Source organism: [Scytonema hofmanni] UTEX 2349, from assembly GCF_000582685.1.
Taxonomy (GTDB): domain Bacteria; phylum Cyanobacteriota; class Cyanobacteriia; order Cyanobacteriales; family Nostocaceae; genus Hassallia; species Hassallia hofmanni.
Genome location: NZ_KK073768.1, coordinates 1,674,377 through 1,732,047, shown reverse-complemented (window position 1 = coordinate 1,732,047; position 57,671 = coordinate 1,674,377). Strand labels below are relative to the sequence as shown.

Sequence of the window (57,671 nt, the reverse complement as noted above, 5' to 3'; positions counted from 1 at the left end):
GTTTGATGCAGTGCGGCAATTAGCTAACTTTGAATTTTTGGATTGGCTCGCTCAACAATCAAAAAAGAATACTGCACCCAAACCGTTTTATAATATTGCCGAATACATTCCCGATACAAGCAAAATAACAACGCCAGAAGGACCCCTGGATGCTTGTTGGCATGAAAGTTTTCGCTACTTTATGATTCCTCACCTTTGTGGTGAAACATTTGAATTAGACCATCTGAAAGAGGTTTTAGACCCGAAACAGCAAGGTTATGCCACTGCGATAAATGTGATTAATTATTTAGCGACTCACGATCGCGAACATATATTTAGAGAATTAGGCGATCGCGGCATTTTTGATGAAGCTGCATTTGTCCGCGCCAAGTTAGGTGCTGTACTATTAATGACAGCAATGGGTATACCGATGCTGTGGATGGGTGAAGAGTTTGGTGAACATAAACGCAAAAGCCAAACTGTAACTCAGCCGAAAAAGATAGCCTGGGCTTTGTTGGAAAGAAACGAAAATCGCGATTTATTTGAATATTACAAAAAACTAATCGCCCTTCGCAAGCAAACTCCAGCTTTGCAAAGCGATAATATTGAGTTTTTCCACGAAAATGCGGAAGCCAAATTGCTAGCTTACACTCGCTGGAATTCCCAAGGCGATCGCATCGTCGTTATTGTAAATTTCTCTGACCAAAATTTAGTAGAATATCAAATCCCCAACTTCCCAGCGGCTGAATCGTGGCAAGATTGGTTGAGTGAAACTTCTGTGAAAGTTGATGAAGATATTCTAACTACTGATATAGCGCCATTTACGGCAAAAATATTTGTTTCGCAGTAGACATCTGGTAGAAAAGACGCAAAGACGCCTTGCTTATCCTACAAATCTGAGGAATCTTCCACTTCCACACCATGAGACATAGGTGTGGAAATTAATTATGGGTTAGCTGAACCCTTGTAGAGATGACGATTTATCGCGTCTCTACATCTTGGGCAACAGATGATTTATTGTTAAACAATTGCCAATAGTTGTTTTGCAAACAGGAGCGCGGTAGAATGCGATCGCTGTTAATTATTCGAGGTAAAACATGATGGTGACGACTGAGCGGTTTAAAAAGTTTACGATTTTACATTCCAATGATATGCATGGAGACTTTCTGGCAGAAAGTAAGGGTGTCGAGGGTAATCTTATTGGTGGACTGTCGCTTCTTTCAGGATATTTAAATAAGGTGCGCTCTGAAGAGAAAAACACGCTTTTTGTCATTTCTGGTGATATGGTTCAGGGGTCTATGATTGATACGGAATACAAAGGTATTTCAACGATAGAAATCATGAATTACCTCGCTCCTGACGTAGTAACTCTGGGGAATCACGAATTAGATTATGGGTTTCCTCACTTACTTTTCTTGGAAAAGATGGCAAATTTTCCTATAGTCAACGCCAACTTATATATTAAAAAGTACAATAAACGATTGATGACTCCTTATCTTATCCTCAATGTAGATGGATTTGATATCATGTTTATCGGTATTGTAACTGAGGAAGTTCTTAACGCATTAAAACTTGATACAAGTATTACCACATTTGTCGGTCTGGAAGATGCTGCTGCGGAAATAGGTAAAATTTGCAACACTTACAAAAATGATGACATTGACCTGACAATTCTCCTGACGCACATCGGTTTTGAAGAGGATAAAAAACTAGCTGCAATGCTAGACCCGATCTGGGGTGTGGATATGATAATTGGCGGACACTCGCATACTATTTTAGAACAACCAGCCGAAGTCAACAACATTCTAATTACACAAGCAGGTGTTGGTACAGACCAAATTGGACGTTTCGATATTACAGTGGATGACGATACTAATAGCATTGTGGAATGGAAGTGGCAACTCATCCCTGTGGATAATAATCTTGCAGAGCCAGATGCTGAACTCGAAAAATTTATTGATACTTTCAAGCAAGAGGTAGATCGCAAGTATAATCGGCTGATTTGTCGATTAGCACGTCAATTGACACATCCTAAGCGTGAAGTAGAAACTGAATTGGGTAACTTAATGACTGATATTTTGGCTGAATCAGTTATGTCTGATGTAGTTTTTCTCGGAAGTGGTTCAATACGTGGAGCAGAATTGGGTCCTCTAGTTACATTGAGTGACCTTAAAAGAATTTACCCTTATGACGGACCAGTTTATAGGGTAAAACTTACTGGTGAACAACTCACCAAGATATTCTCACATATCATGAGATCAGAAAACAGAAAACCGGGTGAAGGTCAGTGTTTTCAAATAAACAAAGGTATTCAGGCAGTTTACAGTGATGCTGAAAGAAAGCTTGAATCTTTGACCATTAATGAAAAACCTGTAGAAGCAGATAATCAATACACTATCTGTCTCCAGGAATATCATTACAAAAATTCAGTCAATAGTTTAGGCATAATAACTGAAGAGTTGACAAAATTAACTCAACCGAAAGTAGTCACAACATCTGTTCAGAATATCCTTGAAGAATACTTTAGTTCTAATCAAGTTCTTAACAGCTATGTCGAAGGACGATTGATATACAAATAGGTAGCCCCTATAAAGCAGGTTGGGAAAACCCCGACCTGTAATTTATTTAGATCGCAATATGGTTATTGTTAGTGATATCAACAGGTCGCCAAGATTGTTTCCCCGACTCTTAGCGCAACAAGTCTAAGAGAGGAATGGCGCTCCGGGACTATGAGTCTGGGGACTGGGGAAAAGGCACTTCCGTTTTCTTTAAAATTCGTGTGTGGGTCTCAATCCCCTTCCAAGTAAGGAAAGTGTCCCCAGTCCCTAATCCCCAGACTCATAGTCCCTTTTTTAATTTATACGTATACGTATCTACCTAAAGGCGTAGCAGCAAAGTTGATCCCCACATACAACCTGGGGGCTGTGATATTATGGGAAACTGCTGCATATATAAATAGAATCCATCATGGCTTTAACGCAAGAGCGCAAACAAGAGATCATTGTCAATTATCAAGTTCACGAAACCGATACAGGCTCCGCCGATGTCCAAGTTGCCATGCTCACCGAGCGAATCAACCGTCTCAGCTTACATCTCCAAGCAAACAAGAAAGACCATTCTTCTCGTCGGGGATTGTTAAAGCTCATCGGTCAGCGCAAGCGCCTTCTAGCTTACATTCAAAAAGATAGCCGGGAAAAGTATCAAGCTTTAATTGGTCGTCTCGGTATTCGTGGATAGGGACTAACGCTTATGTCTGCTGAAGATCAACGCAGTCAATTGCCCTTTGAACCCAAAAAACGCCAAAAAGCACCCAAATCTCAAAATAAGCCGATTGTGAAGCAAGAAGCTGAGAAACAGGTTGAGAAAAAGCAAACTTACACCAAAGAAGAAATGGCAATCCCCAAGGTTGTCAGTCAGCGCATGATTAGACGGGTTGCTGGCTTCTGTGGTGTGCCTACATTTTTGGGAATCGCCACCTTAGTTGCCAGCTATCTGCTAGCTATGTACGCCCAAATTAAGCTACCTGCGATCGCAGTGTTACTAGTTAACATGGGATTATTTGGTTTAGGTGTCATAGGAATAACTTATGGCGTTCTGTCTGCCTCTTGGGATGAAGAGAGAGTTGGGGGTTTAGTGGGCTTAAATGAGTTCGGCACTAACTGGGCGCGAATGGTCGAAGTTTGGCGGGAAACTCGTCAAAAAAACGTATAATTATCAGCGCTCAGGTGTTAGATTTTGTACTGTTGGGTAAATTTTAAAGTGAATGTTGAAGTTTAAATTTTAGATAATTTTTATAACTTCAACATTGCTAATTAAAAATTTATATTTTTTTTGAAACCAAAAATACAGTAGCAAAACAATCTGAGCGCTATATTTTTTGAAATTAAAGATAATAGCCTAAGTTGCTAGTTACAATCCGCTTCTAAGAGTCCCATATATCAAGTTCGTTAAAACAGACTAAAAATCTCAATCTCGTTAGTCGGTTTTAACCGACTTGCACTATTAGACAGCGATTTTAATCGTTGTCGGGTTAGGCTTAAATTGGATGGAATAATAAAAACGCAACTTACGTTAATAGCAACTAGCCATAAAGGAAATTTAACATGATTGTAGTCATGAAAATTGGTTCCCCAGCAGAAGAAATTAACCGTATTGATGAGGAACTGACTAGCTGGGGATTGACACCCGAAAAAATTGTCGGGAAGCATAAAGTAGTAATCGGTTTAGTAGGTGAAACCGCTAATTTAGACCCACTACAAATTCAAGAAGTCAGCCCTTGGATTGAGCAAGTGTTGCGGGTAGAATTGCCTTACAAACGCGCTAGTCGCCAATTCCGCCACGGTGAAGCTTCTGAGGTAGTCGTAGATACTCCTAATGGCAAAGTTGTATTTGGTGAACACCACCCGGTTGTCGTTGTAGCCGGTCCCTGTTCGGTAGAAAATGAAGAAATGATTGTGGAGACGGCGCAGCGGGTTAAGGCAGCTGGAGCGCGATTTCTGCGGGGTGGAGCATACAAACCCCGGACTTCGCCTTATGCTTTTCAAGGACACGGCGAAAGTGCTTTGGAATTCTTGGCGAAAGCGCGAGAAGTCAGCGGACTCGGTATTATTACGGAAGTAATGGATTCTACGGAGTTAGATAAAATTGCCGAAGTTGCTGACGTGATTCAAGTTGGGGCAAGAAATATGCAGAATTTCTCGCTACTGAAAAAAGTGGGAGCGCAACCCAAACCGGTGCTTTTGAAGCGGGGAATGGCAGCGACAATTGAAGATTGGTTGATGGCTGCTGAGTATATTCTCGCGGCAGGAAATGCCAATGTAATTTTGTGCGAGCGGGGTATTCGCACTTTTGATCGGCAATTTACTCGCAATACTTTAGATTTGTCGGTGGTGCCAGTGTTGCGAAAAGTGACACATTTACCAATTATGATTGATCCGAGCCACGGCACAGGTTGGTCTGAGTTTGTGCCTTCAATGTCTTTGGCTGCGATCGCATCCGGATGTGATTCTCTGATGATAGAGGTTCATCCCAACCCCCCCAAAGCTTTATCTGATGGTCCCCAATCTCTCACACCAGAACGTTTCGACCGATTGATGCAAGAATTAGCAGTAATTGGTAAAGCTGTTGGACGTTGGGAGCAGGCGATCGCCATAGCATGAAAACTTGTAGAGACGTTCCACCGGAACGTCTTTACGGTTAGCAATTATTAACGTCTTCTACTAGAACCAAACGAGCGGCTAGGAGAACGCCCACCACTACCAAAACCACTACCAGAATTGCGTCTGGTGGTGCTGGATCTGCCAGAAGGTGTTAAAGTACTGCCGCCATAACCTGAACCAGTAGCGCGACTGTTACCTGTGGAAGGACGCGGTGTAGTACGTACATTAGAACTACCCGGATATGAATTTCTAATCGTCCCTGTAGTGCGGAAAGCAGTGCGGTTTCTCTCGACTGCGGGTGGCGCATTGTAACGAGTTCGGTAATTACTAACAGCTTCACCGTAGCTGCTACCATAGCCACCGTAGCCTGTGAGCACCCCTCCTGGCTGATAAGCTGGGGGGACATAATGCTGAGGTCTAAATAGCAAACTACCGATCGCCTGTCCTGCTATGCTACCAGCCACAGATCCAGCAAACGGCGCCCAAAAACTATTTTGTTGTTTGACTACAACTGTTTCCTGTTGTCCGGTTTGGGGGTTTATTTTATTTTCGGTGACATTGTGGACATATTCAATTTTGAAATCTGGTGTCAAATATAAGGCAGGCTGACCATTTTCTACCTTTAGATAACTTTTCTTACCTTGCTTAATTTCATCATCGGTAAGCCGTGCCATTTGCAGGTTTTGCGATTTAAAATTTGGGGGGGTAGCATTAAATAAAAATAGTGTATACTCCCCATTGCTATCATCGAACGTAGCTTGTTGCACATCATACTGACCATCACTCAGCTTTGTGTTAGTTGAGGTTTGGCTAGCATTCTTAGCTTGAGGAGTAGTAGCTTGGTTTGAATTGCCGCCGCAGCCTACAGTTGTCAAGCACAAACTCAGTGCTAAAAAAACGGCTGTAAATTTACGCATTATCGTCTTTAACATTTGACTATTATCCTATCTCCGAGTTTAACAAGTTATTCATTCGGGCTGTAAGTAGGGACTACCCTACCAAGTTACAAAGGAATCAATTCTGGGTAATATTGCAACAACTGATCGTTGCTTAGTTCATCACCTAACTGCGCTGGCGAAAAATGCACCTGGACTGCTCTTAGTTTATGTTTGTAGTGCAAGTTTATAATCGCTTTCAATCCATCTTTTAACGCCGCAATGTTAGAAAGGTCGCTTTCCAATTCTGGCACTTCTCCTTCATAAGCAAATGTAATCATCACAATTACATTGCGTGTCACAGGTATAGATAAAGGTACATTCACCCCGGAGTTAGAAGTAAAATCTGGTTCACTGAGGTAACGTTCAGCAGAGTCGGTAAATAATTCATTTACATAATCTCCTGCCTCACCTTCACTCCAAAATACATCTCCTTCATTCGCCGCAGAAGTCCAATATTCATCGTATTGCAGTAGAGTTTGGCAGAGTTCTACTAACCCTTCTCCTAAAACTTCTACATCGCCATCAGCATCAATTCCTTGTCGCGCGCCCCGATTTAATACTCCTAAAATGGGTGCTACTTCAGATCCTGCTAAATGTATAAATAGGCGACAGACTACATAGCGAGTCCGACCCATCATTTTATTAAAGCCATCGCGCATTTTTGATTCTCCTTAAAGTTGTTAGTTGATGGTTGATAGTTGTTGGTTGATAGTTGTTGGTTGATAGTTGTTGGTTGATGGTTGTTGGTTGATAGTTGTTGGTTGATGGTTGTTGGTTGTTTGTTGACGGTTAACAGTCAACAGTTATCCACTATCCACTAACCACCATCCACTATCCAATATAATGAAATCCTTTAACAAAATCTACAATTGTGTTTACCGAAGGTAGTATAACATTGACAGATGTATTGGAGTTCTCATTATATGAACCATTAGTTGCTCCACGATTAATAAATTTTTTGCCAAAATTGGGGTGGTCATGGACAATGAAAGTGTGAGCGCTGGAATTTGTTAATATAGTTTGGGTAGGTGCTTGGAAGAAGTTTAATTTAGCTGCTATTTCTAGATTTTTTTGCATTTGTCTAATTACATCGGCATTATTTCTAGCTTCTTCTATCAAAGCAGATAATTGCTTGGTGCGATCGCTCTTATTTTCTCTGGCAGAAATATCTTCACAATTAATTATTTCTACAGCTGCATGAATATTTCTTTGGGTAGTTGCGGCATCTTTAAAAGGTAGAATAGCAATGTAAGCTGTGGGAAATAAAGCTTCGTCGCTATCTACTCGAAAAGTAAAAACAGTCCGGCGTCGTCCGATTTCTATACTGGGGGGTTGTCTGAGTTGCCTATATTGCTGGGCTATTTGATAATAAGCGCCAGCAAGGGCAAAATGTGCTTCTGATTCTAGAGTCGCATCTACGATAATCCGGATTGTCGGCGGAGTTTCGTTAAAAAAGTCTGATGAGTCAACAGAGGTAAAATTTTGGATAATTGAGCGATCGCCTGTCGGACTCAAATCAACCCATTCGCAAGTTATACCTTCGGTTTTTAAACCAAATCGTGAAGTAGCATAAAGTTTTGCCCCGGTTAAAGTCGCTCCCGTTAAATCTGCACCTACCCATTCTGCCTTAATTAATTTAGCTTCTGATAAATCGGCGTGTACCAAACTCGCGTTGGTTAAATTAGCATTGCTCAAGTCTGCGCCAATTAAGTTTGCTCCACTCAATTTTGCCTCGCTTAAATCTGCCCATCGCAGATTCGCACCGCTTAAATCTGCCCATCGCAGATTCGCACCACTTAAGTTAGCTCCTTTTAGGTTAGCAGCTTTCAGATTCGCCTGTTTGAATTCGGCTTCTCGGAAATTTGCACTGGTTAGATCGGTACGACTAAGGTCAGTGGCATTGAAATTAGCTTGCTCACAATTGGCTTGGGTCAAAAAAGCACCTCTCAAGTTCGCCTCACTCAAATTAGCACGACAAAGTACAGTGTGACGCAGTGTCGCTTCTCGTAAATCGGCGCTGCTGAGGTTTGCTTCCGAAAGGTCAGCGTGACTGAGATTAGCGCGAATTAACTCGGTGCGAATCAGCGTTGCCAACCTAAGTTGAGCGCGACTGAGATCAGCGCGAATTAAATTTGCGACGTTGAGACAGGCGCCGTTTAAGATGGCATCGCTGAGATTAACACCACTCAATCTTGCTACATTCAGCTTGGCATAGCTTAAATTTGCTTCACTGAGATTTGCACCACTGAGATTAGCTACACTTAAGTTAGCTTCGGTGAAATTTGCCCCACTGAGTTTGATACCACTCAGATTCGCTTCCGAAAGGTCAACCCCACTAAAGTTTATGACTCCGAAAGCGTATTTTTCCAGTAATTCCTCTACAGTCATGAATGTCACCCCTCGAATGCCAACGCTAATAGTTGGTATATGTAGAAATTATGTAAAAGCAATGTGAAAATCACAGATGAAAATTGGTATTTTAGGATTGGGACTGATCGGTGGCTCTTTGGGTTGGGATTTGCGATCGCAAGGACATCATGTTTTAGGAGTCAGCCGTCGTGAATCGACTTGTTCTAAAGCGATCGCCCTCGGTAGCGTTTCCGAAGCTTCAGTTGACTTGAGCCTCCTCTCAGCAGCAGATGTGGTATTTATTTGCACACCTCTAGCGCTTATTGTTCCCAAATTTGAGGAATTAATCGCTTATTTGTCGCCTTCTACAATTGTTACTGATGTTGGTTCGGTGAAAGCACCGATAGTTAAAGCGCTTTCTCCACTTTGGGATAACTTTATTGGCGGTCATCCAATGGCAGGAAACACAGATAATGGAATAGAAGCGCGAGAAAGTAATTTATTTGTCAACAAGCCTTATGTGTTAACACCGATATCGAAAACACCAACTTATGCAGTTGAAGTTGTGGAGAAAATTGTGCGATCGCTTGGGGCAAATATCTACCATTGTCAGCCAGAACAACATGACCGCGCTGTTAGTTGGATTTCTCATTTACCAGTCATGGTTAGTGGTTCGTTGATTGCTACTTGCATGAGTGAAACTGACTCAGAGGTATTAGAATTAGCGAAAAAATTTGCAAGTTCCGGCTTTAGAGATACAAGTCGCGTCGGTGGCGGAAATCCTGAATTAGGCTTAATGATGGCACGATTTAATCGTGAAGCATTGCTCAATTCCCTACAACAATATCGCCACAAAATTGACGATTTAATTAACATAATTGAGCAAGAAGATTGGACAACCCTAGAAGAAAAGCTGAAGTTAAATCACAAAGCGCGACCTGATTTTATGGAATAACCGTAGGGTGGGTTAGCAAAGTGTAATATCATCTCCGGCAAATTATATATATTGTAGAGACGTTCCGCCGGAACGTCTTTACGAAGGTTACGATGTTTTAGTAGAGACGTTCCGCCGGAACGTCTTTACGAAGGTTACGATGTTTTTATTAGTCTTACTCCCTTCCTGCCAGAAGATTCCTTAAATTGTAAGTTACTATCTTACAGTTTAGGGAGTCTTCTGACAGGAAGGGAGTAATCAAAAATAATTTTACACGCCATTGCCATGCTCGATACAAAGGAGAAATATCTGCATCACGCCAACATAAGAAAGAGCAAGCAGTTTGGCAACGTCGCTTTTGGGAGCATCAAATTAGAGATGAATATGATTTTAACAAACATGTAGATTATATTCATTACAACCCGGTGCGGCATGGATATGTGAATATACCTTCATCTTGGCACTATTCAAGTTTTCATCGTTATGTCAAGCAGGGGATTTATGAAATTGATTGGGGTGCGGGAGTAGAGTTAAAATTTCCCGATGATGTGGGCAATGAATAATAATTTTCATATTGTAGGTTGGGTGAAACGCAGTGTAACCCAACACCAGTGGAACACATTAGGTTAGTAGGTTGGGTGGAACGCAGTGTAACCCAACACCAGTGGAACACATTAGGTTAGTAGTTAGTAGGTTGGGTGGAACGCAGTGTAACCCAACACCAATAGATAATCAAAATCAATACAAGCAATTTGTGGACATGAAAAGTTAATCAGGTAAATTTAGGAAGTGAAAATGGTTGTGAATGTTTGTTGGGTTGCGCTTTGCTCCACCCAACCTACGAGATATGCGATCACACATAGGCATAGTGCGATCGCACAAGGTAAAAGGCAAAAGAAAGAATATTTTTCTCTTTCTTTTACCTTTTTTAACAGGGTGGACTTTCTGGAGAGAAAACTTCTAACATATTTTCCTCAGGCAGTGATTCTGGTGTTTGAATTATAAATGGCAGACATGCGCCGACAAGACCGCGCTTAATGCGTTCTGGTGTTTCTGCAAACACTACAAACAAGGGATATATACTATTTATTCCATCATTCAAAATATGATTGTAGCAGGGAGGCATGAGCCACTGATATTCTTTATCTAGGTAAATTTGAGTTTGTCGCCAACGTCCTAATAACTCAGAAAAATCTTCGTGGGGACGATGAATAAAAACTAAAATTTCCACGTCGGTTTTGATTTTCCACTCAGGGTCACACATTAAAATTGCCACATCACAAGCTAGACAAATAGTCGTTTTTTCTGCTGAGGTGTTGCAAAGACGGACAATTGGCAGAGGAATAGTGATAACGCTTTCATCTGGACGGCGTAAACTGGGAATCATTTCCAAATATGGTCGATGTTGCTTCAGGAGTGCGATCGCTGACAAGGAATTACTATATTCAGCCAAGCTAGTCTCGTAATAAGATTTTTGCATTAAATATAATTTAATAAATTACTTAATTAAAGACGTTTCTTTTATAACGTCTCTACAATTCCTAATACCATTTATATATGAAGTTGCCTCTAATTTAGCCCACGCAGGTGTTCCTTGTTCGTTTAGCCACAGGCTTCCAGCCTGTGGGCAATAAAGCGCAACCTCACATAAATTGGTACAACTTTTAATCGTCTATCCCAGCTTTTCAAATACCTTAAACAGAGGCAGATACATTGCAAGCAAAATTGTCCCAACCATTCCCCCCAAAACCACAATCATAATTGGTTCCAAAATGCTTGTTAGTGCTTTTACTGACTGCTCAACTTCATCTTCATAAAAATCGGCAACTTTCATCAACATCCCATCTATCTCACCAGTTTCCTCACCGATACTAATCATTTGAATTGCCATAGCCGGAAAAACTTTTTCTTTTTGCAAGGCAATGCTGATCATACCTCCTTGTTGAATTTCGACACGCGCTGCATCAATAGCATTAGCAATTACTTGATTTCCTGAGGTATCGCGGACAATTTCCAAAGAAGTAAGAATTGGTACACCTGAACGAGTTAAAGCACCAAAAGTCCGGCTAAAACGGGCAACTGCGGATTTTTGGATCAAGTCACCAAATAACGGCACTTTCAGAGAAAGGCGATCGATAGTTACGCGACCGACAGGAGTTTTGTAGTATTGTTTATAGGCAATTGACGCACCGATAGCAGTGCCAAAGATAAGAAAAATTCGCCAACTTCTCAAAATTTCACTACAATCCATCAAGAATTGTGTTAAAGGAGGTAATTCAGTGCCTATACTTTTAAAAATACCGGCAAAAACTGGGATTAGAAAAATCGTCATCCCTAGAAAAATTGAAGTTGCCAAAAAACCTACAATCATTGGATAAGACATAGCTGATTTAATTTGGTTTTGTAATCGGGCAACATCCTCTAATAACTTCGCCAAACGATTCATTACATCATCTAAAACACCGCCAACTTCACCCGCTTGAACCATACTGACATACAACCCATCAAAACACTGAGGATGCTTCCGCATCGAGTCAGAAAGATTCATCCCGTTTTGGACATCAGCGCTAATTTCTATCAGCGATTGTTTTAGTTTAGGATTACTACATTGCTCAGATAGCACCCCCAAACTTCTAACAATTGCTACTCCCGCATTGGTTAGAGCCGCAAATTGACGGGAAAAGACAGCTTTATCCTTAATGGAAACCTCAGTCATTGCTGTCTGTAATTTATTCAAGTCAAAGCTGCCAAAACCTTGAGCTTGTTTAAGTTCTTGAACTACAAAACCCTTCTGTTTGAGAGTAGTACGTGCTTGCCCTATAGATTCTGCAACAATTTTTTCTGTTCGGGATTTTCCTTCAGAATCTCGAACACGAGCAACAAATTTTGGCATGGTTTATATATATTTTGGATTGCTAATTGATAATTGATAATGGGGCAATGGGCATTGGGCAATGGGCAATGGGCAATGGGCAATGGGCATTGGGCAATGGGCAATGGGCAATGGGCAATGGGCATTGGGCAATGGGCAATGGGCATTGGGCACGCTCGCAGTGAGAATTAAAGAAGTTCAATAAAGCAAGTGCGTGAATAAATACAATTCTTTCCATGCCCCATGCCCCATGCCCCATGCCCCATGCCCCATGCCCCATGCCCCATGCCCCATGCCCAATATTGTTAAATTAATGCGCTTTGACTGCTCCTGCTGCTTGTGGTGGGGCACCACCAATGAGACGCTGAATTTCGTCCGGCTTGGAAGTCTTAGAGATAGCTGCTTCAAAAGAGATAGTTCCGGCTTTGTACATATCAGCTAAAACCTTCTCTAGAGTTTGCATACCCAACTTACCACCGGTTTGTATAGCCGAGTAAATTTGTGCCGTTTTGCCTTCGCGAATCAAGTTGGAAATAGCAGGAGTAACAATCATAATTTCTTGAGCCATCACCCGACCAAACTCACCTGGTTTAGGATTTTTTCTGGGAACTAAAGTTTGGCTAAATACAGCGACTAGCGAGTTAGATAATTGCACCCGTACCTGAGTTTGTCTTTCATGTGGAAAAACATCAACAACCCGGTCAATAGTTTGTGCTGCTGAACTGGTGTGCAAAGTGCCAAATACCAAGTGTCCTGTTTCTGCCGCACTAATAGCCAAGGAAATTGTTTCTAAATCGCGCATTTCCCCTACCAGAACAATATCTGGATCTTCGCGCAATGCGGCTTTTAAGGCATTAGCAAAACTTTTAGTATCTTCACCAAGTTGACGCTGGTGGACTAAGCTTTTAATTGGTTCATAAACAAATTCTATCGGGTCTTCTACAGTTAAAATATGTTCAGCTTTGGTGCGGTTAATCAAGTCAATCATTGCTGCTAAGGTAGTGGTTTTACCTGAGCCAGTAGGACCTGTTACTAAAATTAAACCTCTGGGTTTATCTGTCATTTCCCGCACTATATCTGGCAGACCTAATTTATCAAAGTTAGGAATTTTGGAACTTAATGCTCGCAAACAAGCAGCGTAAGAACCACGCTCTTTATAAACGTTGACACGAAAGCGAGCTAAACCTTTAACTCCATAGCTGCAATCTAATTCCCAGTTTTGCTCAAGGGTTTTACGCTGGGTATTATTCAGCATACTAAAAATTAGCCTTTGACATTGGTCGGCTGTTAACGACTCCTCACCAATGGGTGTAAGTTTGCCACTGATGCGAAAATAGGGAGGTATACCTGCGGATAAATGTAAATCCGAGCCACCCATTTCAATCATCTGCTCCATCAAATCTTCAATCATCATTTCCATAAATATGTCTCCTTTTGTTATTTGATAGTTAACTACTAACTAAGTAAGTGTAAATTCGTAGTGAGCGGTAAACCGCTCATCAAGTCGGGATTTTAACGGCTAATCAGGTTACTACGTTAAGGAGCCTTTATTTATCCCCATCTACTTAATCGGCAAAACGAGGTGTCATACAATAGGGACAATCTAACCATTCTGGTTTTAATTCGGCGCTACAAGTTCGGCAGGTAAGACCACTTTTGCGTTTGGCTTTTAACTCTGCTTCCAAACCTGTATCAGTGAAAGTTACACGTTCGACTTCTTCCAAAGTGGTTTGTCCTTGACGTACTAAATCCAAGCTGTAAGACAGCAAAGTTTTCATCCCCTCTTCGACTGCAACTTCCTTGATGCGTTCTGTAGGTGCTTCTTCGTTAATTAAGGTTTGTAGCTTTTCGGTGATTCGCATCACTTCATAAACACCGCAACGTCCCTTGTAGCCAGCACCATTACAAGTTGGGCAAATATGACCTTTAGAACTAGCTTGTTGAATTTCTTCTAATGTTAAGGAGTTTGCTTTGTAGAAAGTTATACCGACATCTTGAGAAGCAGATAGACCATAGCGGGCTAATTCTTCGGGGGTGGGAGTATAAGCAATGCGACAATCACCACAGACACGTCGTACTAAACGCTGTGCTAAAACGCCAATGAGCGAACTAGAAATCATAAAAGGCTCAATGCCCATTTCTCCCAAACGTGCGATCGCACCAGGGGCATCATTAGTATGTAAGGTAGTTAATACTAAGTGACCAGTCAAGGCAGCTTCAATCGCTGTTTTTGCCGTTTCTTTGTCTCGCGTTTCACCCACTAACAGCACATCCGGATCTTGCCGTAAAAATGCTCGCAAAGCGGTGGCAAAATCTAGCCCTTTTTCCCGAATTACCTGCACCTGAGTAATCCCCGCCAAGCTATACTCAATCGGGTCTTCTACAGTACTGATATTAATTCCTGGTGTGTTGCGTTCTGCCAATGCTGAATACAGTGTTGTTGTTTTACCAGAACCAGTTGGTCCTGTTACCAAAATCAAACCAAAGGGACGGCTAACCATCTCATGGACAATGTGCAAACTCTCAGGATCGGCAATTAACTTATGCAATCCCAGTTGTGTAGAGGAGTTATCCAAAATCCGCAACACTACCTTTTCCCCGTAGCGACTGGGTAAGGTACTAACCCGGAAGTCAACTTTGCGCCCTTCAAACATCCGCCGAATGCGTCCATCCTGAGGTAAACGCCGTTCGGCAATATCTAAGTTAGCGATAATTTTAAACCGAGCCGTCACCGCAGGAATGATTTTTTTCGGCAGGGCATCAAAAGCCTCACCCAACACCCCATCCTTACGAAAGCGAATGCGTAAGTTTTCTTCTTGCGGTTCGATGTGAATGTCAGAAACCTTCTCATGCAAAGCTTTGGCAAGAATTCTATTGACTAAGTTGATAACTGGTGCATCTTCTGCACCCTTCATCGCTGCTCCCAAATCAGCTTCCATCTCATCGGGGGCATCCTCTAGGTCGAGATTTCCCAGATTTTCTAAGTCTTGATTAATGTCTGTAGACTTTTCTTTTTCTAGATGCTTTTGCTTAACAGCTAGTTCATCCAAATATTGATTGATTAGCTGTTGGTAGTCCTCCTGGGTAATCACCATGCGCTGCAATGCCAAACCTTGCGGACGCAAAATGCGATTCAAATCATCCGAAGCTTCTAAATTATCCGGATCGACCATCGCCACTAACACCGAGGGCGGATTTTGGTCTTCATTTTTTGCCAGTGGCACTAACCGATGGCGACGACAGATATCCGCTGGAATCAGTGTATCAATCAGCTTTCCTACCGTAGTGCTGCCTACTTGGCTAACTTCCGGGTCGATAAACTCAACACCGTATAGTATTTTAAGTTCAAATAACTGCTGTTTTTTATACTGTCTGAGCAACTCAGGTGATAGTTGTTGCCCAGAGACTGACTCAAGTACTTCTGTTAAGGGTATGCCAGACTTGCGGCTTTCAATTAGCGCTTGTCTCATCTGTTCGCTATTGATATAGCCAGATTGCACAAGTTTATTGCCGAAAGGCGAAAATTCAGTTCTTGTAGTAAGAGCGGTACTGCGCCGTTGTTGTGACGAGTAAGTCATAAGTGAGCAATGAGTAGCGGAAACCTCTGATTAAAGTATTCCCAATTTGGCAAACAGAATTCTCATGCTTACTTACTGAATTTTTGCGAATTGCGAATTGGGCAATGGGAAAGGGGAATAAAAACAAGTTTCAGAATTTCGATGCCCCATGCCCTATTTTCGGAATGCCGCCGGTGCGTCTGGGCTAATGCACTCACCATTTGTCACAATAGAGAACGGTGAGATCACTTCAAGTGAAAATTTCGGCAAAAAATACGCCTCACAGTCAGCGGCAAGTACATTCAACGGCTGTTACTATGTGGGAACTAATTGCCGTAAATAGCATTTGGAATGATTACACAATAATGGAATATATGAAAAAGCCCTCCTAGAAGGATGGGGCTTTAAACCCAATTTTTCGGTAAAGTAAGCAATGATGAGCGAGTCCCCAGCCCAAATGAACTATAACGAATCTGATAGCGAAGTTACTGAGCAAGTGACAGTCCAAACCAATACATCACCAGAGACACAGATACAAGACAATAGTACTGCTGGAACTCCGCAGACTGAAACTGATACAGCCGCATTAGCAGAAATGACTCAACAAATAGAGTCACTTAAAGCGCAATTAGAAGAGCGTAACACCCAATATATGCGGATTGGGGCAGATTTTGAGAATTATCGCAAACGCACCAGCAAGGAAAAAGAAGAGCTTGACTTGCTGGTGAAGCGGAATACGATTATGGAATTATTGCCTGTAGTTGATAATTTTGAACGGGCAAGAGCACATCTCAAACCGCAAAGCGATGGCGAATTAACAATTCATAAAAGCTATCAAGGTGTTTACAAGCAACTGGTAGATTGCTTGAAACGCCTGGGTGTGTCACCAATGCGACCCGAAGGTCAAGAATTCGATCCTAACTTGCACGAAGCAGTTATGCGCGAACCTACGGATGAACATCCAGAAGGAACAGTGTTAGAAGAGTTAGTGCGCGGATATTATTTGGGCGATCGCGTGCTTCGTCATGCAATGGTCAAAGTTGCTGCTCCGAAAGAAGACATGCCTCCTATGGAGGAAAATCAGTCTAATTCGCCAATGTAGTTAAACGAACGCTTTTTTCATTCGTCAGTAGTCAAAATTAACCATTAATATAGCACTGGTTACTTTTGACTACTGACTAACTGCTGACTAATGGTAGCTAAAAGTCATTGAACCTCTTGCGTTTTTCGAGCATCGCGTACCCAAACTAGGACATGGCTATTTAAGGTTTTCGCTTAACTTACGCTTTTCTTCCATCGGGAGGAGAATGCTTTTTTTGCAAAAACTATGAAAAAGAGGGGGAAAGGGGAAAGGGGACTCATAAACCCCATATTTAAAAATAGGGGCTTTATACCATGTGGGGAAAAGTTTTTTCAACCTGACTTTACCCCTTACTATGAACCCCTTTTCCCCTTCTTGGTAAATAACTTGTCCGTAGTTAAAAAGTTACTCCGCGAAAAATCACATTTAAACACAAGCGTAAAAATACCGTTAGTTATGGCAAAAGTTATTGGGATCGACTTAGGCACTACCAATAGTTGCGTGGCAGTATTGGAAGGTGGTCAACCGATTGTCATTGCCAATTCCGAAGGTGGACGAACCACCCCAAGTATTGTCGGATTTGGCAAAGGCGGCGAGCGCTTAGTCGGTCAATTGGCAAAGCGACAAGCAGTTACAAATGCCGAGAACACAATTTACAGTATCAAGCGATTTATTGGGCGTCGTTGGGATGACACTGAAGTAGAACGCGATCGCGTCCCCTATGCTTGTGTCAATGGTCGAGATGATACTGTTGATGTGCAAATTCGCGGACGTAACTACACACCGCAAGAAATCTCCGCAATGGTTTTACAAAAACTCAAACAAGATGCGGAAAGTTTCTTAGGTGAAACAGTCACCCAGGCAGTAATTACAGTGCCGGCGTATTTCACAGATGCCCAAAGACAAGCAACTAAAGATGCTGGCACGATCGCTGGATTAGAAGTACTGCGAATCATCAATGAACCAACTGCTGCGGCTTTAGCTTTTGGCTTAGACAAGCAAGAAATTGAACAGCTAATTTTAGTCTTTGACTTGGGAGGGGGCACCTTCGATGTTTCCATTCTCCAACTTGGGGATGGAGTATTTGAAGTGAAGGCGACTTGTGGTAATAACCATCTAGGTGGAGACGACTTTGATAATGCGATCGTCCGCTGGATGATTCAACACTTCTACCAACAAGAAAAAGTTGACCTTTCCCAAGACAAAATGGCGCTGCAACGCTTGCGAGAAGCAGCGGAAAAGGCAAAAATTGAACTTTCCACCATAGCAAATACTTCAATTAATTTGCCATTTATCACCGCCAATGAAATCGGACCCAAGCATCTAGAAATGGATCTCAGCCGTTCCAAATTTGAAGAACTGGCAAGCCAATTAATTGAAGCTACCATCGAACCGATGGTTCAAGCGCTCAAAGATGCAGAGTTGAAACCACAAAACATAGATAAAATTATTTTGGTGGGCGGTTCTACGCGCATTCCCGCAGTTCAAAATGCCCTGATCCGATTTTTTAACGGCAAAGCACCCGATCGCTCGATCAATCCTGACGAAGCAGTAGCACTCGGCGCTGCAATTCAAGCTGGGGTACTGGGTGGCGAAGTCGAAAATCTCTTACTTTTGGATGTTACACCTTTATCGCTGGGATTGGAAACTTTAGGAGAAGTGTTCACTAAAATTATTGAACGCAATACTACAATTCCCACTAGCAAGTCCCAAATATTTTCCACCGCAACCGATGGACAAACAAGCGTGGAAATTCACGTCCTTCAAGGTGAACGGGCAATGGCAAGGGATAATAAAAGTCTCGGTAAATTTCTTCTCGCTGGAATTCCTGCCGCATCCCGTGGTGTGCCGCAAATCGAAGTATCATTTGAAATCGATGTCAACGGCATTCTCAAGGTTTCGGCTCAAGACAAAGGCACGGGTAGAGAACAAAGTATTCGGATCACCAACACAGGTGGTTTGAGTACCCAGGAAGTAGAACGAATGCGGCAAGAAGCAGAAATGTTTGCAGAACATGACAGAAAACGTATGCAACTGGTTGAATTAAAAAACCAAGCGGATACTCTGTTGTCAAGTTACGAATCGACTTTAAAGGATAATGGCAACTTGATTGCCGATTCGATGAAAGCTTTGGCAAATGAAAAAGCTACAAAACTCCAAGCTGCGATCGCTAAAGATGGTATTTCACCAGAAGAATTGAAACAGTGCTTGGATGACTTTCAACAAACGTTGTTTGCCATTGGTGCGGATGTATACAACCGACCTCCTGTTTCGTCAAGTGATGAAGTCGCTTACAGTTCAAATATTCCCTTTACTCCCCCTGTTGAATCAGTGAATGGAACACCCACACCTCAATTCAACTTTGATTTTGAAGATGAAGGTACTTTACAAGCGGATTATGAGGCGATCGATTAAAGACTAATTGGGCAATGGGCATGGGGCAATGGGCATTGGGCATTGGGCATTGGGCAATGGGCATTGGGCAATGGGCATTGGGCATTGGGCAATGGGCATTGGGCAATGGGCAATGGGCAATGGGCATTGGGCAATGGGAATTAAAGACGCTCGATTTTTGATACGCATTTTATATCTAACTAATAGCACTCTTTCCATGCCCCATGCCCCATGCCCCATGCCCCATGCCCCATGCCCTATGCCCCATGCCCCATGCCCCATGCCCATTGCCCCATTCTTGCCTAACGTGGTGTTGTACCGCAATGGTTTGTTAGATTGTAGAAGCGAATTACCGTGGACTACACGGAGTGCTAGTACAGATGCGATTAAACGTATATGGGGGTTTTCCACACCTATAGGTGCGGCTAGCTCCTCTGTTGATCGGCGGGGTTTTGCCGTCTTGCGTAGCACAATTGTAAAAGAAACAGCCAATCGGCAGTCAAAAGTTTGAGCAAAAAACTTGCCCAAAGTTAGCTTTCTTTAAGCCTGATCCAGGGCAAGTTGCTTTTAATTGCCTAGATGATTGTCCTTTTTTAGGAGCAAAGCATCTCATGCTCAAAATATAAAGAGTGATTTTTGTCAAAGGTAAAAGGTAAAATCAAGTATTAACAAAAATTAACCTTTGCCTTTTTGAAGTTCTGCCTTCCGCTTTCTACCTTCTAACTTTTACCTTTGCTATATGGCTCGCGATTATTATGAAATTTTAGGTGTCTCTCGTGACGCCGACAAAGAAGAAATTAAAGGCGCATACCGCCGCCTAGCCCGGAAGTATCACCCAGACGTGAACAAAGAACCGGGAGCGGAAGATCGCTTTAAGGAAATTAACCGCGCTTATGAAGTGCTTTCTGAGCCGGAAATCAGAGAGCGTTACAACCGTTTTGGTGAAGCTGGTGTGTCCGGTGCGGCTGGCGCTGGAGGCTTCCAAGATGTGGGCGATATGGGTGGATTTGCTGATATCTTTGAAAGTATTTTCAGTGGTTTTGCAGGGGGGATGGGTGGTCCTTCAACACAAAGACGGCGCAGCGGTCCGGTGCGAGGTGATGACCTGCGGCTAGACTTGAAGTTAGATTTTCGAGAAGCGGTATTTGGCGGTGAAAAAGAAATTCGCATCTCTCATCTAGAAACTTGTGATGTCTGTACCGGATCTGGTGCCAAACCAGGAACTCGACCCCGCACTTGTTCGACTTGTAGCGGTTCGGGTCAAGTACGTCGCGTCACCAGAACGCCTTTTGGCAGCTTTACTCAAGTTTCGACTTGTCCCACCTGTAATGGTACGGGGATGGTAATTGAAGACAAGTGTGATGCTTGCGACGGCAAAGGCGCAAATCAAGTAACGAAGAAACTCAAAATTACAATTCCCGCTGGGGTGGATAATGGGACGCGCTTGCGAATTTCTAATGAAGGAGATGCAGGTCAGCGGAGTGGTCCTCCGGGAGATTTGTATGTGTACTTGTTCGTCAATGAGGATGAGGAATTCCACCGAGATGGAATTAGCATTATCTCAGAAATCAAAATTAGCTATCTCCAGGCAATTTTAGGCTGTCGTTTAGAGGTAAATACGGTAGATGGTCCAGTGGAACTGATAATTCCGGCGGGAACTCAACCAAATACGGTGATGAAGTTGGAAAATCGCGGTGTACCACGCTTAGGAAATCCTGTAAGTCGAGGAGACCACATGCTGACGGTGTTAATTGATATTCCCACTAAGGTGATGCCAGATGAGCGAGAATTACTGGAGAAGCTAGCTAAAATTAAGGGAGACCGCACTGGTAAAGGTGGTCTAGAAGGTTTTTTGGGAAATTTGTTTAAGTAATGAGCGTATCTTCCGTCTCAACTCCCGATGCTCAACTCGATTTGCGGGGCACTCCTTGCCCGATTAATTTTGTGCGGACGAAATTACGTTTAGAACAAATGCCACAGGGAGGTTTGCTAGAAGTCTGGTTAGACCCTGGAGAACCGATTGAGCAAGTTCCTGATAGCCTGACAATGGCGGGCTATCAGGTGGAACAAATTACAGATTGTGCTGGCTATTTTTCTCTGTTAGTTCGCCGTCCGGTTGCTGCCTGATGAAAGGGGAAGCTTTTTCTACCACTGGGCAGTTGCTGGGTACTGTGTTAGCTGTACAAGCGAATTTTTATCGAGTGCAGCTGGATTTAGGAGACAAGGGAGAGGGGGATAAGGGGGATAAGGGGGACAAGGGGGATAAGGGGGACAAGGGGGACAAGGAGGACAAGGGGGACAAGGAGACAAGGAGACAAGGAGAATTTTTGAATAATACTCCCCCCCTCTCCCCCTCCTCCCCTCCCCTCCTCCTCTGCACTCGGAGAACGCGGTTGAAAAAAATTGGGCAACAGGTGATGGTGGGCGATCGCGTTGTGGTTGAAGAACCAGATTGGTCTGGTGGACGAGGGGCGATCGCTTTTGTTTTACCCCGCAATAGTGAATTAGACCGTCCGGCGATCGCTAATGTTAACCAAATTCTCCTTGTGTTCGCTGTCGCCGATCCGCCTCTAGAACCTTATCAACTCAGTCGCTTTTTGATCAAGGCGGAATCTACTAGTGTGGATGTAGTTTTATGCTTGAATAAAGGCGATTTAGTTTCAACGCAGGTGCAGTCGGAAATAAGCTCGCGTCTGCTTGGTTGGGGCTATCAAACGCTATTTATGAGCGTTAATAATAATATCAATATCGACAAACTAAGTTATCAGTTGCAAGACAAAATCACCGTCTTGGCAGGTCCTTCAGGAGTTGGTAAATCGAGTTTGATTAATGCCCTAATTCCCGATGCTCACTTGCGCGTGGGTGAGGTTTCTGGTAAACTGTCTCGCGGGCGTCACACCACCCGTCACGTAGAATTATTTGAATTACCATTAGGTGGGTTTCTCGCTGATACTCCCGGCTTTAATCAGCCTGATATTGATTGTAGCCCGGAAGAATTAATCCGTTATTTCCCCGAAGCAAGACAGAGGTTAGCAGTTGATAGCTGTCGGTTTAGTGATTGTCTGCATCGAGACGAACCGGGTTGTGTAGTTCGGGGTAATTGGGAACGTTATGAGCATTATCTGGAATTTTTAGAGCAAGCGATCGCTCGTCAAACTCAGATTAACCAACAAGCCGATCCAGAATCTACCCAAAAGTTAAAAACGAAAGGCAAAGGACAGACTCAGTACGAACCGAAGCTAGAAAGTAAAAAATATCGCCGTGTTTCCCGCAAAACTCAATTACAAGAGTTGCAGGAGTTGTATAAAGATGAAGAATGAAATCTAAGCAGGTGTCAAGGTTGGTTAGAATAGCATAAAGAGTCCAGTATAAGCGAGAGTAGGGGAATGAAAACAACAACTATCCAAATCCCAATTCCGCTAACGGTTCTGGTTGAGGCAATTAAATCACTCAAACCAGATGATAAAATCTTAATCAAACAGGTTTTGGACGAGGAGGTTGCTCAAATCCCTGAGAAAGCTACAAAGCACATGTCTGTCCAAAATCGCGATCCCCACAAGGCAAAACAGGCAGCAGAGGATCTAAGAAAAGCAATTGAACGTCTGCTTGCTGAAACTGGAATGACAGAAGATGAACTTGTGGAGTTATTTGACATGGGTAAACCCTTTCCTTATGAAGTTAGTAGTTGATACAAATGTATTGGTTGGAGAACTACTAAGACAAAGAGGAAAGGAGTTAATTCAGCATCCTCAGTTAGATTTGTTGATGACTGAGCGCATTTTATCTGAAACTCATCATGAGTTTAGGAAGCGATTAACAGCGATTGTTCGTAGGCAAGGGATAAGTGAGTCACTTATTGATAACATTTGGCTATCTTCAAATCAGTTGATTACGAATCAAGTTCTCTTGGTTGTAGAATCAGATTATGCTCACTTTGAAGCTGAGGCGAAAAGGCGAATTCCCAGAGATCCAAATGACTGGCAAACCATCGCTTTAGCTCTACACTTAGATGCCGGAATCTGGACACAAGACTATGACTTTTTTGGCTGTGGGTGCGCCACATGGACAACTGAAACTCTCCTTTTACACCTGCAAGCTAGATAATGGGGAAATAATGGTCTAATTAATTTTGTCTAGTTACAAATTACGAATTTACGATCGCCTACTTACGATAGGATAAAGACAAAAAAGTGCGTAGTTTACCGCAGCAGGCATCGCTATGTCTCAATCTCTTGTCATTGATAGTATAATTTTCACACCAGGCGACATCTACAGTGACGAACCACCGTTGGAATCTGATTTACACCGCGAACAAATAGAATTACTCATCCGTGTCATCAAGTGGTGGTGGCGCGATCGCGAAAATTTCTATCTTGCTGGCTGATGACGAAATCACATCACCTATTTTACCAGGCTTTCGCGTTCGAGTTCAGAGCTTTTTTGTGTAGTCTTAGTACAGCGATCGCACAAGAACGAGCGCGTTTTTTAACGCAAAGGAACGCGGAGGGAAGCGCAGAGTGACGCAGAGTTTTTTTCTCTAGGATTCGCTACAAAAAAAGCGAAATTCTGTACTTAGCGATCGCTCCTCAAGCTCAGTTTCAACAACAATTAGACCTATCGCCACTCACCCTGTAAAGTAAAAGCAGACCAATAATAAGGATTTTTCAAACTCGAATTTTCCCATAACTTCAATTGTGTAGCCCGCAAAGCAGCTGTAGGTGATTTGCCTTGCTTCAACATTTGGGTGTAAAATTCTTCCATCAATTCTGGCGCCCCCTTATCATCAACTTGCCAAAGAGACACGGCAACACGTTCTGCCCCAGCATACATTAATCCTCTTGTCAAGCCTACTAATCCTTCACCGTTGACATCTTTGCCTTCACCAGTATCACAAGCACTTAGTACGATTAAATCGGCTGCAAAGTTAAGATTGAAAATGTCACCTAATCGCAAATAACCTTTATCAGCAGGTTTAGCTTGTTTGTCTAGAAACAGAGAAAGAACGATTCCTGATAATTCCGGGTTCTTTAGGTCAGCAATGCCGTGAGTAGCAAAATGTAAAAAGCGATATTGCGACAATTGCGGATTTGTTACCCAGTTGTAGTTAGCATTAAAGCCAAAAGCTTGCAGATTATCAGAGGGTACGAGTTTTAAAATTGCGTTTGCTTCAGTTTCTGTACCTTTAAGTCTTCCGAAGCCATTGCGGTTAAGATTTCTCCCCGCTTGCTTAAGTTGAGACTGTTCTACTTCACTACCAACATCATCAAGATCATTACTTGTTGATTTGCCAGTGATGCGTATATCGTTAGCTTCAAACACCGGATCGGCAAGTATTGCGAGAGTTTTCGGTGCGGTTTTGCGTCCTTTGAGTTCTTGTCTTTGGGTAGCGATCGCTGTAACCGAAGGCAAATTAACTATTTCATGATTGACTATCAGCGGTTGATACTCGACCTCTCCCCCAACCCCTCCCCTACGAGGGGAGGGGAGCTTATCTTGCTCCCCCTTCCCTCTCTTCGAGACGCTGCGCGAACGCAGGGAAGGGGGTTGGGGGGTTAGGTCATTTAATGCCGCAAAAGGAATCTTCTGTAAAGCACCATCAGCCACAATCACCAAACGCTTTTTCCCCAACTTGTCAGCTACAGGTGCAAGGATGATTTGACTCAGTTTAGTTGCAGAAAAAGCCGTATTTTTCAGAGCTTGAGCTTTTTCTTCTGGGGAAAATTGGTCACATATTCTTAATTTTTGACATCTAATTAAAGTTTCTCTAAATTCCTTAACTGCTTCTTCTATTTCCTTGCGTCCGGGGAGTTCGTAGCTGTCGATGGAATTAGGAGTTACAGCCCAAAGATAGCTGCGTTCTTTGCCCAAAGAATACTCTAACAGCAGCGTATCTTTATCTAATTGTTGCTGAATTTGCGGTAAAGTCAGGGGTTGGGGATACTTTAGGTTGGCGTATTTCGGACTACTTTGGCGTATTTTCGTTTCCAGTTGCTTTTGTTGGCTGAGTAGTTCATCGATTTCTGTTTGGAATTTATCAGCCCTAGCTTTATAAATGGGGTTATTGATTTTTTCAATATTACTAACTATCTCTTGCCGTAGTTTTTCCTTAGTATTAATTAGGGCTTGTAAGCGGCTTTCTTCTGCTAAGAGTTCCGGGTTTGCACCTTTGCGAATATTTGCGCGTGCTTCGGTTAATAGTTCTACAAGTCCTCTAGCGCGGGAACGTTCGCTGATGTGGAGCGCTACAGCTTTACATTTATCTTTTATTATGATGTCTTTGTTTGTATTTTGGTCTTTGGTTGTAAATTCACATATTTTTGAAGGATCTTTTTTGTGCAGTTCCATCAACAGGTCGATGTAGAATTTATAGTAGCCTTGGACTGTGGCGAAGTAGGATGTACGTAAATCTTGGCTTTGGACGTTCCCGCGTATATTTTCTACGATTTTAATTGCTTCTTCGATATTAGGAAGTGCTGCTTCAAGTTTGCCTAGTTCGCGTTGATTGATGGCAATACCGTAAAGTGCATCTGCTTCATCTGTGCCATTTTTTAAAGTTCGCCTCAATTTTAGTTCTTCATTATATGTATTGATTGCCAACTGATGTTGATTGGATAAAGTGTAAGTCATACCAATATTACTCAAAATATCGGCTTCATCCAGTCGAAATCCTGCTTGTTGAAAATATAACAAAACTGTTTGATAAATTTCTAAGGCTTTTTGATAGTCTCCATTTGAGTAATATACATCAGCTAGGACACTTAAAGATTTAAATTCTTCGTTTTTGCCTTTACCTTTAGATAAAAATAATGCGCTTTTGGCAGTTTCTAATGCTTTAGAATAATTTTTCATCGAGTTGTATATTCTGACCATACCTCGAAGCGTAAGAATTTCTGATTGATAGTCCTCCTTGTTTAATAAAACTAGGGCTTGCTCATAAGATATGAGTGCCTTACCATAGTTTTTGGATATCTCATAAACACTACCAATAAAACCATGAGTTATAGCTTGCTGAGGCTTATCTCCTATCTGCTTATATATGTCTAATGCTTTTGTATAATAATTAATGCTTGATTGGTAGTCACCTAAGGACTTATCCAGTTTTGTATCCCCAGCTTTGTAATAGAGTGTTCTTGCTTGCTGGTAATATTGAATTGCGGTCTGATAATCTCCTGAAATACCATAGACATCACCAATACTAGCAACTATAGAGGCTTGTTGAAAAAAAGCACCTTCAACTTTTTCTAGCAATTTTCGTGCTTTATCTAGATTTTTTATAGCCTCCTCATATTTACCTAATTTTTGATGCAGAGAGGCTATATGGTTTAATATTTGGGCTTGTGCAGGTAAATTACTTGTTTTTTCAAAAATAGCTAATGCTTGATTGTATTTTTCAAAAGCTTTACTTGTTTCTCCTCGTAGAGAATGAATAAAACCAATATCTTCTAGTACACTAGCCTCACCATCTACAGATTTTAGTGTATCACGATAAATTTTTAGTGCTTTATCTAGATAAGTAAAAGCTTTTTCTGGTTCGCCTTTCCTATTGTAAGCAGTTGCGATAGACTTATAATAGCTTGCCAATAAGCCAAATTCCTTTGATCCCAATTTTTTCTGTTCCAAAAATATTAATTCAGCTTTTTTTAGATAATTTAATCCATCATCTAATTTACCCACAGTTGAGTAAATTAAACCGATAGAGCCAAGTATTGATGCTCTATATAAAGGTTTTAGTTGTTGTGTTTTTTCCAGTGCTTGCTGTAAATAAATCAATGCTGTTTTTTCTTCGGAAATAGCACTGTAACCCCACCCAATATATACTAGTATCTCAACTTCCTCTTTGCGTAATCCCAATTCCTGAAAAATTTTCAATGCTTGTTGATATTTCTCTAATGCCTGTTGATATGCTTCCTTAGTTCCTTTTTTGTCTAACTCCTGTCCTTCTTGATATAACTTGACTCCCTCTTGATATCGCTGTTGCTTATCTGGACTCAAGGGAATTGACGAAGGAGGTACTGTCTGCTGTGCTATTTGTAACCCATAACCACCGACACTGGCGGCTGTTGACTCGGATAGTAATAGTAGTGATAAAAATATAGATACAGCACAAGATGTCCACATAGGAAGAATTTCCCCTATCTGTTGAGTTTTACTTTAAGTTTTCATCAATGATTATACTGACTTATGTTACTGACAATTTAATATACTTTTAGAGTTTTCCAGGGTATGCAACTTTTAATATCCTCCGCATGGTAACGATATCAGGTAGCCCAATAGGGTTCGGTTAAGAAAATTCGATAAACCAAAAACCTTGTAGAGACGCGATACCCTTGCGTCTCTACATACGCTAAATCACCACCAAAAATCCTTAACCGAACCGTATTGTCAGGTAGGCGATCGCCTATTGTAATTGTAGGAGAGCCGCTATGATGGCATTATCAGGTTTAAATTGGTAATCAGAAAACGCCAAATCCCTTATTTATGCTAAGATTCGGTATATTTAGGGCATACTGCGAGTCAGGTTATGGAGCGAGTTACATTACCAGAAGTTCTCACCCTTGAAGAAGTCTCAGAATATTTACGTTTGCCGATGGAAACCTTACAGCGTCAAGCCTTACAAGGAAAGCTTCCAGGTCGTAAAATCGAAAATGAATGGAGATTTTTGAAGGTAGCAATTGATGACTGGTTGCGCTCTCAAAATAGTCGTTCTGCCCTAATTAAACAGGCAGGAGCTTTTGCTGATGATACTTTGCTTACGGAATTGAGAACAACAATTTATCAAGCGAGAGGACGTTCTGAAGTTGATGAATAATTGGAATACTGATGTATTTGCTTGATACTGATACTCTAACCTATCTCTATGCAGGAAATGCAAATGTTATTGCCAGATTAAAAGCTTTAGAAAATTCAGAGGTAGGAATTACCATAATTACAAAAGCAGAAATGCTACGCGGACGGATCGACTACCTTCTCAAAGCAGAAACCGGGGAAAGTTTATTAAGGGCACAAGAGCTTTTATTTCGCACAGAAGAATTATTAGGAGAACTTTTAATTGTTCCTGTCAGTCAAAGCGCAGCAGATGAATTTGAGCGTTTACGTATAGTTTCAAAGCTACGCAAAATTGGGCGAGCTGATTTGTTAATTGCGAGTATTTCCTTAGCAAATAGAGCTACATTAGTAACAAGAAATATCAGACATTTTAAACAAATTCCTGGTTTGCGGGTTGTAAATTGGGTTGATTGAAATCCAAATAAACCTACCTACCCTCGTAGAGACGTTCCGGCGGAACGTCTTTACATTGTGAGTTATTCTACGTACTGTTTTATAAAGCAAGAGCGATCGCATTTGTAGATAAACTTCTAGGAACTGTATACTTAGCAAGTAGTGCGATCGCTCCCGATTACATTATCCTATTGAGATACAGTCGGTTCCTTAGTCGAGGAAGGTGAAGCTTGCAAGACACGTCCATCTAACTTGGTAGCCACATCCTTCAGAGACACCGAAGGTTTATTCCCAGTCAAATATACAACCGCTGTCATAACACCAACACTACTACGCCGAAAGCTAACAACATCAAAATTTACAGGCATTTCTTGGATTGACGCATCTAAGGAAAAACCCGTAGATGACTGTGCTAAATTATTCAAGTCCGGAAGCGACTTGTACTTTAACACCTTCACTTCTTGACTTGATGGTAATTTCTGCGCCAATTTTCTTATCTGTTGCTCAAACTCTGGTTGCCGCGCTTTTTCCAGAGCAGCATCGAATTGACCTTGTTGAGCCTGATTTGGTAGCATACCTGTAAAGCCGATAACAACTTCCATCTTTTGCGGTTCTACAAAGGCAAAGAAGTTATCTGGTGGTACATTCTCTTTGAGCAGCAACTGCTTAAAAGGTTCTAATTTAGCAACAATTTCCGCCTTCATACTAGGTGGAAGTTCTTGAAAGCCTGCTGGCAAGTCCTCCAGTGTCAGTGCTGTCGTCTTTTTTGTAGGTTGTTCTAAAACGGGTTGCTTAACTTCAGTAGGCAAAGGAGCCGCTTGCGAGAGAGAGGCTGCCAAAATAGTACTGGTCAAAATAGATAACACAAAAGCGAGTTGCTGTTTCACTGGAAGAAATTTCCTTTTTTGTGAGGGAGTGCCTTTAATTAAGATAGACGAACATTTTCGCCTCTGAAGTAGCATCAATTAAAAACAAATACCAAACACTGCTACGCTGCTGATAAAGTCTTAAAATATTGTTAAATTCTGCCTAATCTCTACCTTTAACTTACACGTACCACCTGGAATTACTATGGCTATCGGCTACGTTGCGCTTGTACTTCATGCACACCTGCCCTTCGTTCGTCACCCTGAAAGTGACTATGTGCTGGAGGAAGAATGGCTTTATGAAGCCATTACGGAAACATACATCCCTTTACTGAAAGTATTTGAAGGATTAAAGCGAGACGGCATCGACTTTAAAATCACCATGAGCATGACACCCCCTTTGGTGTCCATGCTACGCGATCCACTGCTGCAAGAACGCTATGACGCACACTTAACTCAACTAGAAGAACTCATAGAACTTGAAGCAGAGCATAATGCCAACAACGGGCATATGCGCTATTTAGCCGAACATTACGCTACCGAATTCAACGAAGCGCGTCAGCTATGGGAACGCTACAAAGGCGATTTGGTAACAGCTTTTAAGCAGTTCCAAGACTCTAACAACCTAGAAATTATAACATGCGGCGCGACTCACGGCTATTTGCCGTTAATGAAAATGTATCCGGAGGCTGTGTGGGCGCAAATTCAGGTAGCTTGCGAACATTACGAGCAAACTTTTGGACGCCGACCCAGAGGCATTTGGTTGCCGGAATGCGCCTATTATGAAGGTTTGGAACGGATGCTGGCTGATGCCGGTTTGCGCTACTTCCTCACCGATGGACATGGGATTCTTTACGCTCGTCCGCGTCCCCGCTTTGGTAGCTATGCGCCGATTTTTACCGAAACTGGTGTTGCTGTCTTTGGACGCGATCATGAATCTTCGCAGCAGGTATGGTCATCTGAGGTCGGCTATCCTGGTGCGGCTGAATACCGCGAATTTTACAAAGATTTGGGCTGGGAAGCTGAATATGAGTATATTAAGCCTTACATCATGCCTAATGGTCAGCGTAAAAATACGGGGATTAAGTATCATAAGATTACCGGACGTGGTTTAGGATTGTCTGATAAGGCGCTTTACGATCCATACTGGGCGAAGGAAAAAGCAGCAGAACACGCTGCAAATTTCATGTATAATCGCGAACGGCAAGCTGAACATCTTCATAATTTAATGCAGCGTCCACCGATTATTGTTTCTCCTTACGATGCCGAGTTGTTTGGTCATTGGTGGTATGAGGGACCTTGGTTCATTGATTATCTCTTCCGCAAGTCATGGTATGACCAAAAAACTTATGCAATGACGCATTTGGCAGATTATTTGAAGGCAGAACCGAATCAACAAGTTTGTCGTCCTTCGCAATCAAGTTGGGGTTATAAAGGATTTCACGAGTATTGGTTGAACGAAACGAATGCGTGGATTTACCCACATTTGCACAAAGCAACTGAGCGGATGATTGAGTTAGGACGAATGGAACCGGCTGATGAGTTACAGTGGAAAGCACTCAACCAAGCAGCACGGGAATTGCTGTTAGCGCAATCTTCAGATTGGGCATTTATTATGCGGACGGGAACGATGGTACCTTATGCAGTGAGAAGGACGCGATCGCACCTCATGCGCTTTAATAAGTTGTATGAAGAAATCAAAATCGGCAAAGTTGACAGCGGTTGGTTAGAAAAAGTCGAGCTGATGGACAACATCTTCCCTGAAATTAACTATCGCGTTTATCGTCCGTTATAGTAGTCTCACGCATTCGTAGCAAAGACGCACTCGTAGGGTGGGCAATCAATGCCCACCTTTTATTAAATTATTGTAAATTCTTCCTCATCTTCTTCAAAAATTTCAATTTTGCTATTAATTGCTGCTTTAGCTTTGTTTAAACCAACGCTATAATTTCTCAAAGTTTCTGTGCGAGGGTTAATGTTTTCCAGGAATTTCAAAGCTTTTTCCTCACTGTTGGCTTTTAACCATTTATAAAGCTTTGTACCCTCTTTTATTGTTGATAAAAAGGTAATTTTAGCTGTTTGATATTCTTCTTTTGTTTGGTAATCTTGTTCTTTGACATACTCCTTGAACAAAACGCGAATTTTATTTTCGGCATTTTTGTTGTTTAAAGGAACTTCATCAGGAGAATTATATAGAACAATTTCCTCAGTAATTGGTTTAGTATAGTTAACTAAAGACCTTGGCATACCAATTTTTGCAATATAAGCTTCGGAAGAAGAATTAACTATGTTAAAGTTGATAACATCTTCAAACTTCAAGGTGTAATGGTAAGCTAGTTTTGGTTGCACACCTATAGCTTTAGCTTCTTGTGAAAGATAAATTTGTTTAAAAACTCCATTGCCAATATTTTCAGAACTAATCTGCACCAGCAAGTGAATCTGTAAGTCATCGTGTCCAGGTAAAATTTGACAGATGAGTCGCCAAATAGATGCTGGATTTGTTGTTGCTTTTAATTTTTGTACAGCTTCTGTAGGAGTGCCATTTTTGTCTAATTGCCCTTTACGTTGATAGTATCGTAGCAACCCTTGTTCTCCAAAACATTGCAGAATAATTTCATGACACATTCTCATGTTTAAGTTAACTGTTACGTTCCAAGGATAATCTTCTCCACTCATATTCCAAAAAGCTTCTTCAGGAACTAATTTTTTTACTTCTTCCTCTACCACAATAAATGGAGTAAAAATCTCTATTTTATGGCTTACCAAAAATGGTAAGTTTGAAAGAACATCTTCTTGTTCACGAATAGCTAATTCGCAAGATTTACCAATTAGAGCTTGTACGTTACCTTGTTTGCTAGTTATGACTGTGAAATCCTTCAGGGAAAATACCCACATTTTTATAGCTTGCAGGTATTCAGTTTTGCAGGAGCAAAACTGAATATCGGTAGTTAATTGATTCCAAGCATTAATAATAGACATTATTTTTTCCTTATGACTATGTTGCCCACCATAATTATTTTTCCCAAGATTCGTGGCAAAAACACACCTGGGCTAAACATCCGCCTGACCACGAAAATATATTAAATTAAAAGTCCGTATATACTAAATATCTTGCCCTATTCTCAATTAGTCTCCTTACCCTTTCTTACTTGCTTTGGGAATACTAAAACCATTCGTGAGAAATAAAACAGGCTGAATTGAAGTGATACAGCAGATTTCAGCTTTAGGAAGTACATATATAAAACCCAAAACCTTGTAGAGACGTAGCACTGCTACGTCTCTACGTGTATTCGATGTTTAGCGATAGGCTGCTGTAGCTGAGTTTCGCAAATAAACAGAGTGAAAATCCGAAATAATGAAGATGGGAAGAGTAGATAAAACCATACCCATTTTTATCTATATAAAATGAATAGCAAACATAAATTATTAACTTTAATTACGGCAACAGTTGCATTTTCTTCTTTGACAGTCGGGACTGTTTTAGCGCAAGCGAAGTTAACAAACCAATCGAAAGTAACTCTCAACGGTATCGGAACAGTGCGAGTGGGAATGACTGTAAAAGAAGCAACCAGAACTGCGGGTATAAAATTAGTTGGTGATGCACCTAATAATAGTTGTTACTATGTGAAGCCGCAAGGGGAACCGCAAAATATTGGTTTTATGGTGACAGGAGGTCGCATTTCTAGGGTGGATGTGTATAAGAACAGCCGCGTTGCTACTTTTAGCGGTGCCCGTATTGGTGATACAGAAGCGCAGATTAAATCTCTCTACCCAGAACAAATTACAGTCACACCTCATAAATACGTGCAAGGTGGACATTATCTGACTTTGATACCGAAAGACCGCACTTATGGTAACTATCGGCTAATATTTGAGACTGATGGCAAGCGTGTGATTCAGTTGCGATCGGGTAAACTGCCGGAAGTGGAATTTGTAGAAGGGTGTTCTTAAAAATTCTTAGAAATACCGTAAAATAATTTCTTGATTCGTCGTAGTGAGCGGTTTACCGCTCATATCTTCGTTTTTAAGGGCTGAAGCCCTTACTACCTTATAAATTAGCCAGATAAACGAACTAAAGCCAAAGAGTAAGCTCCTAAATTAAAAGCTTTTCCTAACAACAATTTTTGAGTAATGTTAGTATTTTGTATACCATCTGCATTTAGGTAAAAAATAGGCAAAATATTCGGGAGTTTGATGCCTGACATCCCTGTTAAACTAACTTCGGCAGGTTTAGCTGATTTATTGATTAACAATAAAGAACGTCCTCCATCAGCATTTCTGACTGCCATTGCTTCTACACTAGAGCGATCGCTTTTTGTTTGCATGACTGTACCTGTTAAATACTTTACTCCCCAGGCAAATACAGTAGCGGCGGGTCGCAAACGATTTTCGGAGTCAATCATCCCATAAATTCCGTCCTTCAAATGCCAGGAGGTTGCCATATCTATACCCGCTTCTGCTAGATGTTTAAGTACCGAAGCAAACCAAACTGCCCCAATGTGAGTATTTTGACGCTTCTCACCAGATTCCCAAGAGTAGTTGATGTTGTATTCCCCTAGTAATAAGGGTATATGACGCTGGGGAATGTATTTTTTGGTAATTGCCCGGAATTCTCGCACTTGTTGACCGTAATTAGGCGTATAAGCCATGATTTTATCGGTAGACTCGTTAGCATCACCGGTGGCATAACGATGCCAGGAGATAAAGTCTACATTAGAAGCGCAACTTTCCAAAAATGATGCGAGTCGGCTTGATTCATCCCAAGTGAGAACGGGACCACCAATTTTAATTTTGGAGTCTTTGGCTTTCATTGCTTGAGCAACTTTGTTGTAGATAACCCATAGTTCGTCAAGCTTTCCGGCTTTGTGATAGCGCACATCTTGCTCGTTAAATGGTTCCCAATACACTATTTTGCGAGATAGACGTTGATTAAGAATTACCACTAACTCTGCACAAAAAGCTGCATAGTTGTCATATTCTTTAGGGTGTAGCAGACCATCTGGAGTTTTTTGCATCCACTTAGCCCAACCTGGGATATTTTGAATAATGGTGGGTTTTTGGGGATAAGATGCATCGAAACCTGCTTTAATTTTCTTTATATCCCAGGTTTTAGTTGCTGCATTTGACCAGCGATCGCTCAATTCACCATGATGGATGCGAATTAATTTGATGTTTAACGCAGATAATAATTTTTGGTATGCAGAGTCTCGCGCACGTTCAGGTGTGGTAATTTCATAATCATTAGAACCAAAAATATTAACTGTGGATTTAGCTATTGATCTTTGCCAATCCACACTGACTCGGACTGATTTTGGATCTTGGTGTAGCTGGGAGATTGTATGCCATACTGATACTCCTGCGGCACTTGATACTCCCATCAAAACGTCTCTTCGTCGCATGTTAATTTATCAGGACATCATGCAAACGATGCGTGTAAGGTTTAGCTGTAGTTTCCACATCATTAACTACTAAAGCTAAAATTGATGCCTGATGTTGGATCAATTGTTCGAGGCTATCACGAACCAAGCTACTATGACTTATACCTGGTCGGACAACGAACAATACATTGGGAATTTGGGCTGTCATTAATGCTGTAGCAGTTGTGGAACTAACAGGGGCAGTGTCAACTAAAACATAATCATATTCAGCATGAGATTTGGCATCTGCCAGCGCTTGTTGAAAACGTCCCCCGGATATCATCTCCAGAATTTTGCCGTGCTGTGGGATGGCAGGCAATAAATCTAGATTAGGTTCTATGGAAATGGGCGTTAGAGTACTGTTAAGCTCTTTAATGTAACCTAATTTGTGAGTAAGTTCTGCCTGGAAAAAATCTCCATCCACCATTAGTACCCGAAAACCTAAATCTACTAATGCCCTTGCTAACCCCAAGGTAACAGTTGTTTTACCTTCACCTTCCATTGCACTGGTAATTAATAAATGGCGGTTATTTAGAGGTTGCAAGCTGACTGCGGAAGCAAGACGTTGAAAGTAGTTGACCTTTCTATCATCTAGTTTTGATTTCAGTTCAGTATTTTTGATTCGAGGGATAGAGACAACTATCGGGAACTTCATATATTCCAAGTCTTGAGGACTCAACAGCGGGTTGCGTCTTTCTAGCAGTAATAATAGGGCAATGCTGCCAATTATTCCTGCCACTAAAGCATTCAAGACCATTAACGATAAGTTGGGAGAAACAGGCTTGCTATCAACTCTAACTAAATCTAATATTTCCACATTGGGATACACATCAAAGACATCAATATTAGTTTGCTGCACTTGGGCAACTAAACCTTTATAAACACCTTCTGCTACTTCAAAACTACGTTGAAGTTCAGCTAGTCGTTCTTGTTGAGCGGGTATAGAATTTAAATTAGCTTTGAGCTGGTTTAGTTGACTTTGTATTTGTTGAGCGAGACGTTGCTGACCCTTAGCTTCTGTTTCTGCCAAAATTAACTGTTCGACTAAACTGGCACGTCCTTCTCCTTGACTATTGAGTGTGGGATCGATAGACGTATTACCAGCAGTTTGGTTAACTTGGCTTTGTGTCTGGCTCAATAATGCTTGCTTCTGTTGCAAAAGTTGTTTAACAATAGGATGATCGTCAGTATATTTAGTACGTTGCCGGACTAAATCAGCTTCTACTTCTGATAGTTTGCTTCTAATAAATTGGTAATCTTTATTTTCACCTAAACTCAAAGAGCGAATAGCTTGGTTTGGTGACATTCGCATACGAGTTGATAAAGTAGCAACCCGATTTTGACTGTATTCAGCTTGAGACTGTGCCTGTAATTGAGCCTTAGTTAAACTATCAATGGTACTAACAATTGCTTTTGTTTGTTCTTCAGCATCAACTAGTCCGGTAGACTGCTTAAATCTGGCTAAAGCTTGTTGTGTCAAAATTAAATTATTTTTCGCACCTTCTAATTCTTTTGTGCTTAACTGTCTTTTAGATGAACGGTTTGTTTGACGCAGTTCGTTAAGTCGTTGTTGAAAGGAAGTTGTGAGATTATTTGCCCGTACTTTTGCCAATTCGGGACTAGAAGCGTTGATGCTGATAGAAAGGATACTCGAAGTTTCGGTGAATGAAACTTTGAATAGCTTCTTGTAAATCGCTAATCTTTTGAATTTAGCTTTTTCTGGGTCTTTTGCCAAAACCCTTTCCATTACAGTATCGCTGTTGAGAATGCTTTGCTGCATATTCAATTGACTGTTCCCAGTCGCAGAAATATCAGAAGTACCATTTTTCAAGGAACCCAAAATGCCTAAGTTGGCATCCAAATTGCCGTTTGTTCCATTAACTGTAAACTGTGTTGTTGCCATCCAAACACGAGGGGAAAAAATAGCGGTGGCAGCAGTTGCTCCCAATACTAGTATGTTCCACAATATTAGGGGTTTCCAATGTCTAATGGCGATCGCTGCTATTTTAGCCATGAAATTAATACCAAATTATTAAATTATCAAATCATACCACTTTGGATAGATGCAAAATCTAGATATAATTTTGTTATTTTGAAGCCTTTTACACTGAAAGTTGTTCCCAATTCATAATATTTAACTTCTGCTGCCTTACTTCTACCAGAATAGCCCCCAACCAAAGAAAAAAGAACCAAAAAGAAATTGCCATCCAAGTCAAAGTAGTGGCTTGACACAATATATATAAAGCTATTAAGCTGGCAAATGCCCGCTGGCAAATGCGGTTTCCCCGCATAGCTGGTTCCCAAAAGCTATAGGCAGTTAAAATTAGCGCTGTAATAAAAAAAATAAAGCCAAACAGTCCGTGTACGTAAAGCACTTGTGCGTAGGAAGAAAATGTTCCTAAGGGAAGCTCAAACGCTCCATTTCCCCAAGTTACTGTTTTATCAACAAATCCCCAACCTACCCACGGTGACTCTTTCCATGCATCAAGAGTAGCATTAACAACATATTCCCGATCTTTCGATGAGTCAGCACGAGCGCTATTAAAAGTTTTTAGGGGTGTACTAATTACATCTTGTAAAGCTAAACCCAAAATGGCACACAAAAAAGAAATAAAAGATGCTACCCATAAAGAACCTTGTCGAGCCAAACCACTACGGAAACAACCAATAATTAAAAATACTAAGGGAAAGCATATCCAAGCTAGACGACTCTGAGAAATTAACAAAGCAATTAAGTATCCTGCTAAAGCAATTTTACGCAAGCGATCGCTACTTTCACTCAAGCAAATAAAGAAACATAAAAGGGCACAAACTCCCAAAATAGGAGGATCTGCGGTGAACAAGTCTGTCCTCGGTAAGGGAAGACCAAAAAATGGCTGAATGATCGCAAACTTCACCATCAAACTAACTTTATCACCCGGAATTATGCGGGCTAAAGGCGGTAAAAAAGGTTCTTGAGAACCGAGGGCAAAAAGTATTAACATTTGAATAGCAAGGAGTGCTAAATAACTTATTGCCATCCAGGATACAGCCCGCACAATCACTTTTACTCTGATGCGATGCCAAAATGGTACAGTCATGCAGGCGAATATCATCAAGTAGCCTTTGAATAGAGTAAAGAATGTGGCTGCTGTTTTCAAAGGATTAAAGCCTATTTGTTCCAACCCCAAAATATTTGTCCAAAGTGCAGCTAAAATCATTGCTAACCATGCCCAATTGCAAATTGGCAGGGAGTTTTTAATCAGCTTGTCGAGCTTAAAACCAGCAACTAATAGAAAGGCACTAACAACTGGATAAACAATAGTTTGTACTCCCAGCAACCACCAAAGCGGTGTGAGTATAATAGTCCAGTAAATTATCCGTTCTGCAAATGATAAAGCTTGCAGTTTGAACTCAGATTGTTTGGGGCTAAATTCCAGCATTCTTTGAATTATTTAAATTTTATAGGCTAATACTTTTGTTGGGATACCTCATATTTTCCGTTAGTTTGCCTAATCGCGGACTTCGTTTGTGTAGCCGCGACTTCTAGTCGTTCGGGCAAGGTGTAAGATGTTGGGTATCCCAACACTTGTAGATATTTTTCGGCACAAGTTTCTGAAGTAAATTGATTTAGCCAAGTCGAATCTACGTTCTTGATATTGCCAGCGAGAACATTTAAAATAGCCTCAGCCATTTGTTGGCGATCGCCAACTGGTGTTAAGTCACCATACTTACCATTAGCCAATATTTCAGATGGACCACTTTCGCAATTTGTAGATACTACTGGAGTTCCTAAAGCTAGTGCTTCTACAAGTACATTGCCGAAACCTTCCCAAGCAGAAGATAAAACAAAAACTGCGGCTTTTGCCATGTAAGCGTAAGGGTTATCCGCAAAACCTAACATGGCAACATCCTTTTCTAAACCTAATTCGCGAATCAAATTATTCAAACTATCTGCTTCTGGTCCCTCCCCTAAAATTACTAATCGAGTGTGACGTACTTGCCGCACTTGGGCAAAGGCACGTATTAAGGTAGGATAATCTTTCTGTGGATATAACCTTCCTACTGCTAGAATAACTGGCGGTTCTCCTGATTGAAACCACGGGTGATTTACAGGTTCTTTTGCTTTTGTAAATATCTCAGGAGTGATAACTGGGTTGTAGATTAAATCAATGCGTTCCTTTGGTATTTGAGTTACATTAGCTAAGTCCTCAGCTACTCCTTGAGAAACTGCTATAATGCCATCTGCCCAAGGGTAAAAAAGTTTGGCTGCTAAAGGTGTTAACTTCACTGAAAGTTGTGGGATGCGTTTTGCTTCTTGAGAAAGATTATTCTGTTCAGATACTACTATTCGTGTCGATACCCCAGCAATACGCTTTGCTAATATGGCTATTTCGCAAGGATAGTGTAGCGCTGCCAGCATACTCACAGGACGCTCTCGCTGCAAATATTTAACCAATTTAGGCAACATGCCAAGCTTGGATTGTGCATTTAAATTTATAAGTCTAATTTCTGGTGGCAACTGTTTTACTAAAGAGCCTTCTTCCTTCACAACTACCATATCAACTGTGAGTTTTTGTTGCAAAAAATTATGGGCTAAATTTAGCATTCCTCGTTCAGCACCACCTCCATAAAGGCAACGCAAAAAAATTGCAATATCAGGCGAATATTTAGACATAGTAAGTAAGTAAGTAAGTAAGTAAGTAAGTAATTATTTTTTAGCTCTATATGCGAAACCCACAAAAACTCTGCTAAACTCTTATTCTTTGGCGGTTCGTTTTCTGTTCATTTTGCATTACCCCTAATACAGTTGATTTTATACTAACATTTTTTTAAAATTTTCCTGATTTTTTAACTATTTTTATCCGAACAAACATAAATACTTTATCAATAAAATGTTGAATCTTCCGAAAATATGTTGGCTGAAACATCCGCAAGAAAATTAAATAGGCAATGGAAAATATAATGGGTTTAACAATTATTGGTAAATACGAGGAACATATCATCAATATAACTGTAAACAAAATAGGGATAAAGCTTGGCTGTAAAGCCTTGATCGTTGACCATCCAAGAGCCTGACAACCTACCCACCACCAATAAAATGTCCAACCAATTCCCAATATAATTGCTACAGAAATACTGACTCCAATAATTTTGCCTTGAATTGCTCCAATTACAAAACCCATTACGGCTATTGGAGCAATTATTAAGTTGACTTTGGCATTAACTCCCGGACGACCTTTTGCTTGTAACATCGAGCTTATAGTAGAGTTGACTACACGAAAGTAAGCAAACACTAACAACCAAGGAATTAATGCGGCAACAGGTATCCATTGTTCGCCAAAAATTAGAGAAATAGCTTGTTTATCAATGATTAAAAAGAATAAAGCGTATATGGGAGTAATAAAAATACCAATTTGCTCAACTACATTCCGCAGAGCATTTTCTTGCTGTTTATCGTCTGTCATTTGCGTAAAAGCAGACATGCCAATTTGATTGACGACCTGGGTTAAAATTACAGGTAATGCCATCGTTAATTGGTAAGCTAAGTTGTAATAACCTAAGCTGGTTGTACCTAAGAGTTTTCCAACTACGAAATTGTCAGAGTTAGCATTGACATAGTATCCCAAACTATAGCCTGTACCACCTAAGGAGTAAGAAAGTACTTCTGAACAAACTTCTCTGTCTATTTGTAACTGAAAATTATATTTAACTTCACGACGAGCGAGAATCGAAGCTATCACCCAAGAAACCATATCTCCTATTAAAAAAGACCAGTAGCTTAGTCCGATTAGAGCGCTAACAACGGTAGAAAAAACTCGTGCAATTGATGCTACTAAGGTTAAATTTGTCAGAGTTTGAAACCGCATCTGGCTTCTCAGGACTCCAACATAAACGGACTGATAGAAAGACAGCAGCAAATTGAAGGCAAATCCAGTTAGAAGCCAAATTAAATCAGGAATGCCAAAAAAATTAGCGATTAAGGGAGATGTAGCGATAAGCCCTAATGCTAAAACTAAACCGATGCCAAGACTAATTGTGTAAGTAGTATTTAAATAACGTTTATCTTTGGTTCCCTTATAAACAATGAATGAAGCAGCAGTATCTTGGGCAAATAAATTTACAAAAGACCAAAAAATATAAGCTACACCAATGACACCAAACTCTGATGGGAGGAGCAATCTTGCAAGGAGCAAGTTATTAACTAAAGCCAAAAAACGTGTAGCAAAAGCTCCATAGGTTGCCCAAAACCCGTTTTTAAGCAAAGAATTGTTACTCGTTAATTCTGTAGGTGAAATATCAGATGATTCATCATCTATGCTTTTCATGCTTCAGCCTTGATATTTTTTAGCATACTTTGCAGAACCAAGAGTACGTCCGATCGCTAGTTTTGCAATTCGTGACAAACGCACAGATATTAGAGTGAGGAGCGATCGCATATCCCGATAAAAAATTGACTTGTCGCAAATCAAAGCTTGGTCAATAAAATCACGCGCTGTTTCTATATCACCACCTTGAAGGCACAACCGCGCCAAATAGCGGTACATATAAGCATAAGCTGTTGGTAACATTGGTTCTATCAATTCTGGCGATCGCTCTTTAGCACCCTGAATTACCTGTTCACCACAAATCCGCATTTGCACGACATTAAAAGACAGTCCAGAAGGACGAACCCGATAGTAGCATAAAATACGCTTCTCTCGATAAAAACGCCACTTTTGCGTTGCCGCTATCCGCAACCAAAAATCGACATCTTCCCAACTGCATAAGTCTTCATCAAACTCCCCAACCTCATCCACTAAACATCGACGAAACACTCCATTAGAACCGTGACCAACGAAATTTTTGCACAACAAAGCCAACATCGGATTTGAATGTATTGGTTTGCCACTCAAGCTAATAAATGTTGGTCGTCCATCGTCACGAATTGTCTGGGAGGCACTATAAACTACTCCAACATCAGCATCCCTATCTAATCGAGCGACATGAGTTGCTAATTTATCTTTGTGGTAAATATCATCACCATCCAGCAAGGCAATATATTCACCCCGTGCATGACGGATGCCATAGTTGCGTGCTGATGACAAACCCCCGTTTGATTTCTGCAATAACTGAAAGCGTGAATCTCGCTCTTCAAATTTTTCCACTATCCCTGCGGTATCATCACTAGAACCGTCATCAACTACCAATACTTCAAAGTTTGAAAAAGTTTGCAATAAGATTGAAATCAGCGTTTCTTGAATGTAGCCGCTAACATTATAAGCGGGGACTACAACACTAACCTTTGGTGTCGCAAGCATTATTAATATCCTTCAACAATTAGCTATCAAATACAATTTTTACAATTTCCTGATCTAAAATATCTAAAATACTACTGTCTTTACATATGTCGATTTTTCTGGCAAAGTGAGCCTCGCTTTGCATGATTGCATTATAATCATTTGTTGTTAAAGTTGCGGGATGCCCATTACGAGTTTGAGAAAAATCATAGTAGCGCTTATTATCATTACATAAATTGAATAATCCACTATTAACTAATATTGTTTGGAGAAAAGATTCATCTGGTACGCATACTCCTTTGTAATATTCAACTACTTCTGGATGGCTTTGACAAAATTGGTGCAAATATTCTACACATTTTCTGGATAAAGTAGTAAATAAAGAACCACCATACAAAACCAAGTCTTCACTCAATAATGATGATGCTCTCATACCTAACATGTCATATGCCAAATTTATTCTGACAAAAGGCTGTAAGTAATTTATTATTTTTACTGGTGTAAGTAATCCCTTGACCCAATTTGGTAATTTTTTCAGGTAATTAATTTTCTTATATCTAAATAAATAACGGCTTGTAGCCTCTTTGATACTCCAATGGCTTTCGGGTGAAAAAATATGAAAATATTCTATAAACCCATCATAATTAGTTTCTGCTAAAAAATTCTCAATATTTGATATTGGTTTGATGGGATAATCTTGACCAGAAAGGTAAATTAACCAATCATAGTTAATTTGGTTATCAATCAACCAATTTATCGCATCCAGATAAGATTGGAGTACCACAAAATCACCACGTCCACCCTTACCTGTTAATACTTGAACGCCAGATTTGTGTAAATTTGTCACATCTAATTCACAACCAGAAAAATTATGATTAACAATAACTTCAGCCTCAGGACTGGATTTTTTAATAATATCAATTAATCGATAAATTTGCTCAGGATTTATATGACTCTGTATTAAGTAACAAATTTTCATGATTTTGCCTACTCCGCTTTTGTTTTTAAAGAGGGTTAAAGGAAGAAAATATTATTTTTTCTATTTTTCATTTAATTTCGTCTTTTTATGTCATCTATTAACAATTAAATTGACATTTAAGCAAGTGAAAGGATGTTTACATAGAAGCTCCGCAAGAGCAACTGCGAAATACTTATTTTTCACTTCCTTCGCTTTTTTAAATGCACCCTAATTAGTGATAAGCGAACAAATTTTGCATCATTGATGCATGAGTTTTTTTTAAATAACGCGGGTTATGTCCTTTGATGAGTGATAAAGCCTAGCTAAACAATGAAACACTGAAACACTGAACACTAGCCCTAAAAGTTGGAGAGAAAATCTTCCAAGTTCTTGCTACAGTTAATACTCTACAAATCAAGATATCTCTCTGGGAGTTATTCACTTAGAAATCATGTTTTCTTCTTGACATACACACATTTAGTCAAATCAATGCTAATTGGATGATGTAGTGCAGCGCTGAATCAATGAAATGAATATTATCTTCAAAGCTCGAATTATCTATCTATACCTGGTATGAGTTCTACTCGTAGTTGTGATGCATTAGACATTGCTAAAGCAATGTGTAATGCAAAAGCTGGATTTCCTAGCAAATAGCGAGCTGCTAGACGTTTTGGTTCGCGACAGAGACGATAGAGCCACTCAAAACCCATATTAGATATAAAATGCGGACAATCAGAGACTACTCCAGCCATGCGATCGATAATCGCTCCACCAAGCATGATGGCATTAACCTGCAAGCTATTGCTATGCTTTTGTATCCAATATTCTTGAATTGGCATTCCCATACCTACAACCAAAATATTCGGCTTTGCTTGATTAATTTGCTCAATTACAGCTTGATTTGCCTCTGGATCTTCTTTGTCAAAATATCCGTGATGCCCAGCAAAACAAACATTCGGATACTTTAGTTTCAAGCGCTCAAGGGCAGTTTGTAAATATTCAGGTTTTGCTCCGAGAAAAAAGACTGTAAACCTATTTTGGTTGCAACTTTCCAAGATTTTGGGCATTAACAATGTGTACGACGCTCGGTAATCTAAGGGTAAATCTAACCCCATATAAGCGATCGCCTTTAATATTCCCACGCTGTCACAGTTGGCAATTTCTACACTTTGCAAAAAATCGTAATACCACGGCAATTGCATCGATAAGTTAAAGCTGTGGATATTGTAATTCGCTACAGTTATTTTCTTGCCTTCGATACATGCCTTCTGAACTGCCTCCACAATTGAAGGGATAGTCATACAATTTATTCGCCGTTCCAACAAATACACTGTAAAAACTGGTCTTTTATTTACAGTACTAGTATTTATTGCTTTGTTCTGTGTTGTTGCAGATTTAACTTTGACATTGTGAAAATTACGTGGGCTTGAGTAAGGAAAAAACCTTATTCCACGGAATAATTTACTTACCAATTGTGTCATAAGATGCTATTTGATTTTTTAAACCTGGCATCGATTCGGTAGAAACATTCATGCACACCTAATAAGACTTACGTACTCATGAGCGAAAAAATAAGACTTTGAGATTACTTTCTCGCCTCGCAATGACGGAAATACCTAGTCCATGCGTAAGTCCTGTCTAAGCATGTTACATTAATTTGCAACCGAATTATATAAACTTCATGAAGTATATGTTAAATTTTCATAAAGATGGCAATATACAAGAGATTTATCCGGAAATTATGTTTTTACTTTGATACACAAGGCATAGACATTGACCGAATTTAAATATGTGTTATCCAAAACCCTTACCGAAAAATTGGGTTTAAAGCCCCGTCCTTTAGTACCGGTTTTGTGCTATAATAAAGTTGGCAATGCGATAATACGCCTAGATAGCCAAGATTGGGTACTCCCCGACTACAATGATCAGCTACGTGCGACATAGTGTAGGAAAGAGGAAAAAGAATCACGGTAATCATTTCAAACGCGGTCGGGCAGCGCCACTTCCCACAACGGGGGGAACCCCCGCAAGGGAGTGGCTTATCCGTGTATGTTTGTGGACGTATCCAAACGGGGATATTTAGGTTTTGTGCTTAGGTGTCTAGGGAGGACGGACGAAACAAGAATCATCGCACCTTTAGGTCGGTGAGTGTCAAAAGACTACCAAGTGCTACGTCTCTACATTATTTTTCGCCTATGTCTAAATAAGTACTGAGATGATGTTGCGGATGGTACACACCATCCCTATTTTTTATCTTTCTATTTCGTCTACAGCTTTGGGAACTCCCGCAGTCAACACTTCATGTCCTGTAGGTGTAACTAAGACATCATCCTCAATGCGGATACCAATACCAACCCAACGGGGGTTTGTTTCTGGTTGGTCTTCTGCCAGTTTGGTATCTGGCACAATATAAAGTCCTGGTTCTACTGTCAGCACTTGACCTGGTTGTAATATCTGCGGTTTATCGTCACCATGTTGGTAAACACCTACATCATGCACATCTAAACCTAACCAATGACCGGTGCGGTGCATATAATAAGGTTTGTATTTTTCTTCTTCGATTAACTTGTCGATTTCACCTTTAAGAATACCGAGTTCAACTAAGCCTTCGGTGAGGACGCGCACTGCTGTATCATGAATTAATTTGTAGGGGTTGCCCGGTTGCACTTGCGCGATCGCTTGTTTCTGCGCTTCTAAAACAAGTTCATACAGTGTCTTTTGTTCTGGGGTAAATTTTCCACCTACCGGAAATGTCCGCGTAATATCCGAATTGTAATAATCATACGTACAACCAGCATCAATCAGCAGCAATTCGTTATCTTGCATCTGCCGATGATTTTCGATATAATGCAGCACGCAAGCATTCACACCAGAAGCGACAATTGAAGGATACGCAGGTCCCATCGCACCCTGTTTTCGGAAAATGTATTCGATTTCTGCTTGAATTTCATACTCATAACGACCAGGTTGACTAAATGCCATTGCGTAATTGTGTGCGTCAACGGCAATATCGGCAGCTTTTCGCATTAATTCCAACTCAGATTGACTTTTTACCAATCTCATGCTGTTTAAGATTGTGCAAGTATCTTCAATGGCAATTGGTCCTGTACCGCGTTTGGGATAAGTGCGTAGTAAGCTTTGGTAATGTTTGAGAATGGTATCATTGAAAGAGCGATCGCGTCCGAAATGATAATAAAGGCGATCGGCTTTTTCTAAATACTGCGGCAATTTTTCATCCAATTCTGCGATGGGGTAAGCTTCATCCGCACCATAAATCTCTTTCGCTGCATCCACTCCGCAACGATAACCACTCCAAACTTCCTTTTCTCTATCCTTCGGTTGCACAAACAATATAAAGCGGTGTTCTGCGTGATGGGGTGCTAAAACTGCTACCGCTTCCGCTTCGTTAAAACCAGTCAGATAGAAAAAATTGCTATCTTGCCGATAAGCATATTCTACATCATTATGCATGACTGAAGCAGGCGCACTGCGAAATATCCCAGTGCCATTGCCAATTTTTGCCATCAACTGTTCGCGACGCTGCCGATATTCTGCTTGCATGGTTACTTGATAACTCAAATTAGGAGTCCCTAAGTACGTGGGCAAAGTGAAACTTAGTACAGCTTTACATAAATTCCTAGCAAATTGACAGGGGTACAAATGAAGCTGAATTTGTATGTTAGTTAGCGATCGCAAATTTTGTCTGTTAAACTTATGTGTAAAATCAAACATAAATTTTGGAATCTAGCTCTATGTACTTCACAGACAAGTGCGTAGGCGTAGCCCGTCGTAGACATCGCTCTTTGTGCGACTGTCTTAAAAGTCAAGCGATCGCTACCAATGTCAAGGTTTAAGAACCGAAGTACTTAGAAGGTTGCTGCAACACGGTTGTTAGCTGGCGTTTCTACAATTGATCAAGCAGCATATCGTATTCTGCGTGAGAACCAACCCAGAACCAGATTACGAAGTTGTGTTTACTCAGGGGACTTCTATCGGGCGCTTATCTTACTTCTAAGTCACAAACTGCTAACCCAGAGAGAATTGGATAAACTAACCAGCCCGACGGAACGTCTCTACGACGGTTGCGATATTTTTATTAGTGTTAATTAAACGGACATGATATCAGAGATGGTGCGTTACGGATTTCAACAATCACGCACCCTACGATACCTAATTTTGTTCAAAAATCAAATAGGAATCCTATATCTAATACGAACGTAGAAGATAAAGGTTTTTTGATAAGTATTTAACAAACTTGAATTAACAAAAAGTTCAGATTGTACGAAAAATTTACTCCATATAGAATAGTGTTAAATCGACGAATCATGACACTTGGAAAGAAAACATTAAACAACCAGAAAAGTGTTTAAATAACACTTGAATTAACTTCAAGAAAGCAGCTAAAACTTTATGAAACTGCGTGATAAACAAACAACATGCCTGATTACTCTAGTGCATTAACAACAGACATAACTTCAAATACTTCGAGCAAAAATCCTTTAGATACTTCTTCTTACCAGTCGCAAGCCTCAGAATCACCGTTGGCAACAGCAAATCCCAATCCTAATCCTTACTTAACCAGTGCAGCGATTGTTCCTGATTTCAACGGTGATGGTAAAGCGGATAAAGTCTGGGTTAATAGTGCCACCGGTGAGACTCAGGTTTGGCTGATGGATGGTTCAACAGTTACCGAAAAGGGTTCTCTGGGGACTTATGACATATCCTCATGGACTTTTGACATTGCCGATTTCAATGGCGATGGTAAAACCGACTTTTTGCTACACAACAAGACGACGGGTGACAATGTTCTAGCGCTAATGGATGGGACAACAGTTGCTAGTTCAGCTTCTTTAGAAAGGGTTGACCCAGCGTTGACTTCTAGCATTGGCGATTTTAATGGCGATCGCAAAACCGATATCTTATGGCACAATGCCCAAACTGGTGAAAATACCGTTTGGCTGATGGATGGTTCAACAGTCACTTCTTCTACTGCTTTAGATAACTCAGACCCAGCGTTCACTCCTACCATTGTTGATTTTGATGGCAACGGTAAGAGCGATATCTTCTTGCGTAACACGACAACCGGAGAAAACAAAGTTTGGTTTATGGATGGCACCCAAGCCACTCCGTTTGATCTTCAATCCCAGGATGCAGCCTGGACTGCTACCCTTGGTGATTTCAACGGTGACTTTAAGACTGACATCTTGTGGCGCAATGGTCAAACTGGAGAAAATAAAGTTTGGACGATGAATGGCGTCCTCGTTAATGAGGGTGCTTTAACAACTCTTGATGCCAACTGGCAATCTAGCATTGGCGATTTCAACGGCGATGGTAAGACTGATGTCTTGTGGCACAACACTCAAACTGGTGAGAACACTGTTTGGTTGATGGATGGCACCACAGTAAGCAGCGAAGCTGTTCTAGGGCAATCTAATCCCTCTTCAGTAGCTAGCATTGGCGATTACAACGGCGATGGCAAGAGTGACGTGTTCTGGCGCAATTACCAAACCGGTGACAACACCATTTGGACAATGGATGGAACGAATGCAACTGAAACTCCTACGGATGCACTTTCTCCTGAGTGGTATACCTTCTAATTCGTAAGCGTTTTAAGGCTTAAATTAAGGACTGAAGTCCTTACTACGATCTAATATGACTTGTATATCTATGTGGATACACAAGTCATATTTTTTTACCATATAAAAAATATAAAAATGGCATACAGTTTAACAAAATCAAAATATTGGATGTCATAAATTAACAGAAACTTCAAAAATAAACAGTTAAAAATAGTTAGGACAATTAGTGAAATACAAAATTGATGTTTGAATCTAAAAATTCCTTAATTATCTCTACAGATAGTGCATTGAAGTCATTTGAATCGCTAAAAGATTTGGGAGAAAACCTGAATTTAAATAATATTTTAGGTTTGGGTAAATCCTCAGATTCAGCACAAGTAACAGAAAATCCGAATACTATTTTCAACAGTCCGGCAATTCTTGCCGATTTCAACGGTGATGGTAAGACAGATAAATTCTGGCGCAACTCTCAAACTGGTGAAACCGCCATTTGGCTGATGGATGGCACAAGAATTGCGGAAACGAGTAGTTTAGATCAACTTGACTCAGCCTGGAATTTTAAGATTGCTGATTTCAACGCTGATGGGAAGAGTGATATTTTATGGCGTAATAGTCAAACTGGTGACAATGCTATTTGGTTAATGGATGGCACAAAAATTGCCTCTAATACTTCTGTGTTGCAAGTTGACCCATCCTGGAATAGTGATATTGGCGATTTTAATGGAGATGGCAAAACAGATATATTATGGCGTAATGCTCAAACTGGTGAAAATGCTGCTTGGATAATGGATGGAACAACAGTTACCACTGCGGCTTTTCTACCGACATCTGATGCTAACTGGACTCGTAGTGTTGTAGATTTTAATGGCGATCGCAAGACTGATGTCTTTTGGCGTAATAATCTAACTGGTGAAAACAAAGTTTGGTTTATGGATGGTACCAAAGAAAGTGAGTATTCTTTATCCCAACTCGACCCATCCTGGAATTATACCCTTGGAGATTTCAACGGCGATTCTAATACTGACATCTTGTGGCGGAATGCTCAAACTGGAGAAAACAAAGTTTGGACGATGAATGGCATCCTGATCAATGAAGGTACTCTAACAACACTTGATGCTAACTGGAATCCTAGCATTGGCGATTTTAACGGCGATGGCAAGACTGACATTTTTTGGCGCAATTCTGTAACAGGAGAAAATACTGCTTGGCTGATGAATGGTACAAACATTGATACTTCTGCTTTTATGCCCAAACTTGACCCTGTTTGGAGTCCTAGTATTGGCGATTTTAACGGTGATGGCAAGACAGACATCTTCTGGCGCAATACTCAAACCGGCGATAATACAATTTGGCAGATGAATGATACGATCGCTACTCCCAGCAATCTAGACCAAGTTCCTTTAGAGTGGTATTCTTAATACAATTTGATTAGACATCTGGCAGAAATTAAATATGCGTCATCCAGAACCCTTGTAGAGACGCGAAATTGAACTTCGTCCCGCTTCGCTAACGCGTCTCTACTTTATTTCGCGTCTCTACTTTTTCGGAGATGTCTATTGTAATGGTTCTAACTCCTACCGTTGCGAACATATTTATTTTTGATGCGCTGCACTTGCTGTTGAAACTCTGCACCTTTTTCTGGATTTACCATTGCGACAAAATTGGCAAAGCCACCAATGGCAGCGATTAAATTATCAGAGTTGCCCCAGTGCTTTCCTTCTAAACCGTCTTTCTCAATTTGAAAGAGGGTAGCGCGAAAGCGTTTTAATGTTTTGTTGTCAACGTTGGGTTTATCGTTTACCACTACTCCGGTAACTTCCTGCTGGCGAGATTTTCGCAGAATTCGGGTTTTTTCTTCGTTGATGGTGAAACCTTCGTGGGCAACAATTGATTCTGTGCGTTTAAGTATATTACATATATAACGCAGACTGTCGCCAGAAGCAGAAAAGGTTAAATCGTCTGCGTAGCGGGTGTAAATAAAACCTAATTTTTCTGCCATCGCCGTTAAACGTCGGTCTAAACGGCGACAGAGTAAGTTAGTAATTGCCGGACTTGCCGGGGAACCTTGGGGAAGGTGACGTTCATCGACTGCGACATAATAAGTTTTGCCGTCAATTTCTAAAGTTTCGACTTCCGCAGCGGTAGACACCAAGCCGAAAATTGTTGCCGCTGCTTCGGAATAGCCGAAGGAGTGAAATAAACCTTTGACTCGTTTATAAGAAATGGATGGGAAAAAGTTCTTTAAATCAAAGTTGATAATTACATCAGCGCCGACATGGGGTGTAGCATTGGTAACGATAGAGCGATCGCGTCTAAAGCCATGTGCAGCGTCATGAAGTTCCAGCTTTTCCAAAATATTCGCCAAAATCCAATGCTGTGCCTGTTTTAAATTCGGCATAGGTGCAGAAATTATTCTTTCTCCCCCCGTCTTTTTCGGGATTCTGAAGCGGATGTAGTGCGAAACTGTGGAGGTTTTGCGGTTAAATGCCAGAAAGCGGAGTTTTCCGAGAGTAATTCCCATCGCAGCGGCAATTTGTTCGGCGTTGTTGCATAACGGTAAACCGTAGGAATGCAACCTTTCTTCATTGCCTTCGGTGTTATTTAACCCCGCAGATACATCCTCCCCAAGATAGATAATATCCTGTTGCTGTTTCTGCTTCCAAGCTTCTGCACGCGATCGCCGTTCTTGTTCGCGGCGTTCTTTGGTTTCTTGACGCTTGCGACGCGATTCTTCTAGACGTTGCTTTAATAAGCGCTTTCGTAATTCCTTTTCATCCTGTAATTTTCGACTTTCTTGCCGCAGTTCGTTCAATTCCCGGCGAATTTCTCCAGCGCGGCGAATTTCATCTGCTGGATCTTGCGGCATTTCGCCTTGTGCAGACCAGAAACCATAACGTATCATTTCTTCGAGGATAAATTCCTCTTTGCCAACTTGTCGAATGCGATCGTATAGTTCCTGGCGGGTACGTGGTTGGTCAGACATATATATGATGTTGTAGAGACCCTAAATATGACGTCTCTACCTTAACCTTGGTGTTTTTAAGTTGTCAGTAGTGTTAGAAAAAATCACGCGCAAGTGAAAAAAGCGCCCTAGCGACTGGAAGTCGCGGCTATACGAACAAAGTCCGCCTTCGCGGACTCAAGAAAAATAAATATATACTAACCCTAGCGACTGGAAGTCGCGGCTATACAAACAAAGTCCGCCTGCGCGGACTCAAGATTTTAAGACCCAGGTCGGTGGGTTTTGTATGTATAGGCGCGAATTTCATTCGCCAGCCTAATTAGATAAATATAAAAAATCACGCGCTGTTTTTTTGTTGGTTCCCCTTCGTAAATCCCTCTGGACTAGACTACTCAACTCAAGCTAGGCTCGGTACTACCCGACTCATTCACTTCGTAGAAGTCAAACCGGAATATCGGGTAGTACCGAATGCCTAGCACAGTCAAGAGTAGGCTAGTGATGTATGATTAGGCTAAACGCAAGGACGACGAACCATCGCCCAGATTGCAAGGTTTCAACTCAACAAATGCGCGTGATTTATTAACACTGACGAGCGTGTTGCATTCGCAGTGCCAGAATGTGTTCGCAGGGACCTTTATACAGCTTGTTTTGCTGATGCCAGTTGCAAGTACATTCTGCGTCGATTATACGCTCATCTTTATCAATCGTCAAAGATGGATTTAAAGTTTTATCTTTGTCGTTAACGCTACCTTGCAAAATCAATGCGCCATTGTCAGTTACTGAAGTAACGCGCACTGCATTTTGACTCAAAAACCGAGTTGCGCTTTCTTCTCGTTCGTTGGCGAAGCGCAAACGCTCCATTGGTAAGGGTTCGCGGCTGAGTTCTCGCACGCGGTAAACTTGTTTATTTAAGTCGTAAATTGCACGTCCTGCTTGCGTGTAAGCACTTAAAGCTCCAAGTACCGCCGTGCGACTTAAATTTAGGCGTTGTGCAAGGCTATCCGGACTTTCTCGCCAATTTTCCCGCAGCGCGTCAAAAATCAGCTTTTGCGTCCATTCGTCAACGTCTGCGCGGGGTGCCATTAAATCAAAATTACCAGATTGCGCCCAGTCGTTTGCCGTCCATCCAGATAAACCGAGGGTAAAGGACATATCGCCCAAATCGGCGACGTAGAATGAAGGCATACCCGTACCCAACAAATGAACGGTGAATTTTTTGGCAACGGGGATGAGACGTTCTAAAATGTTCAGTCGGCGACGTCCCCAAACGCGAATTGTTTGGGGTTGGGTTCCTGTGTAAAGCGATCGCGGACAAACTACTTCAATATTCCACGGTTCAAATACCACCCGCACAGGTTCACCTGGGTTCAAATGATAGCGCATACTGCGGGGTCCGGTTGTCTCTTTATGGCGACGCAAAACAAAACAGATATTGTAGATATCCATCGGGTGCAAATCGAACTGCGTCGCAGGTAAAGACATCGCAGAACTAACTTGTAAAAAGCCTCTTACCCAACTATCAGGTAAATCGATTTTGACTTCTTTATAAGCTTCTTCGTTTTTTGTTTGAACTTCAAACCCAGAAGGATCAACTTGTAATTGAGTACTCTTATAACTGCGGATTTTCTGAAACTCATCGTACAGCGCTGCCGAGTAATCAACATTCGTTGTACCGCAAGCGAATTCATTAATATTTTTAAAGACTTCGTAACTTGCACTCAAGCGTCCATAACTCGATTCATCTACGCTAAAGCACTCAAAAAATACTTCATCGGGATGAACTGTGATTACTGGATCGAGTACAAACCAAGCATCCCGATCCTTTTGATAGAGATAGTCAAAATACTGCCTTTGGGCTTGATAATAAGGAGCAAAGCGTGCAGAACTGCGCTTGCTTAATTGATTTAATTCTTCTTCTAGTGGTTTAATTTTTACGGCAACATCTTGACGCATAGCTGCAACTAATTGCCAATCAATTTCATCTTGTTTAGCACGCCATTCTTTGTAAGCAGTTTTGTCTTTTGGTTTAAACCGCATATCAGAAACAACTACATCATGTAAAGCGCTAATCGCTTCACGAAAAGCGACATTTTGCCGCAATTCTCCGACAAAGTAAGTCGGGAGACGTTTCGTATCTGGAGAAAATGACATTTGAGTGTTTCCACCGCTTTCGTTAACAGCGGTACTTTGTTTATAAGCGTAGTTAAATTCCATAATTTTAGTTTTGATAAATGGAGTGCGTAGACGCGTAGCGACTTGTCATCAGACATCGCAATCAGCCAACTTGATAAATTATCGGTCGATATTTTGGCTGAGGAATAGATTTACCTTCAGCACTAGCCGTTTCCAGCCAAGCAGCTTTAGCAATCATTACCTCGTGAACTGCTTCTTCTGGTGTTGAACCCCAAGCAGAACAGAATTTCAAGTCAGGTATGTCAGCAATATAACCTTCATCTTCTTCGCTGTAGAAAATGTTAATGTGATAATCTTTCATGATTCATTCTTTAAGTACAGCTTTGCATAAGAACGAGCGCGTTTTTTAACGCAGAGGAACACGGAGGTAAGCGCAGAGTGACGCAGAGTTTTTGTGATAAATTTTCGTCATGAATTTATGCAATATTGTACTAAAGATTTTATATTTGCGATTTTGGATTAGTTGTTAATATCATTGTCTCCTCTTTTTCTTCCTCTGCTTCCTCTGCGTCTCTGCGGTTCGTTAAAATTAATAACTTGACCATCTTCGCAAGGAAATACAGATAATTTAAATTCTAACTTCAGAAACTGGTTTTACATCAATCGGCAATGACAAATCAGGATAACTTTTCTTAATTTTTAACATAATTTGTATCGCTTTTGCTTTATCTCCAATTGCCATAGTTAGCGATTGTCTTGTCATAACTTCAGCCACAACTTTAGCCGCTTCTTCGCTTTTTTGTGCCTCAGCATCCAGAAAAGCAAAAATTCGCTTTTTCGCAACACGTCCGGAATTGACGCGGCATAATACACTTATAAAATAAGGCATCAACTCCCGCAAACGTACTGAATTATCTACAGCATACTCTTCCAAATAGTTAGTTGTAAATAACTGCATATCTGCTGATGGATGTTCGCTGAATTTCAAGAGATATTCTTGTCCATCTGCTTGTTGGAAATTGCGAGTTAATAAATCACGTCCAAGTCTACGTGCATCTTCACGCACGCTATCACAAATGCTAACTAAAATTTTGGCTGTGAATTCTTCCGAACCAAATTCTGTAGTAAATATCTTAAAGGCAAATTCTCGCGAGTCTTGCCATTTTGACTCTAGCATCCGCACTGCTGATAACATTTCTTCGGAATCTAAACGCAAGCGATTTAAGATATGTAAAAACATCTGCCGTGCGGCTTCTCGCACTGATAAAATTTCGTGATTGGCAAGTTTGACAATTTCGCTAGCGGCAAATTCTGTTATCCAAGCGTTGCTATTTGCACCCAGCACCACACCACCTAATTCTTGTGCAGCGGAAGACTTTGCTGCAAGTAGATTTAAAGCGGTTTCTTTAGTAACGCTTGTCATCCATCCCTGCAAATCTTCCCGCAACAAACGTACTAAATAGCTGTGAACACCTTCATGCTTTTCGGGAGTTAGCAGCACTTCGATAAAATTAGATGCTAAATCGATGCTGAAAGCTGGATAAGCGGCTCCTAAACGATGGATAATAGGTTTAATCGCATTGCGAATTTCTGCATTTGCATTCACTGCCATTGCGACAATTAAAATGCTTTCCTCACCGATGAGTTTCTCATCAGGTAACTGTCCAAATAGTCTAATACCGATAACTCGCACTAATTCGTTAGGTGATGCAAGTAATGATTCAATTATTTCTGGCGGCAAGTTTTCGGCACTAATTTCGTGATTTAATAAAATCTGAGCGCCTAATTCTTGAATTTCCAACAGTGAATGTGTCAACAAATCATTGATGACACTTAAACCTAAGTTACGCAATTGAGGTGCAAAACTGAACAGTAAAGTTTCACCAATTTCTTTTGCCATTTCCCCTTGGGTTGAGGATAATGTTACTAATTCGGCAATGATGCGTCCAATTAATACTTTTGCAGTGGTATCTGTGAGAATAGTAGAACTTAAAAGTCTCCGGGCAAAGATGCGAGTGTCTGTCTGTTGACTGGTGACTAAAGCTGCAATAAAGTTACTATCTTCTAAGAAATATTCGCGTTTTTCATCTATCCAGTGGTAAGCTTGAATACGAGCGCGTTCATACAGGCAATTCGCTAAAGCAAGAACTAATTTAATGCTGGGTGAAGTGGAATTATAATTAAGCAGCGCTAGCTCAAAAGCAAATTGCGCTGTAACTTCATAACTCTTAACAAGTTTGATGATTGTAGGTATATCAATCGAAGCACAAAAGCGATCGCACGTTCTCAAAACTTTGACTGCAAAATGATGAACGCGATCGCACTCACTTTCTAATAATAAATGTAAAAGCGCATCTGGGTTTTGCTCCCAAAGTTGCCCAAAAGCTTCTTCTCTAACTGCCGGTTCTGGATCTCCCGGTTTATAACCTTCCCGACACTGCCACGCTTGAGAATTAGTTTTCAACTCGTAGCGGGGACTGTTTTCGTAGAGGATATGGTTAAATGTCAAATATCCAGCAAAAGTATCCCAATTGCGCGTTATTCTTCTAGGCGAGTTCCAGGGATAGAAAACTGACTCTTTTACTTCTTCAGCATCTGCATCACAATATTGAAGAAGAACGCCTACAGCCATTTTTACATAGTCAGGGTAACATTCTTCGCCTAACTGTTTGAGAGTACGCCATACCCGTCGTAGCAGATATTCACGAGTATTGCTGCTGTAAGCTATTCTTGATTGAGGATGTTTTAGTTCTGCTTCAACTTCACTGCTTTTAGATTCATAGCGTCCTGTTTGGGGATTATAATCACTCCATAAGGTCTTTCTTAAATGTCCCCCGCTTGGCAGACTAACATCATAAGACTCGCTAGAAAAACCCGCTTGCTCTATCTCTAACCCATAAGCAAGAATACCAAACACTTCAGCATCGTGGCGATATTCCGCCATTTTGAAAATATGGCGAAGTTGTTTAAAATAGTTTGGTTTGAAAGGTGAGGTGCATAAAATATCAAGCAGTGCAGGACGAAGGTATTGATTATCAATTTGATAAATCGTGTCTAAGACGGCAAAATGCTTGTAGTTACCTTGTTTTAGATAGTTAGATAAAGCTGTGGCAAAATTTTCTGACGAACCATTTCGCGCTAAATTTTGTAACTCCGGTGGTAAAAATTCAATTCGTTGTGCTTGCAAACTTGCTGTTTTTTCGGCATCAGATAGTTTTAAGAGTGCTTCAAAAGCGATGCGGCGAACAAATTCGGGATTTGAGAGATTATTATAAAGGTGAGTGACGGGAGCGATCGCACTATCACCCCCACACCAACCCAATGCCCAAGCAATGCAATAATCTCTTAGTGGTTCACCAGTACCGATCAGCTTGATTAGTAAAGGTGTCGCTTCACTAATTTTAAGTTCTCCCGCTCGCCAAATTGCCCGTTCTAACTTCCATTTACTCGGTTTGTCGTCTGCAAGTCGATTCAGAATTGCTTGTTTACGCTCATCGTCGCTTTTCTCAACTCGTGGTGTCGATTCTAAATTAACTGCTTGAGCCTTAACATCACGATACCCTTTTTTAGTCTTTTCGCCAACCAGCTTGTCAAATGCTTGCTGCGCTTGTGCTAAAGGTACGGCTTGAGTAGTTTTCGTACCTTCTTTGAGGTTAGTACCCCGTCGTCCGTAACGGAAGTTAACTACATAACGATCCTTACCAGTCTGACAAAGATCCACTTCGTAGACTTTATCAGAAGTTCCTTCTTGACAGTGCAGCGTAGTCTGTTTAATTAGTTTCATCGCACTCATTTTACCGAAAATTTTGGGTCTGAGCTACGTCCTTATAGGACGGCTTTTCTGATATACTAAGCGCAGTGGTAAGGTAATCAACCACTTAAAAAACCTAGCTGTCGAAAGACAAAGCGCTGAACCTTGAAAACTGAATCTATGCGGTTCTACTGCATTTTTCTAGACTCACCTCGCAGTAGGTAAAAGATTCAGAGGGGCTAGACAAACAGTTTTTTGAAGCGA

46 protein-coding genes and 1 pseudogene (1 of these 47 cut by a window edge) are annotated in these 57,671 nt (G+C 41.0%); 24 read left to right on the top strand and 23 right to left on the bottom strand.

Translation table 11 applies throughout. The annotated features are described in order from the left end of the window. The 5 genes from TOL9009_RS0112890 to aroF form a co-directional block, all read left to right on the top strand. On the top strand, window positions 1-829 hold the final stretch of the coding sequence (locus tag TOL9009_RS0112890) for an alpha-amylase family glycosyl hydrolase (RefSeq protein WP_029633175.1). Its footprint begins 842 nt before the window's first position; 829 of the gene's 1,671 nt are visible here — the last part of the coding sequence; its start codon lies off the left edge, out of view; it ends in the stop codon at window positions 827-829. Between the two features lie 247 nt (window positions 830-1,076). After that, window positions 1,077-2,558 (top strand): bifunctional metallophosphatase/5'-nucleotidase, encoded by a 1,482-nt coding sequence (locus tag TOL9009_RS0112885; protein WP_029633174.1) that lies wholly within the window; start codon window positions 1,077-1,079, stop codon window positions 2,556-2,558. Between the two features lie 388 nt (window positions 2,559-2,946). After that, complete coding sequence (gene rpsO, locus TOL9009_RS0112880) at window positions 2,947-3,216, top strand: 30S ribosomal protein S15 (RefSeq protein ID WP_029633173.1); 270 nt, start codon at window positions 2,947-2,949, stop codon at window positions 3,214-3,216. A 12-nt stretch (window positions 3,217-3,228) separates the two neighbouring features. Next, window positions 3,229-3,690, top strand: a complete 462-nt coding sequence (locus TOL9009_RS0112875) for a PAM68 family protein (RefSeq protein WP_029633172.1) — start codon at window positions 3,229-3,231, stop codon at window positions 3,688-3,690. Between the two features lie 392 nt (window positions 3,691-4,082). Next, the gene (gene aroF / locus TOL9009_RS0112870) at window positions 4,083-5,138 is read left to right on the top strand and encodes a 3-deoxy-7-phosphoheptulonate synthase (protein WP_029633171.1); all 1,056 of its coding nucleotides are present in this window, start codon (window positions 4,083-4,085) and stop codon (window positions 5,136-5,138) included. 47 nt (window positions 5,139-5,185) lie between these two features. Here aroF and TOL9009_RS0112865 read toward each other — a convergent pair whose 3' ends face one another. The 3 genes from TOL9009_RS0112865 to TOL9009_RS0112855 all read right to left on the bottom strand — a co-directional run bounded on the left by TOL9009_RS0112865 (window position 5,186) and on the right by TOL9009_RS0112855 (window position 8,464). Continuing rightward, window positions 5,186-6,070, bottom strand: a complete 885-nt coding sequence (locus TOL9009_RS0112865; protein WP_029633170.1) for a hypothetical protein — start codon at window positions 6,068-6,070, stop codon at window positions 5,186-5,188. Between the two features lie 71 nt (window positions 6,071-6,141). Beyond that, window positions 6,142-6,735, bottom strand: coding sequence for a DUF1517 domain-containing protein (locus TOL9009_RS0112860; RefSeq protein WP_029633169.1), 594 nt, complete (start codon window positions 6,733-6,735; stop codon window positions 6,142-6,144). Window positions 6,736-6,907: 172 nt separating this feature from the next. Further along, window positions 6,908-8,464 carry a pentapeptide repeat-containing protein gene (locus TOL9009_RS0112855; RefSeq protein ID WP_029633168.1) on the bottom strand — a complete coding sequence of 519 codons (1,557 nt, stop codon included), beginning with the start codon at window positions 8,462-8,464 and terminating at the stop codon, window positions 6,908-6,910. 76 nt (window positions 8,465-8,540) lie between these two features. On the opposite strand from TOL9009_RS0112855, the gene TOL9009_RS0112850 reads away from it, so the two are divergent. Both TOL9009_RS0112850 and TOL9009_RS50505 read left to right on the top strand, forming a co-directional pair. Further along, the gene (locus tag TOL9009_RS0112850; protein ID WP_029633167.1) at window positions 8,541-9,380 is read left to right on the top strand and encodes a prephenate/arogenate dehydrogenase; all 840 of its coding nucleotides are present in this window, start codon (window positions 8,541-8,543) and stop codon (window positions 9,378-9,380) included. Window positions 9,381-9,577: 197 nt separating this feature from the next. Continuing rightward, window positions 9,578-9,922: an REP-associated tyrosine transposase gene (locus TOL9009_RS50505; protein ID WP_072022131.1), complete on the top strand. Its 345-nt coding sequence runs from the start codon at window positions 9,578-9,580 to the stop codon at window positions 9,920-9,922. Between the two features lie 365 nt (window positions 9,923-10,287). Here the strand turns inward: TOL9009_RS50505 and TOL9009_RS0112840 are convergent, their stop codons facing one another. Beyond that, window positions 10,288-10,839 (bottom strand): hypothetical protein, encoded by a 552-nt coding sequence (locus tag TOL9009_RS0112840; RefSeq protein WP_038296328.1) that lies wholly within the window; start codon window positions 10,837-10,839, stop codon window positions 10,288-10,290. 192 nt (window positions 10,840-11,031) lie between these two features. Next, window positions 11,032-12,252 carry a type II secretion system F family protein gene (locus tag TOL9009_RS0112835; protein WP_029633165.1) on the bottom strand — a complete coding sequence of 407 codons (1,221 nt, stop codon included), beginning with the start codon at window positions 12,250-12,252 and terminating at the stop codon, window positions 11,032-11,034. A 61-nt stretch (window positions 12,253-12,313) separates the two neighbouring features. Here TOL9009_RS0112835 and TOL9009_RS49295 point away from each other — a divergent pair, with 61 nt between their 5' ends. Continuing rightward, window positions 12,314-12,436 (top strand): hypothetical protein, encoded by a 123-nt coding sequence (locus TOL9009_RS49295; protein WP_260675886.1) that lies wholly within the window; start codon window positions 12,314-12,316, stop codon window positions 12,434-12,436. 105 nt (window positions 12,437-12,541) lie between these two features. Here TOL9009_RS49295 and TOL9009_RS0112825 read toward each other — a convergent pair whose 3' ends face one another. Both TOL9009_RS0112825 and TOL9009_RS0112820 read right to left on the bottom strand, forming a co-directional pair. Beyond that, window positions 12,542-13,651: a type IV pilus twitching motility protein PilT gene (locus tag TOL9009_RS0112825; protein WP_029633164.1), complete on the bottom strand. Its 1,110-nt coding sequence runs from the start codon at window positions 13,649-13,651 to the stop codon at window positions 12,542-12,544. Between the two features lie 145 nt (window positions 13,652-13,796). Further along, entirely contained in the window at window positions 13,797-15,809 is a 2,013-nt protein-coding gene (locus TOL9009_RS0112820) for a GspE/PulE family protein (protein WP_029633163.1), read from the bottom strand. Window positions 15,810-15,957: 148 nt separating this feature from the next. Here TOL9009_RS0112820 and TOL9009_RS47235 point away from each other — a divergent pair, with 148 nt between their 5' ends. The 10 genes and pseudogenes from TOL9009_RS47235 to TOL9009_RS45560 form a co-directional block, all read left to right on the top strand. Then, window positions 15,958-16,131, top strand: coding sequence for a hypothetical protein (locus tag TOL9009_RS47235; protein ID WP_186227546.1), 174 nt, complete (start codon window positions 15,958-15,960; stop codon window positions 16,129-16,131). A gap of 90 nt (window positions 16,132-16,221) precedes the next feature. After that, window positions 16,222-16,890: a nucleotide exchange factor GrpE gene (grpE, locus tag TOL9009_RS0112815; RefSeq protein WP_029633162.1), complete on the top strand. Its 669-nt coding sequence runs from the start codon at window positions 16,222-16,224 to the stop codon at window positions 16,888-16,890. A gap of 435 nt (window positions 16,891-17,325) precedes the next feature. After that, the gene (gene dnaK, locus TOL9009_RS0112810) at window positions 17,326-19,284 is read left to right on the top strand and encodes a molecular chaperone DnaK (protein WP_029633161.1); all 1,959 of its coding nucleotides are present in this window, start codon (window positions 17,326-17,328) and stop codon (window positions 19,282-19,284) included. 91 nt (window positions 19,285-19,375) lie between these two features. Next, a complete protein-coding gene (locus tag TOL9009_RS44490; RefSeq protein WP_186227713.1) occupies window positions 19,376-19,774 on the top strand; it encodes a hypothetical protein in 399 nt (132 codons plus the stop codon). A gap of 228 nt (window positions 19,775-20,002) precedes the next feature. Continuing rightward, a complete protein-coding gene (gene dnaJ, locus TOL9009_RS0112800; RefSeq protein WP_029633160.1) occupies window positions 20,003-21,136 on the top strand; it encodes a molecular chaperone DnaJ in 1,134 nt (377 codons plus the stop codon). Next, a complete protein-coding gene (locus TOL9009_RS0112795; RefSeq protein WP_029633159.1) occupies window positions 21,136-21,390 on the top strand; it encodes a sulfurtransferase TusA family protein in 255 nt (84 codons plus the stop codon). Before dnaJ ends, TOL9009_RS0112795 begins: the two co-directional genes overlap by 1 nt. Then, window positions 21,390-22,583 carry a small ribosomal subunit biogenesis GTPase RsgA gene (gene rsgA, locus TOL9009_RS0112790; protein WP_029633158.1) on the top strand — a complete coding sequence of 398 codons (1,194 nt, stop codon included), beginning with the start codon at window positions 21,390-21,392 and terminating at the stop codon, window positions 22,581-22,583. Before TOL9009_RS0112795 ends, rsgA begins: the two co-directional genes overlap by 1 nt. 66 nt (window positions 22,584-22,649) lie before the next feature. Further along, a complete protein-coding gene (locus tag TOL9009_RS0112785; RefSeq protein ID WP_029633157.1) occupies window positions 22,650-22,952 on the top strand; it encodes a hypothetical protein in 303 nt (100 codons plus the stop codon). Next, window positions 22,936-23,367 (top strand): PIN domain-containing protein, encoded by a 432-nt coding sequence (locus tag TOL9009_RS0112780; RefSeq protein ID WP_029633156.1) that lies wholly within the window; start codon window positions 22,936-22,938, stop codon window positions 23,365-23,367. Before TOL9009_RS0112785 ends, TOL9009_RS0112780 begins: the two co-directional genes overlap by 17 nt. A gap of 115 nt (window positions 23,368-23,482) precedes the next feature. After that, window positions 23,483-23,644: pseudogene (locus TOL9009_RS45560) on the top strand (Uma2 family endonuclease); the annotation flags it as partial. A 233-nt stretch (window positions 23,645-23,877) separates the two neighbouring features. Here the strand turns inward: TOL9009_RS45560 and TOL9009_RS0112770 are convergent. Then, window positions 23,878-27,381 carry a CHAT domain-containing protein gene (locus tag TOL9009_RS0112770; RefSeq protein WP_038296326.1) on the bottom strand — a complete coding sequence of 1,168 codons (3,504 nt, stop codon included), beginning with the start codon at window positions 27,379-27,381 and terminating at the stop codon, window positions 23,878-23,880. A 403-nt stretch (window positions 27,382-27,784) separates the two neighbouring features. Between TOL9009_RS0112770 and TOL9009_RS0112765 the strand changes: the two genes are divergently transcribed. Then, window positions 27,785-28,072, top strand: a complete 288-nt coding sequence (locus TOL9009_RS0112765; RefSeq protein WP_029633154.1) for a helix-turn-helix domain-containing protein — start codon at window positions 27,785-27,787, stop codon at window positions 28,070-28,072. 11 nt (window positions 28,073-28,083) lie between these two features. Beyond that, the gene (locus TOL9009_RS0112760; RefSeq protein WP_029633153.1) at window positions 28,084-28,503 is read left to right on the top strand and encodes a type II toxin-antitoxin system VapC family toxin; all 420 of its coding nucleotides are present in this window, start codon (window positions 28,084-28,086) and stop codon (window positions 28,501-28,503) included. Between the two features lie 167 nt (window positions 28,504-28,670). Here the strand turns inward: TOL9009_RS0112760 and TOL9009_RS0112755 are convergent, their stop codons facing one another. Beyond that, the gene (locus TOL9009_RS0112755; RefSeq protein ID WP_029633152.1) at window positions 28,671-29,369 is read right to left on the bottom strand and encodes a hypothetical protein; all 699 of its coding nucleotides are present in this window, start codon (window positions 29,367-29,369) and stop codon (window positions 28,671-28,673) included. A 184-nt stretch (window positions 29,370-29,553) separates the two neighbouring features. Here TOL9009_RS0112755 and TOL9009_RS0112750 point away from each other — a divergent pair, with 184 nt between their 5' ends. Continuing rightward, entirely contained in the window at window positions 29,554-31,143 is a 1,590-nt protein-coding gene (locus tag TOL9009_RS0112750; protein ID WP_029633151.1) for a glycoside hydrolase family 57 protein, read from the top strand. A 62-nt stretch (window positions 31,144-31,205) separates the two neighbouring features. Here TOL9009_RS0112750 and TOL9009_RS0112745 read toward each other — a convergent pair whose 3' ends face one another. Beyond that, window positions 31,206-32,327, bottom strand: coding sequence for a hypothetical protein (locus TOL9009_RS0112745; protein WP_029633150.1), 1,122 nt, complete (start codon window positions 32,325-32,327; stop codon window positions 31,206-31,208). A gap of 426 nt (window positions 32,328-32,753) precedes the next feature. Here TOL9009_RS0112745 and TOL9009_RS0112740 point away from each other — a divergent pair, with 426 nt between their 5' ends. Further along, window positions 32,754-33,299, top strand: coding sequence for a hypothetical protein (locus TOL9009_RS0112740; RefSeq protein WP_029633149.1), 546 nt, complete (start codon window positions 32,754-32,756; stop codon window positions 33,297-33,299). 104 nt (window positions 33,300-33,403) lie between these two features. On the opposite strand, the gene TOL9009_RS0112735 is transcribed toward TOL9009_RS0112740, so the two are convergent. The 9 genes from TOL9009_RS0112735 to TOL9009_RS0112695 all read right to left on the bottom strand — a co-directional run bounded on the left by TOL9009_RS0112735 (window position 33,404) and on the right by TOL9009_RS0112695 (window position 46,543). Next, window positions 33,404-34,747 carry a GH39 family glycosyl hydrolase gene (locus tag TOL9009_RS0112735; protein ID WP_029633148.1) on the bottom strand — a complete coding sequence of 448 codons (1,344 nt, stop codon included), beginning with the start codon at window positions 34,745-34,747 and terminating at the stop codon, window positions 33,404-33,406. A gap of 1 nt (window position 34,748) precedes the next feature. After that, window positions 34,749-36,779, bottom strand: coding sequence for a GumC family protein (locus TOL9009_RS0112730; protein ID WP_029633147.1), 2,031 nt, complete (start codon window positions 36,777-36,779; stop codon window positions 34,749-34,751). An 88-nt stretch (window positions 36,780-36,867) separates the two neighbouring features. Beyond that, window positions 36,868-38,187 carry an O-antigen ligase family protein gene (locus tag TOL9009_RS0112725; protein WP_038296322.1) on the bottom strand — a complete coding sequence of 440 codons (1,320 nt, stop codon included), beginning with the start codon at window positions 38,185-38,187 and terminating at the stop codon, window positions 36,868-36,870. 26 nt (window positions 38,188-38,213) lie between these two features. After that, the gene (locus TOL9009_RS38975; protein WP_084763202.1) at window positions 38,214-39,422 is read right to left on the bottom strand and encodes a glycosyltransferase; all 1,209 of its coding nucleotides are present in this window, start codon (window positions 39,420-39,422) and stop codon (window positions 38,214-38,216) included. A gap of 154 nt (window positions 39,423-39,576) precedes the next feature. Next, window positions 39,577-41,073 (bottom strand): oligosaccharide flippase family protein, encoded by a 1,497-nt coding sequence (locus TOL9009_RS38970; RefSeq protein WP_051502880.1) that lies wholly within the window; start codon window positions 41,071-41,073, stop codon window positions 39,577-39,579. A 3-nt stretch (window positions 41,074-41,076) separates the two neighbouring features. After that, window positions 41,077-42,045 (bottom strand): glycosyltransferase family 2 protein, encoded by a 969-nt coding sequence (locus TOL9009_RS0112710; protein WP_029633145.1) that lies wholly within the window; start codon window positions 42,043-42,045, stop codon window positions 41,077-41,079. Window positions 42,046-42,064: 19 nt separating this feature from the next. Further along, the gene (locus tag TOL9009_RS0112705; RefSeq protein ID WP_029633144.1) at window positions 42,065-43,003 is read right to left on the bottom strand and encodes a beta-1,6-N-acetylglucosaminyltransferase; all 939 of its coding nucleotides are present in this window, start codon (window positions 43,001-43,003) and stop codon (window positions 42,065-42,067) included. Between the two features lie 533 nt (window positions 43,004-43,536). Next, the gene (locus tag TOL9009_RS0112700) at window positions 43,537-44,283 is read right to left on the bottom strand and encodes a WecB/TagA/CpsF family glycosyltransferase (protein WP_242055210.1); all 747 of its coding nucleotides are present in this window, start codon (window positions 44,281-44,283) and stop codon (window positions 43,537-43,539) included. A 949-nt stretch (window positions 44,284-45,232) separates the two neighbouring features. Then, entirely contained in the window at window positions 45,233-46,543 is a 1,311-nt protein-coding gene (locus TOL9009_RS0112695) for an aminopeptidase P N-terminal domain-containing protein (protein WP_029633142.1), read from the bottom strand. Window positions 46,544-47,418: 875 nt separating this feature from the next. Here TOL9009_RS0112695 and TOL9009_RS38965 point away from each other — a divergent pair. Further along, on the top strand, window positions 47,419-48,579 hold the full coding sequence (locus tag TOL9009_RS38965; protein WP_084763198.1) for an FG-GAP repeat domain-containing protein: 1,161 nt from the start codon (window positions 47,419-47,421) through the stop codon (window positions 48,577-48,579). 224 nt (window positions 48,580-48,803) lie between these two features. Further along, on the top strand, window positions 48,804-49,979 hold the full coding sequence (locus tag TOL9009_RS0112685; protein WP_029633141.1) for an FG-GAP repeat domain-containing protein: 1,176 nt from the start codon (window positions 48,804-48,806) through the stop codon (window positions 49,977-49,979). 149 nt (window positions 49,980-50,128) lie between these two features. Here TOL9009_RS0112685 and TOL9009_RS0112680 read toward each other — a convergent pair whose 3' ends face one another. The 4 genes from TOL9009_RS0112680 to TOL9009_RS0112665 form a co-directional block, all read right to left on the bottom strand. Continuing rightward, entirely contained in the window at window positions 50,129-51,544 is a 1,416-nt protein-coding gene (locus TOL9009_RS0112680; RefSeq protein ID WP_029633140.1) for a reverse transcriptase family protein, read from the bottom strand. Between the two features lie 558 nt (window positions 51,545-52,102). Then, window positions 52,103-53,737 carry an SWIM zinc finger family protein gene (locus TOL9009_RS0112675; protein WP_029633139.1) on the bottom strand — a complete coding sequence of 545 codons (1,635 nt, stop codon included), beginning with the start codon at window positions 53,735-53,737 and terminating at the stop codon, window positions 52,103-52,105. Between the two features lie 61 nt (window positions 53,738-53,798). After that, window positions 53,799-54,017, bottom strand: coding sequence for a type II toxin-antitoxin system HicB family antitoxin (locus tag TOL9009_RS0112670; RefSeq protein WP_029633138.1), 219 nt, complete (start codon window positions 54,015-54,017; stop codon window positions 53,799-53,801). A 267-nt stretch (window positions 54,018-54,284) separates the two neighbouring features. Continuing rightward, window positions 54,285-57,449: a WGR domain-containing protein gene (locus tag TOL9009_RS0112665; RefSeq protein ID WP_038296319.1), complete on the bottom strand. Its 3,165-nt coding sequence runs from the start codon at window positions 57,447-57,449 to the stop codon at window positions 54,285-54,287. Window positions 57,450-57,671: the final 222 nt, after the last annotated feature.

Bases quoted from the DNA above. Each gene is read 5' to 3' on its own strand.
- TOL9009_RS0112765 (WP_029633154.1), top strand. From the start codon at position 27,785: ATGGAGCGAGTTACATTACCAGAAGTTCTCACCCTTGAAGAAGTCTCA.
- TOL9009_RS0112855 (WP_029633168.1), bottom strand. From the start codon at position 8,464: ATGACTGTAGAGGAATTACTGGAAAAATACGCTTTCGGAGTCATAAAC.
- TOL9009_RS0112840 (WP_038296328.1), bottom strand. From the start codon at position 10,839: ATGCAAAAATCTTATTACGAGACTAGCTTGGCTGAATATAGTAATTCC.
- TOL9009_RS0112785 (WP_029633157.1), top strand. From the start codon at position 22,650: ATGAAAACAACAACTATCCAAATCCCAATTCCGCTAACGGTTCTGGTT.
- rpsO (WP_029633173.1), top strand. From the start codon at position 2,947: ATGGCTTTAACGCAAGAGCGCAAACAAGAGATCATTGTCAATTATCAA.
- TOL9009_RS0112740 (WP_029633149.1), top strand. From the start codon at position 32,754: ATGAATAGCAAACATAAATTATTAACTTTAATTACGGCAACAGTTGCA.
- TOL9009_RS38970 (WP_051502880.1), bottom strand. From the start codon at position 41,073: ATGAAAAGCATAGATGATGAATCATCTGATATTTCACCTACAGAATTA.
- TOL9009_RS0112665 (WP_038296319.1), bottom strand. From the start codon at position 57,449: ATGAGTGCGATGAAACTAATTAAACAGACTACGCTGCACTGTCAAGAA.
- grpE (WP_029633162.1), top strand. From the start codon at position 16,222: ATGATGAGCGAGTCCCCAGCCCAAATGAACTATAACGAATCTGATAGC.
- TOL9009_RS0112710 (WP_029633145.1), bottom strand. From the start codon at position 42,045: ATGCTTGCGACACCAAAGGTTAGTGTTGTAGTCCCCGCTTATAATGTT.
- dnaK (WP_029633161.1), top strand. From the start codon at position 17,326: ATGGCAAAAGTTATTGGGATCGACTTAGGCACTACCAATAGTTGCGTG.
- TOL9009_RS0112730 (WP_029633147.1), bottom strand. From the start codon at position 36,779: ATGGCTAAAATAGCAGCGATCGCCATTAGACATTGGAAACCCCTAATA.
- TOL9009_RS0112685 (WP_029633141.1), top strand. From the start codon at position 48,804: ATGTTTGAATCTAAAAATTCCTTAATTATCTCTACAGATAGTGCATTG.
- TOL9009_RS0112820 (WP_029633163.1), bottom strand. From the start codon at position 15,809: ATGACTTACTCGTCACAACAACGGCGCAGTACCGCTCTTACTACAAGA.
- TOL9009_RS0112865 (WP_029633170.1), bottom strand. From the start codon at position 6,070: ATGTTAAAGACGATAATGCGTAAATTTACAGCCGTTTTTTTAGCACTG.
- TOL9009_RS0112680 (WP_029633140.1), bottom strand. From the start codon at position 51,544: ATGTCTGACCAACCACGTACCCGCCAGGAACTATACGATCGCATTCGA.
- TOL9009_RS0112860 (WP_029633169.1), bottom strand. From the start codon at position 6,735: ATGCGCGATGGCTTTAATAAAATGATGGGTCGGACTCGCTATGTAGTC.
- TOL9009_RS0112700 (WP_242055210.1), bottom strand. From the start codon at position 44,283: ATGACTATCCCTTCAATTGTGGAGGCAGTTCAGAAGGCATGTATCGAA.
- TOL9009_RS49295 (WP_260675886.1), top strand. From the start codon at position 12,314: ATGGGCAATGGGCAATGGGCAATGGGCATTGGGCAATGGGCAATGGGC.
- TOL9009_RS0112705 (WP_029633144.1), bottom strand. From the start codon at position 43,003: ATGAAAATTTGTTACTTAATACAGAGTCATATAAATCCTGAGCAAATT.
- TOL9009_RS0112835 (WP_029633165.1), bottom strand. From the start codon at position 12,252: ATGCCAAAATTTGTTGCTCGTGTTCGAGATTCTGAAGGAAAATCCCGA.
- TOL9009_RS0112795 (WP_029633159.1), top strand. From the start codon at position 21,136: ATGAGCGTATCTTCCGTCTCAACTCCCGATGCTCAACTCGATTTGCGG.
- TOL9009_RS47235 (WP_186227546.1), top strand. From the start codon at position 15,958: ATGCCCTATTTTCGGAATGCCGCCGGTGCGTCTGGGCTAATGCACTCA.
- TOL9009_RS0112780 (WP_029633156.1), top strand. From the start codon at position 22,936: ATGAAGTTAGTAGTTGATACAAATGTATTGGTTGGAGAACTACTAAGA.
- rsgA (WP_029633158.1), top strand. From the start codon at position 21,390: ATGAAAGGGGAAGCTTTTTCTACCACTGGGCAGTTGCTGGGTACTGTG.
- TOL9009_RS38975 (WP_084763202.1), bottom strand. From the start codon at position 39,422: ATGTCTAAATATTCGCCTGATATTGCAATTTTTTTGCGTTGCCTTTAT.
- TOL9009_RS0112695 (WP_029633142.1), bottom strand. From the start codon at position 46,543: ATGCAAGCAGAATATCGGCAGCGTCGCGAACAGTTGATGGCAAAAATT.
- TOL9009_RS0112670 (WP_029633138.1), bottom strand. From the start codon at position 54,017: ATGAAAGATTATCACATTAACATTTTCTACAGCGAAGAAGATGAAGGT.
- TOL9009_RS0112725 (WP_038296322.1), bottom strand. From the start codon at position 38,187: ATGCTGGAATTTAGCCCCAAACAATCTGAGTTCAAACTGCAAGCTTTA.
- TOL9009_RS38965 (WP_084763198.1), top strand. From the start codon at position 47,419: ATGCCTGATTACTCTAGTGCATTAACAACAGACATAACTTCAAATACT.
- TOL9009_RS44490 (WP_186227713.1), top strand. From the start codon at position 19,376: ATGGGCATTGGGCAATGGGCAATGGGCAATGGGCATTGGGCAATGGGA.
- TOL9009_RS0112850 (WP_029633167.1), top strand. From the start codon at position 8,541: ATGAAAATTGGTATTTTAGGATTGGGACTGATCGGTGGCTCTTTGGGT.
- aroF (WP_029633171.1), top strand. From the start codon at position 4,083: ATGATTGTAGTCATGAAAATTGGTTCCCCAGCAGAAGAAATTAACCGT.
- TOL9009_RS0112675 (WP_029633139.1), bottom strand. From the start codon at position 53,737: ATGGAATTTAACTACGCTTATAAACAAAGTACCGCTGTTAACGAAAGC.
- TOL9009_RS0112750 (WP_029633151.1), top strand. From the start codon at position 29,554: ATGGCTATCGGCTACGTTGCGCTTGTACTTCATGCACACCTGCCCTTC.
- dnaJ (WP_029633160.1), top strand. From the start codon at position 20,003: ATGGCTCGCGATTATTATGAAATTTTAGGTGTCTCTCGTGACGCCGAC.
- TOL9009_RS0112745 (WP_029633150.1), bottom strand. From the start codon at position 32,327: ATGTCTATTATTAATGCTTGGAATCAATTAACTACCGATATTCAGTTT.
- TOL9009_RS0112735 (WP_029633148.1), bottom strand. From the start codon at position 34,747: ATGCGACGAAGAGACGTTTTGATGGGAGTATCAAGTGCCGCAGGAGTA.
- TOL9009_RS0112875 (WP_029633172.1), top strand. From the start codon at position 3,229: ATGTCTGCTGAAGATCAACGCAGTCAATTGCCCTTTGAACCCAAAAAA.
- TOL9009_RS0112760 (WP_029633153.1), top strand. From the start codon at position 28,084: ATGTATTTGCTTGATACTGATACTCTAACCTATCTCTATGCAGGAAAT.
- TOL9009_RS0112770 (WP_038296326.1), bottom strand. From the start codon at position 27,381: ATGTGGACATCTTGTGCTGTATCTATATTTTTATCACTACTATTACTA.
- TOL9009_RS0112885 (WP_029633174.1), top strand. From the start codon at position 1,077: ATGATGGTGACGACTGAGCGGTTTAAAAAGTTTACGATTTTACATTCC.
- TOL9009_RS0112825 (WP_029633164.1), bottom strand. From the start codon at position 13,651: ATGGAAATGATGATTGAAGATTTGATGGAGCAGATGATTGAAATGGGT.